Below are 57,332 nucleotides of genomic sequence, written 5' to 3' on the forward strand. Positions count from 1 at the left end.
GTCGACATTTTTGTTGACTGGCCCACCGCTATCGTCGGAACGCCGCCCGGAGCAAGCTCGCTCCCACAGGGGATCGTGGTGACTGCATGAATCTGCGGGCAAAAAAAAGCGCTGCCATCCCGGCAGCGCTTTTTCTTGATCAATCCGTTGTTCTTCTTATCCTTCCATCACATCCCACAACGCATCCAGTTCCGCCTCGCTGAATAAACCAGCAGGGTAACGCTCGATCATCGTCCGGCGCGGATCAGTTTCGCTGATCTGACGCATTCCATTGGACTTGAACCAGTGCGCCAGGATCTGGAGCGATTCGCTGTTTACTGCCAGGGGATGCAACGCCTTTTCGCCCACAACATTCACTTCGGCGTTCATTTCAGCGCTCTCTCCCGGTTTGTGAGCGGCTAACTTATCCAAGGTTTATGACAGAACATCGAAGTCCTCTCCCTCCCCGAGTTACAACAGCAGAGATACAAGAGCTGTGCCAAGGTGTCTGAAGTGAGCCCTGGCGGATACAAAAAAGCCCGCAACCCTGAAGGGCTGCGGGCTCCGTGCAATGATGGAGGCTGATTTACAGGCTGAGAAATTTCGCAATCAACTCAAGCTGTTACGACCGCACTCACTCCTTGTGCGGCGCGGGTTGCTGCTGGGTAAGGCAGTGAATGTTGCCGCCCCCCAGTAACAGTTCACGACCAGGCACCATCACCACTTCATGCTGTGGGAACAGGCTCTGCAGGATTTCCCTGGCCGGGCCATCCTGCGGGTCGTCAAAGCTCGGTGCGATGATGCCGCCGTTGACGATCAGGAAGTTCACGTAGGAACCGGCCAGACGAACGCTAGGGTTGCGCTCCTGCGTACCATCCACCGGGTCGACACCGGCGCACTCTTCCTCGGTCGCAAACAGCGGACCCGGGATCGGCATTTTGTGCACCGTGAACGGGCGGCCCTTGGCGTCGGTGCTGCTTTGCAGCACTTTCATCGCCGCCTGGCAGCGCGGGTAGTTCGGGTCCTGCGGATCATCGGTCCAGGCCAGCAGCACTTCGCCCGGACGCACGTAGCAGCAGAAGTTATCCACATGGCCGTCGGTTTCGTCGTTGAACAAACCATCCGGCAGCCAGATGATTTTATCCACAGCCAGGTTCGCACTCAGGACCGCTTCGATTTCTTCGCGGTTCATGTGCGGGTTGCGATTGCGGTTGAGCAGGCATTCTTCGGTGGTGATCAGCGTGCCTTCGCCATCGACGTGAATCGAACCACCTTCAAGCACGAAGCCTTCGGTGCGGTAACGCGGGCTGCGTTCGATCTCGAGGATCTTGCCACCGACCTGCGAATCACGGTTCCACGGCGAATACAGACCGCCGTCAAAACCGCCCCAGGCATTGAAGTCCCAGTTCACACCACGGACTTCGCCACTGTTATTGATGACGAAGGTCGGACCGGAGTCGCGAACCCAGGCGTCGTCGCTGGACATTTCCACCACGCGAATATTCGGCACGTCCAGACGGGCACGGGCGTTTTCGTACTGGCCGGCGGAAACCGCCACGGTCACCGGTTCGAAACGGGCGATGGCTTTGGCCACTGCCACGTGCGCGGCCTGTGCCGGTTTGCCACCCAGGCGCCAGTTGTCCGGGCGCTCGGGCCAGATCATCCAGGTCTGGGTTTGGGGTGCCCACTCGGCTGGCATGTAGAAGCCGTCGGCGCGAGGGGTGCTGTTCAAAGTGGTCATGGATCAGGACTCCAGGGTGGCGTTGATGCCTGACAGAAAAGAAAGCGCATGGGTACACGCCGTGGACTGGTCACTTTATATCCGATAAATATCGGCTTTTAAAGCACCTTACATCCAGACTTACAAAAACAGTCGACAATATGTCGATATCAATCGAACTAGAACCACCATTCATGTGGGAGCGGGCTTGCTCGCGAAGAGGCCGGTACATCCGACGCAAATATTGAGCCTGGAATACCGCTTTCGCGAGCAAGCCCGCTCCCACATTGGGCCGCATTTACAGAGGGAGGTGTTTACAGCCCTTCTGCAAGCACCTTCGACAGCATGTCCACGAAGAAATCCACGCTCTGGCGCGAGGTGACCATCGGCGGTTTGATCTTGAGGATGTTCAGGTAATCGCCGGTCGGCTGCATGAAGATCCCCAGCTCACGCAAGCGATCGCACAGTGCCGTGGTTTCTTCGGTGGCCGGCTCCAGGGTTTCGCGGTTGCGGATCAGTTCGACGCCCAGGTAGAAACCGGAACCGTGCACCGCACCCACTAACGGATGAATATCGATCAACGCTTCGAGGCGCTGCTTGAAATGCCCGCCAACGACCTGGGCGTTCTCCCAGAGCTTTTCCTCTTCCATCACATCCAGCACGGCCATGCCGACCTGGCAGCTCACCGGGCTGCCGCCAGCGGAGGAGAAGAAGTAACCCTCGGCCTCGAGCGCCTCGGCGATTTCCCGGCGGGTGATGACCGCGCCCAGCGGCTGGCCGTTGCCCATGCCCTTGGCCATGGTGATGATGTCCGGCACCACGCCTTGCTCTTCGAAGCCCCAGAAGAAATCGCCCATGCGTCCGTAGCCGACCTGCACTTCGTCGGCGATGCACACGCCGCCCCGGGCCCGGACCATGCCATAGACTTGTTTCAAATAGCCGGGTGGCAGCGAGATACCGCCGGCATTGCCGTACACCGGCTCGCAGATGAAACCGGCCAGTTGGCGTTTCTGCCCGGCGATTTTCGCCAGGTTGTGCTCGACGCTGCGCACATAATCCGGCGCACTGTCGGGGCCACGGAATTCACCGCGATAGGTGTTTGGCGCGGTCACCGGGTGCACCCAGTCCGGGCGGCTGCTCAAGGCCTTGGGGTTGTCGGCGATCGAGGTCGACACCGAGTCTGCGCCAACCGTCCAGCCGTGATAGGCCTCCAGCACGCTAAGCATGTCTCGGCCGCCGCTGTAGGCCCACGCCAGGCGAATCGCCAGGTCGTTGGCCTCGCTGCCGCTGTTGACCAGGAACACCCGATCCATGCCTTCCGGGGACAGCTTCAGCAAACGCTCGGAGAACTCGGCCACGGCTGCGTAGTTGAAGCGCGAGTTGGTGTTGAGCAATGACCACTGGCGGCTGGCGACGACGGCCATGCGTGGATGACCGTGACCCAATACCGCAACGTTGTTGAGCATGTCGAGGTAGGATCGGCCCTGCATGTCGATCAGATGGTTGCGCCAGCCACGCTCGATGCGCGGCGGATCAACGTAATAGTGCTTTTGCGTACGGGCAAAGCTGGCATCGCGCCGGGCCAACAGGGTCGGTCCGTCAAGCTCGGCTTCGGCATCACAGGCCAGCCCCAGCAACGCGGCCGGCGAAGGGCACAACGCTTGCCAGGCCGCCGCGCGCGAAGGCGTACAGAACAGTGGTGCATCAATCGACGCGTCACGGCACAACTGCACGATCAAAGGCCCGCTGACCGAACCCAGTACCTGGCCTTTGACCAGTGCCGCGCCGCTGTGCAGCGACGGTGTGACGCCCCAAAGCCGCACACTCAATTGCGGGCCGTCCAGTTGCAGCACGCCCGTCGATGGGTAATGCACCACCCCCGCAAACGGCGCTTCGACCGCTGTACCCTGAGGCACACGCAACTCGACGTGCAACGGGCAAGTGTCCGGTTCAGTGGCGCTGTCCGGGCGGGTATGGGACAGGCGGTATTGTCCGTAGCGACTGGCCGCCAGGCCATGTGCCGCGGCCGCTTCATCCAGCAGGCGCTGATCGACTCCCTCCTGCTCCCAGTTCCCGGCCTCGAAATGCGGACTGAGCACGCCCAGGTCGATCAAGGCGAACTCACGCCCCACCAGGCTCGGCAACAGTGGCGCGAAGCCTTCGCTGCCGATGGCTGGCAGGTTCTGGCCGACGGCCGTGAGGATTGCCGCTTCCATCAACGCCAACGGCACCGACGTGGCCACACGGAAGATTTCCCATTCATGGACCAGGTTGTCGCGGCTGTAGGCATTGCCCGGATCGATGCTGACCTGCTGTTCGCCGCTGAGCACCAGCACCGCCGCCCGGGCGACGATCAGCGGCCACAGCGCCAGCAGCTCTTCGTGTTGCAACGGGTTGACCGCGTGATACGCCTGGATTGCCGGCAAAATGCACAACGGATCGCCTTCGCCATGATGCAGCAGCGCAGCGCAGGTGACCGACAGATCGGTAATGCGCCAGGTGCGCACCAGGTCACCGAAATCGATCACGCCTTGCAGTTGCCAATGGCGTTGCGCATCGCGCTGCCACACCACGTTGTCGTCGGTGATGTCCATATGAATGGCCTGCACCGGCAGTTTGGCTTCCAGTGGCTGCAAATGCCGCTCGGCTTGCCCGGACGCTTCGACGATCAGTTTGCGCCGGGTTTCATCCTTGATCACCGGCAGCAAGTGCGCGATCAAGGCGTGGGCATGGCGGGCGTCCCATTGCAGGGTTCGCTCCAGCCCTGGATGGTCGAAATCCGCCAGGGCCAGGTCCATCTCGCCGCACAGTCGGCCGAAACCGGCCACCACCGTACGACTGAAATGCCCGAGGCTCGTCAAGGGCTGGCCTTCGATGTAATCGAGCAGTCGCACATGAACCGCCTGGCCACCCACCTCCAGTGACAGCAGGTCCGCACCATTTTTTGCCGGCATCACCCGCGGCACATGCACTTGCGGGTGCCCATCCAGATGCTTGAGGCCGGCGTGCTGGGCTTGAATCTCCAGCGCGGAATAATCGCCACGGCAGATTTTCAGGACAAAACGCCCCCGCTCGCTGTCGACGCGGTAGTTCAGGTCTTGCTGGCTGCCAAGGGCCTGCAATCTGCCGCTGAACCCGTAATGTTCTTCCAGCAGTTCTAGCGCCTGCTCCGCAGACACCTGCGGGCTGGGCAAACTGGCGCGATGAATCAACGTGGCGAGCGGCATACAACGACCCCTGAAATTTTATTAGGCGTCTATATCGCCACTGCTTCGGGCGATACGCAACCCCCCGCAAGCCGGTATGAGGGCATTTGTGGGAGCGGGCTTGCTCCGGGCGGCGTTCCGACGAAGGCGGGGTGACAGGCAGCCTGAATGTGACTGACACGCCCTCTTCGCGAGCAAGCCCGCTCCCACAGGCTTTGTTCTGCTACTCGCCTCGAATGGCACTTTGCGCAAGAATGGCGGCCATCAAACGCCTGTTACTGGAGAATCACCATGAATGTAGTGACCACCGACCTGCCCGGTGTTCTGATCCTTGAACCCAAGGTCTTTGGTGACGAGCGTGGTTTCTTCTACGAAAGCTTCAACGCCAGGGCCTTCAAAGAGGCCACCGGACTCGACACTGATTTCGTTCAAGACAATCACTCCCGCTCGCAGAAGGGCGTGCTGCGCGGTCTGCATTACCAACTGGAAAATACCCAGGGAAAACTGGTTCGCGTCACGGTCGGTGAAGTGCTGGACGTCGCCGTGGACATACGCCGCAGCTCGCCGCACTTCGGTAAATGGGTCGCCGTGCGCCTGTCTGCCGACAATCATCGCCAGCTCTGGGTCCCGGAAGGTTTCGCCCACGGGTTCGTGGTCTTGAGCGAATTTGCCGAGTTTCTTTACAAAACCACCGACTACTACACGCCATCGGCCGAGCGCAGTATTCGCTGGGACGACCCGGACCTGGCCATCGACTGGCAATTGGACGCAGCACCGCAGTTGTCGGCAAAAGATCAGGCCGGCGTATTTTTCAAGGATGCCGACGTCTTTGCCTGATAGGCCGGCTGAAGCTCGCCTATCAAGATGCACCTGACCCAAGGCGGGCAAGCCTAGGCATAATGCGCCTGTACCCACAGGCGCATGCTGCTTATGAAACCGACCCTCCCCCCCAGACCCCGCTGGCGCAGCCTGGCCCTGCTGGCACTGTGCCTGGCGCCATTGCTGTGGCCGCTGGAGCATCTTGCCGAGCGCTATTACCGCAGCGAACTGGCCAGTCAGAATCGTCAGACCCTCGACCTCTACGTTGCCAACCTGTTGGGTACCCTGCACCGCTATGAAGTGTTACCGCAGATCCTCGGCGACCTGCCGGCTCTACGCGCGGTTCTCGGCGCACCGGACGATGGCGTCACCCAGGGCAATGCCAACCGCCTGCTGAAAAACATCGCCACCCAGACCGGTGCCGAAGTCATGTACCTGATGGATGTCACCGGCAAGACCCTGGCCGCCTCCAACTGGGACAAGCACGACAGTTTTGTCGGGCGCAATTTTTCCTTCCGGCCATATTTCAGCGAAGCCATGGCCGGACAGCTCGGGCGCTTTTTCGGGCTGGGCACCACCTCCGCCAAGCGCGGTTACTTCTTCGCCGCCGGTGTGCGCGATGGCGAGAAAATCGTCGGCGTGCTGGTGGTCAAGGTCGACCTCGACCACACCGAAAGCCTGTGGGGCAAGACCCCGGAACAACTGCTGCTGACCGACCACAACGGCGTCGTCATTCTCACGTCGCGACCGGAGTGGCGATTCCGCTCGACCCGCCCGTTGAACGAGGAAGAAAGCAAAGCCATCACCGCGATTCAACCCTACCCGACCCGCGAGCCAAAACCGCTGGAGCTCAATCCCAATGCCTGGCTGACCCAGACTCAGCAGATCGCCGAAACCGGCTGGAATGTCAGCATCCTCGCCCCGCGTACCTTGATCGACCGCCCGGTGCGCACGGTGGTGGCCATCGGTGGTGCAACGCTTCTGGTGTTGATGCTGCTGCTCGGGCTGATGATGCAGCGCCGCCGTCATTACCTGGAACGCATTGCCTTTGAAGCCAAGGCCCGCCGTGAACTGGAAGGTCGGGTCGCCGAACGCACCAGCGATCTCGAAGGCCTGAACCGGCGCCTGAAACAGGAAGTGCTGGAACGCGAACAGGCCCAGCAGGAGCTGGTACGCGCCCAGGATGATCTGGTGCAGGCCGGCAAATTGTCGGCACTGGGCACGATGTCGGCGAGCATCAGCCACGAACTCAATCAGCCGCTGGCAGCGATTCGCAGCTACGCGGAAAACGCCGAGGTGCTGCTCGATCACCAGCGCACCGACGATGCCCGCGGCAACCTCAAGCTGATCAGCGAATTGACCGGTCGCATGGCCTCGATCATCGCCCACCTGCGCGCCTTCGCCCGACGCGACCGGCACGCCCCGGAAAGCGTCGCCCTGCAACCGGCGCTGGATGATGCCCTGGCCCTGCTGGCCAAGCGTCGACGCAGCATGGACGTCGAACTGATCCGCGACTTGCCGGCCGCCACCCTGTGGGTCGAAGCCGGGGAAACCCGCTTGCGCCAGGTACTCGGCAATCTGCTGGCCAACGCCCTGGATGCCCTGACGGAGAAAGGTCCGCCACGTAAACTCTGGCTGAGTGCCCAATCCACGGCCGATGGCGTCAACCTGTACATTCGCGACAACGGCCCCGGCTTTTGCATGGAAGCCCTTGGGCGCGCCAGCGAGCCGTTCTACACCACCAAGACCCGAACCCAGGGCCTGGGTTTAGGGCTGGCAATTTGCGAAACCCTGATGCGCGCCTTCGGCGGTGAACTGTCGTTCGCCAACCACAAGGAAGGCGGCGCCCTGATTACCCTGAAGCTGCGCGCAGGCGCACCAGGCGTGAGCCTGCAACCGTCCGAGGACCGAAGTGCATGACCATCGACAACCGCATTCAGGTCGTGTTGATCGACGACGATCCCCACTTGCGCCAGGCCTTGAGCCAGACGCTGGATCTGGCGGGCCTGAAAATCCTGCCGCTGGCCGAAGCCAAGGGCCTGGCCGCACAACTTCAACGTGATTGGCCAGGGGTGGTGGTCAGCGACATCCGCATGCCCGGCATGGACGGTCTCGAACTGTTGACCGAACTGCACGCCCAGGACCCTGAGCTACCAGTGCTGTTGATCACCGGCCACGGCGATGTACCGTTGGCGGTGCAGGCCATGCGCGCCGGGGCTTATGACTTTCTGGAGAAGCCGTTCGCCAGCGACGCCCTGCTCGACAGCGTGCGCCGCGCGTTGGCCCTGCGCCGACTGGTGCTGGACAACCGCAGCCTGCGGTTGGCCTTGAGTGACCGCAACGAGCTGAGCACACGACTGGTTGGTCAATCATCTTCGATGCTGCGCCTGCGCGAGCAGATCGGCGCCCTGGCGGCGACCAGAGCCGACGTGCTGATCCTCGGCGAAACCGGCGCGGGCAAAGAAGTCGTGGCCCGGGCGCTGCACGATTTATCAGGCCGTCGTAACGGACCGTTCGTGGCGATCAACGCCGGTGCCCTGGCCGAATCAGTGGTCGAAAGCGAGCTGTTCGGCCACGAGCCCGGCGCTTTCACTGGCGCGCAGAAACGCCGCATCGGCAAGTTCGAATTCGCCAATGGCGGCACGCTATTCCTTGATGAAATCGAAAGCATGAGCCTGGATGTACAGGTCAAATTGCTGCGCTTGCTGCAGGAGCGTGTAGTCGAACGCCTGGGCGGCAATCAACTGATCCCCCTGGATATCCGCATCATCGCCGCGACCAAGGAAGACCTGCGCCAGGCAGCGGATCAAGGGCGCTTCCGTGCCGACTTGTATTACCGCCTGAACGTCGCGCCGCTGCGGATTCCACCCTTGCGCGAACGGGGCGAAGACGCGCTGATGCTGTTCCAGCATTTCGCCGATGAAGCCAGTGCCCGCCACGGCTTGCCGCCCCATGAACTGCAACCGGGGCAACGAGCCTTGCTGCTTCGCCACACCTGGCCCGGCAACGTGCGCGAGCTGCAAAACGCGGCCGAGCGTTTTGCCCTCGGGCTGGAACTGGCCCTCGACAACAGCACGCCGCAAGGCGGCGCTGGCAATATGGCCGAAGTCGTCAGTGGTGGTTTGAGCGAGCAAGTGGAGAACTTCGAAAAAACGCTCATCGCCGCCGAACTGGCGCGCTCGCACAGTTCCGTGCGCAGCGTCGCCGAAGCCCTCGGCATTCCGCGCAAGACCCTGCACGACAAACTGCGCAAACACGGCCTGAGTTTCGCCGACAGTGGTGCTTCAGCCCACCCTGACGACCTCGACTGAGTTACCGTCCAATCATCCACTTCAAGCAAGAGGCCCCCTGAATGAGCCGCGACAGTCGACAACTGGAATCAGTCCTCCATCACGACATTCCCCTCACCCGGGACATGGGCCTCAAAGTGCTCGACTGGCATGACCAGCAACTGCGCCTGCACTTGCCGCTGGAAGCCAACGTCAACCACAAGAGCACCATGTTCGGCGGCAGCCTGTATTGCGGCGCGGTCCTGGCCGGTTGGGGCTGGCTGCATTTGCGACTCAAGGAAGAAGGTATTACAGACGGGCACATCGTGATTCAGGAAGGGCAGATCAGCTATCCGCTGCCGGTGACGGGCGATGCCAACGCCATTTGCCAGGCGCCGGATCCGGTGATCTGGAAGAAATTCCTGACCACGTTCCAGCGATACAGCCGAGCGCGGTTGACCTTGCATACGCGGGTCGTCAATGAAGGCCGTGAAGAGGATGCGGTGAGGTTTGTCGGGCAGTACGTGCTGCACCGCTAAATCGGGACCACCGCAAAACCTGTGGGAGCGAGCTTGCTCGCGATGGGGTCGTCCAGGCCAACATTGTAGTTGCCTGACCCACCGCCATCGCGAGCAAGCTCGATTTCTCCCGCCACGCCGCCTTCGCCGGCAACGCCAGAAAAAACGCATTCAACAGCGACTCCCGCGCCGGATAACTGAACGGCTCACCGCTCAGCTCCAGCACTTCACCGCCTGCACCTTCCAGTACGCCTTGGGCGGCCGCCGTGTCCCACTGCGAAGTCGGTGCAAGGCGCGGATAGCAATCTGCGGCCCCTTCAGCCAGCAAACAGAATTTCAGCGAACTGCCGATATTGGCCAGTTGCAGCTCGCCAAGGCTGGCGCTCAACCCGGCCAGTAACCGCTCCTGCTCCGGGCTCGAATGGCGACGGCTGGCCACCACGGTGAACGACTCGCCGGGCGCCGGGACGTCTCGCACCTGAATCGCCATCGGCGTGCCGCCCTTATCGCCACGCCACGCGCCGAGCCCTGCACCACCGACATAGAAACGCCCGTTGGTCGGCATCGACACCACGCCGAACACCACTCGACCGTTTTCGATCAGGGCGATGTTGACGGTGAACTCCTCGCTGCCGCTGATGAACTCCTTGGTGCCATCCAGCGGATCGACCAGCCACCAGCGCTGCCATCCGGCCCGCACGCTTTGGGGAATATTGGCGTCCTCTTCGGAGAGCACCGGGATGCCCGGATCGAGCGCCGTCAGCCCGGCCAGAATCAGGTGGTGCGCGGCCAGGTCAGCAGCGGTCACCGGCGAATCATCAGCCTTCGCCGTGACGGCGGTGCCTGTGCGCCAGAACGGCAGGATCGCATCCCCTGCCTGCAAGGCCAGTTCGATGACCGGTGCCATCAATGGATGCGGGAAATTCATGGCTGGAACGCTCCGCGCTGAGTCAACAGGTCTCGGGCCAGGTACAGCGCCGCCAAGGCACGGCCTTCGGTAAATTGCGGGTTTTGTGCCAGCGCCGAGAGCTCACGCAGATTGACCTTGTCCACCCGCATCGGCTCTGGCTCGTCGCCCTCCAGGCGCTCTTCGTAGAGGTCGGAGGCCAGTACCACTTGAATCTTCTGGCTCATGTAACCGGGGGACAGCGACAGCTCGGTCAGGTGCTCCAGCTGCCGCGCGCCGAAACCAGCCTCTTCCTTGAGCTCACGCTCGGCCGCCGCCAACACGTCTTCGCCCGGCTCGATCAAGCCCTTGGGCAACGACATTTCATATTCATCCGTGCCGCCGCAATACTCCTCGACCAGCACCGCGTGCTCGGCATCGAGCATCGCCACGATCATCACCGCGCCGTACCCGGCACCCTTGCCGACCAGGCGTTCATACGTGCGCTCCACGCCGTTGGAAAAACGCAGCTTCAGCTCTTCCACGCAGAACAATCGACTGGTGGCGACAATTTCGCGGGCGAGTATGGTGGGTTTCTGGCGCATGCAAAGCTCCTTGGCGTGAACGCGCTACTATAACGCGGCTTACCCGATTGTTTATGCCAGATATCTTTCTACCGCCCGAGACTTTGCCATGCCTTCATTACCCTGGTCCGACATCGATACCGTTCTGCTGGACATGGACGGCACGCTGCTGGACCTGCATTTCGACAACCACTTCTGGATGGAGCATCTGCCCCAGCGTTACGCCGAACTGCACGGGGTCAGCCGGGCCATGGCCGAGATGGAGTTGCAGCCGTTGTTCGAGCGCAATGCCGGCCAGTTGCAGTGGTACTGCCTGGATTTCTGGAGCGCCGAATTGAAGCTGTCGGTGCGCGACCTGAAACTGGAAACCGCTCACCTGATCGCCCTGCGCCCGGATGCCGATACCTTTCTGGCGGCGATCAAACAGGCCGGCAAGCGCGTGGTGCTGATCACCAATGCCCATCGGGATGCGCTGTCGTTGAAGCTGGAAAAAATCCAACTGGCGCCCTACTTCGAACGTTTGATCAGCTCCCATGACTACGGTTTCCCCAAGGAAAACCCGCAGTTCTGGGATGCGCTGCAAGCCGATATCGATTTCGATCCGGCGCGCAGCCTGTTCATCGACGACACCTTGCCGATCCTGCGCAGTGCACGGGATTTCGGTGTAGCGCATTTACTGGCCGTGCGCGAGCCAGACAGCCGCAAGGGGCCGAAGGACACCGCGGAGTTTGCAGCGGTCGGGGATTATCGGGATTTGATTGCAGGGCTCTAGACCGAGTTGCCAGCAATCGCGAGCAAGCTCGCTCCCACATTGGAACTTCGGTGAACACAATATTTGCTCACGACGGAATTCAGTGTGGGAGCGAGCTTGCTCGCGATAGCGGTCTTGAAGATTACTCAGGAATCCGCAACGACTGCCCCGGATAGATCTTGTCCGGGTGCGACAGCATCGGTTTATTGGCCTCGAAGATTTTGTTGTACTGGTTGGCATYGCCATATACGGCCAAGGATATCGCGCTGAGGGTGTCGCCCTTTTTCACGACCACAAAACGCGCCGCAGCAACGACAGGCCCGGTCACGGTAATCTGATCATCCACGCTGCCAACCCCGGCGATGTTGCCCACCGCCAGCAGGATCTTCTCCTTCTCTTCCTGGCTCGCCACTTCGCCGGTCACCGTGACCTTGTCGCCATCGACCGTCGCCTGCACATTCGGGTTGCCCAGGCCGACCTTTTTGATGTGCTCCTTCAACTGCTCACTGGCATTGGCGTTGCCAGGCGTCAGCAAATCCAGCAGCTTTTCGCCTGCTTCTTTCACAAAGCTAAAAAGACTCATGGTGCACTCTCCTTGGGTTTCGGGTTCCGGACGCCAAAGCCTAGACCACGACTGTCACCTGCGATTCCAACCCGACCAATGACCCCGCTTGCGATAGAATCGGCCCCCTTCCCGCACCCAGGAGCGAAGATGGACATCAAGCAGCTGAAATTCCTCATCGCGCTCGACGAAACCCGCCATTTCGGCCAGGCCGCCGCACGCTGCCACATCACCCAGCCGACCCTGTCCATGCGCCTGCGCAGCCTCGAAGAAGAACTCGACCTGCCGCTGGTCAATCGTGGTCAGCGCTTCGAAGGTTTTACGGCGCCGGGCGAGCGGGTGCTGGCCTGGGCGCGCACGGTGCTGGCGGCCTACGACGGCCTGTACGCCGAGGCGGCCGCCTGTCGCGGCAACCTGGTCGGGACCTTGCGTCTGGGTATGGTGCCACTGTCGAGCTTCGATCCGTTGCCGCTGCTGCAACGCCTGCACGGGGAACATCCGAACCTGCGCTTCGAACTCTCGGCACTGAGCTCCGAGCAGATCCTCGAACAACTGGCGAATAATCGCCTGGACCTCGGCGTCTCCTACCTGGAGCGCCTGGACACCGAACATTTCGACTCCCTGGCTTTCAGCGAAACCCGCATGGGCCTGCTCTACGACCAACGCTTTTTCACCTTTGGCGAGGCGCCGCTGAGCTGGGAATCATTGATCGAACTGCCACTGGGCATGCTCACCAGCGGCATGCACTTTCGCCAGTCCATCGACCACAACTTCCACAGCCGCGGCCTCACCCCACAACCCTTGTTGCAGACCGATGCCGTCCATCAACTGTTACAAGCTGTGCACGGCGGCCTGTGTTGCGCCGTGATGCCATTGGACGGTGGCCTCGAAGGGCTGACCGAACACTTGCGCCTGCAACCCATCGAAAGCGCCCAGACCCTTGGTCGGCTGGGGCTGATCATGCGTCGTAGCGCACCGCGATCGGCGCTGGCAGAGGCGTGCTTCGCGATTTATCAGCAATCACTGACGCGCGCCTGATCGACGGCATCTATCGGCAGATCAGTACTAACGATTAGACGTGACAAGTTGTCACGCCTAGTCTTAAAGCTGATCAAACCGTCGGTGATGCCATGAACACCAAGCGCCCTGCCTGCGCGGCGCCTGCCCTCGAAACGCCCGCGCCCGCCGCCAGCCAGACATACAGTTACAGCAACCTTGAAGACACGGAGTCGACCAGCACCGCGCTGGCCGAGGAAGTCGCGTTGGCGATTGCTTACAACGGCATCAGCCAGGCGGTCATGCTGGTGACACCGACGGACCTCGAAGACTTCATCGTCGGCTTCAGCCTGGGCAGCGGCATCATCCAGGACGCCACGGACATCTATGACCTGCAACTCAGCGGCTCGGGGGCGGCGCAATACGCGCAAGTGACCATTGCCAACCGCGCCTTCTGGAACCTCAAGCAACAGCGACGGCAACTGGCCGGCACCAGCGGTTGCGGGCTGTGCGGCGTGGAAGCGGTCGAGCAGGCGTTGCCGGACCTTCAGGTATTGCCCGGCGCCCCGCTGCCGCCAGTCGAATGGCTGGATGGTCTGCGCGAGCGAATCGGCGCCTTCCAGCCCTTGGGCCAGCATTGCGGTGCCGTGCATGCGGCAGTGTTCATGAATGACAAGGGCGAGTTGCTGCTGGGTCGCGAAGACATCGGCCGGCACAACGCCCTCGACAAGCTGATCGGTGGACTTGTCCGCCAGAACATCCCGACCGCGGGCGGCCTGGCGATTGTCACCAGCCGTTGCAGCCTCGAACTGATCCAGAAAGTCTTGCGCGCCGGCATCCAGACCCTGGTCAGCCTGTCGTCGCCCACGGGCCTCGCCGTGCAATGGGCCCGTCGGCACAACCTCAATCTCATCCATCTGCCACAGAAGAATGCGCCGCGGGTCTACAGCCCAACGTTGGAGAAACAAGCGTGAGTCAACACCGTCAAGCCGACCAGAAACCCGTCCCTCGCTACAAGCCCTACAAAGGCCCGGCCGGTGGCTGGGGCGCACTGATCAGCGTCGCCCAGGCCTGGTTGACCAGCGACAACGCGCTGAAAAACCTGCGCATGATGCTCAAGACCAACAAGAACGGCGGCTTCGACTGTCCCGGTTGCGCCTGGGGCGACTCTCAGGAAGGCGGCATGGTGATGTTCTGCGAGAACGGCGCCAAGGCGGTGAACTGGGAAGCGACCAAACGCCGTGTCGATGCCAAATTCTTCGCCAGACACAGCGTCACTTCGCTGCTGGAGCAAAGCGATTATTGGCTCGAATATCAGGGCCGCCTGACTGAGCCAATGAGCTACAACGCCGAGACCGATCGCTACCAACCGATCAGTTGGGACGACGCGTTCGCGCTGATCGCCAAACACCTGAACGGCTTGTCGAGCCCGGATCAGGCCGAGTTCTACACCTCGGGGCGGGCCAGCAACGAAGCGGCTTTTCTCTATCAGCTGTTCGTGCGCGCCTATGGCACCAACAACTTCCCTGACTGCTCGAACATGTGTCACGAGGCCAGCGGTGTCGCGTTGTCGCAAAGTGTCGGTGTCGGCAAAGGCACCGTGACGTTCGACGACTTCGAACACGCCGATGCGATTTTCGTCTGGGGCCAGAACCCCGGCACCAACCACCCACGGATGCTCGAACCGCTGCGCGAAGCGGTGAAGCGCGGCGCTCAAGTGGTGTGCATCAACCCGCTGAAAGAGCGCGGCCTGGAGCGCTTCCAGCATCCGCAGCACGCGATCGAAATGCTCACCAACGGCGACAAGCCGACCAACACCGCGTTCTTCCGCCCGGCCCTGGGTGGCGACATGGCGATCATGCGCGGCATGGCGAAATTCCTCCTGCTGTGGGAGCGCGACGCGCAGAAAACCGGTGCCCCGGCGGTGTTCGACCACGACTTCCTCAATGAGCACAGCGCCAACGTGCTGGAGTACCTGGCGACTATCGACGAGACGCCGTGGGAGCAGATCGTTGAGCAGTCGGGCCTGCCCCTGGTAGAGATCGAACAAGCGGCACGCATGTATGCCAAGAGCAAGAACGTCATCATGTGCTGGGCCATGGGCATCACCCAACACCGCCATTCGGTGGCGACCATCCAGGAAATCGCCAACCTGATGTTGCTGCGCGGCAACATTGGCCGGCCGGGTGCCGGGCTGTGCCCGGTGCGTGGCCACAGCAATGTGCAGGGCGACCGGACCATGGGCATCAACGAGCGCCCGCCCGTGGCATTCCTCGACTCCCTGGAGCGTCGCTTCCAGTTCAAGGTACCGCGCCACAATGGCCACAACGTGGTCGAGGCCATTCACGCCATGGCTGAAGGCCGGGCAAAAGTCTTCATTGGTCTGGGCGGCAACTTCGCCCAGGCCACTCCAGACAGCCCGCGCACGTTCCAGGCCCTGCAAAACTGCGACCTGACCGTGCAGATCAGCACCAAGCTCAACCGCAGCCATCTGACCCACGGCAAGGACGCGCTGATCCTGCCGTGCCTGGGCCGCACCGACATCGATATCCAGACCGAAGGCCCGCAAGCGGTGACCGTCGAAGATTCGTTCAGCATGGTCCACGCCTCCAACGGTCAGTTGCAGCGGCTGTCGAACCAGATGCGTTCGGAACCGGCGATCCTGGCCGGCATCGCTGCCGCGACCCTGGGCAGCCACCCGGTGGACTGGAGCTGGCTGGTGGCCGACTACGGCCGCATCCGCGACCTGATCGCCGAGACCATTCCGGGCTTCAAGGACTTCAATGAGAAGATCAGGAATCCGGGCGGCTTCTACCTGGGCAACAGTGCCGGCGCACGCAAGTGGAATACTGCCTCGGGCCGGGCCAATTTCCGCCCGAACGCACTGCCCATAGACCTGGTGCACGAACGCACCCGCGCTACCGGTGTGCTACCGGACCTGATCATGCAATCGATGCGCTCCCACGATCAGTACAACACCACCATCTATGGCCTCAACGACCGTTATCGCGGCGTGAAGGGACAACGGGATGTGTTGTTCGTCAACGAAGCCGACATCATTCGCCTGGGCTTCAGGCCGGGGCAGAAGGCTGACATCGTTTCGCTCTGGGACGATGGCATCGAACGTCGGGTAAAAGGCTTCACGCTGCTGGCGTTTGATATCCCGGCCGGGCAAGCGGCGGCCTACTACCCGGAAGTGAACCCGCTGGTGCCGCTGGAAAGCACCGGCGATGGCAGCCATACGCCGACTTCGAAGTTCGTGGCGATCCGGTTGGAAGCGGCGAGTGAGACCGGGCTGATCATGGCCAGGTCTGCGTAATGTAGTGGCTAATCTGGCCCCATCGCGAGCAAGCTCGCTCCCACATTTGATCTTCGGCGAACACAGCATTTGTGTTCCGCCAGGATCCACTGTGGGAGCGAGCCTGCTCGCGATGGCGTCGGAAGATTCAATGCGGGTATCAGCACCGCTTGAACACTTTCCAATCGCCCACAAAAAAGGCCGTTTCCTCATGAAAACGGCCTTTGCGAAGTAGTAAAAGACCGGCAAAAAAACGTAAAGTTCCGCCCAAAAAACAGTAACTTGCAATATTGTATACAGGTCGTGTTATTCGTCGGATTTCGATTGTCACGCCCATTCCAGAGCCTCAGGATCGCGCCGTMATCCCCTTGAGGTTCCTCCATGAAGTTCTCCTCGATTCTCTTGTTGTCCCTTGGCCTGGTCAGCGGTATCGCGTCTGCTGGCGGCACCACCGAAGCCGGTGTAGGCGGCGCATTGGGCGGGGTTCTGGGCTCGGTCGTCGGCCAGTCGTTAGGCGGCAATACAGGTTCCACCATCGGCGCGGCCCTGGGTGGCGCGGGTGGTAGTGCCGTCGGCGCAAACAAGCACAGCCGTGGTGAAGCAGCCCTTGGCGGTGCGTTGGGCGCAGCAGGCGGTAACGTGGTCGGTCGCAGCATGGGCGGCACCAGCGGCAGCCTGATCGGCGCCGCAGCAGGTGGCGGTGCCGGTGGCGCGCTGGGTAACTACATGGGCAAAGAGTACGATGATGAAGGCGGCGATCGTCGTTACTATCGCGACCATGACCGTCGTCGCTACTACCGCGACGGCCACCGTCACCACGGTCATGCCTATGGCCACCGCAAGCATCGCTGGCACGACGACGACTAAGGCATCCATCGCCTCGCTATAACTGGTACATCAAAAATCGCAGCCCAAGGGCTGCGATTTTTTTTGCCTTACTGAACCACCAGACGCTGCAGCTCCCCGCGCAACCCTGCAGGAATCGCCACGGGTTGATTCGACGCTCGATCGACAAACACATGCACGAAGCGCCCTGCCGCACAGGCTTCGTCTTCCCCTTGCTTGAACACGGCCAGTTCGTATTGCACCGAGCTGTTGCCCAACTTGCCCACCCGCAGACCGATCTCGATGCGATCCGGGAAGGCAATGGAAGCAAAGTAATCACAGGAGGAACTCACCACGAACCCCACCACTTCACCGTCATGGATATCCAGGCCGCCGACTTCGATCAGGTAAGTGTTCACCGCCGTATCGAAGAAGCTGTAGTAGGTAACGTTGTTGACGTGACCGTAGGCGTCGTTGTCGTGCCAGCGGGTGGTGATGGGCTGGAAGTGGGGGTAGTCGGTGCGTTGGGGCATCAGCGTTGGTTCCTGGAGTAAGTTCGCCAAGTCTAAGACGAAAACCGCGTTATCGTTCTTCGCGAGCAAGCCCGCTCCCACATTGGATCTCGATCAGACACACTAACTGTCTTCGCCGCCGATCACCTGTGGGAGCGAGCCTGCTCGCGAAGGCGTCCTTACGGGCGCCACATCAATCACCTGTCAGCAAACCCCTTGCCAGCCGCCGCCAGCTCACCAATCACCCGCGCCGGGTTCCAGTGATCGCCCTGACGCGTCTCAAGGTCCATCAAGCGCCGATGAATGTCCGCCAACCCTTGCTGATCCGCCCAGGCCATCGGCCCGCCCTTGTCCGCCGGGAAACCGTAACCATTGAGGTAGACCAGATCGATATCGTGAGCCGATCCGGCAATGCCCTCCTGAAGGATCTTCGCGCCTTCGTTGACCAGTGCCAGCAAGCAGCGCTCGAGAATTTCTTGCGGGCCGATCTCGCGACGCTGGAACCCCAGCCCTTCACTGACTTCCAGCACCAGCGCGTCCACCTGTGGATCATGTTCGGCTTGACGGCTGCCCGGTTCATAGTGGTAATAACCATTGCCACTCTTCTGGCCAAAACGCTCCATTTCGCACAGTCGGTTATCCACCTGAACTTCCGGCGCATCCTGCCCGACACCCGACAGTTGCCGGGCGCGCCACTGCAGGTCGACGCCCACCACATCGAACATGCGGAACGGCCCCATGGCGAAACCGAAGCCTTGCAGCGCTGCATCTACCTGGTAGGGATAAGCGCCTTCCAGCAGCATTTTTCGTGCTTCGAGCACATAGGTATTGAGCATGCGGTTGCCGATGAAACCGTCGCAATTGCCCGCCACCACACTGACCTTGCCCATGCGCTGGCCGAGCGCCAGTGCCGCATCGAGGACTGCCGGTGCCGTCTGCGCGCCACGGACGATTTCCAGCAGCTTCATGATGTGCGCCGGGCTGAAGAAGTGCAGGCCCAGGACCTGCTGCGGGCGCCCCGTAACCGCAGCAATGGCGTCGATGTCCAGCGCCGAGGTATTGCTGGCCAGAATGGCTTCGGGTTTGAGCAGGCCGTCCAGTTCGCGGAAGATTTTCTGCTTGAGCTCAAGGTTTTCGTACACCGCTTCGATGACCAGGTCGACATCGCGGATGGCCACATAACCTTCTGCCGCCGTTACGCGCGCGACACGGGCATCTGCTTCGCCCTGATCAATCCGGCCCTGGCGCACGTTATGGGCGTAGGTGTCCGCCACGGTGGCCAGCGCTTGCTGCAGCATTTGCGGATTGTTGTCGACCCACTGCACGGCAACCCCGGCGTTGGCCAGGCACATGACAATGCCACGGCCCATGGTGCCCGCTCCGATGACGGCAGCGCGCTGAATATTCGTCGGTGTCTGGCTCATGTTTTGTTCTCTTGTTGGCGATCCGAAGACAGCCCTCACCATAGTCAGCCACTGCGATTTTTTGAAATTTATTCCTGTGATGAGCAACATTCAGCGGATGGATGTGCCCCTGATAACACCGCAAATCCCCGTGGGAGCGAGCCTGCTCGCGATAGCGGTGTGTCAGTCGCCATCTCTATGGGATGTGCCAACGTCATCGCGAGCAGGCTCGCTCCCACAAGGGTTACGACTCAGCCTGACAAATGTTGCTCGGCCCACCCCCGCACCCCGGCATACGGGTAATCCTCCAGCGCTGCAAAACCGGGAATCGACCGCGCCTTGAGTTTGGTGAACAGCGGCACGCTGATTCCGCACAGAAACCGTGTCACGCGTTCAGCCGAGGGCACGTTGCCCGTGTGCTGCTCGTGCCTGTGGATAAAGTCGCCACACAGCGTCTCGAAATTTTTATCCACAAGCGCCGGCAACTCCGGTGGTGCGGGCAACCGCGCCACTTGCCCGTGACACACCGAACAATGGCCACATTGCTGCGGGGCATTGTGGTCGCCGAAGTACTCAGCCAGGCGGTAACCCAGGCAACGGTCGGTGGCGAACAGATCCAGCATCGCGTGAATCCGCGCGACCTCGGTGCGCTCATGCCGAGTGAAATAGCCGTGCAGTTCCTCGCTCAATGCGGCGCTGTCGAAACCGCTTTGCAGCACGCTGTAGACCTCGGTCATCTGCTTGCTTTCCAGCTCCACCCAGCCCTTCTCCTGGAAGTAATCCAGCGCCTTGACCACCCGACTGCGTTCGGCCCGGTGCTGCTCGTACAACGCCTCGAAATTCACCGTGGCCCAGGTTCGGGCGCGGCTGGAGGTCTGGATGATCGCTGCGACAAAATCCCTGCGCTCGCCTTCGAAACGCGCCAATAGCGCCTCGGGCTCCTGCACATACTTGAAACGGTACTCGGCGTAGTAGGCGTAGCGCGGGGCGATCAACCCGCGCAATTCGAGTTGCACCAGCAAGGTCTTGAGCGGCAACTGGCGAATATTGCTCTGATCGGCCAACGGCCCCAACAGAAACTCCCACTGCCCTTCGGGTGCTGCGGCAAGCATCTCGTCCAGCACGCAACGGATGCCATCCAGCTCGGGCGTGTCGCCGTAGACGAAGTTCTCCAGCACGTTGAGGCTGTCGCGGTTGGCCAACACCAGGCAGTCCKACGGTTGCCCGTCACGCCCGGCACGGCCTATTTCCTGACTGTAGTTTTCGATGGATTTGGGCAGGTCGAAGTGCACCACGTTGCGGATGTCGCTCTTGTCGATACCCATGCCAAAGGCGATGGTGGCGACGATGCAATTGGACTGCCCGCCCATGAAGCGACGCTGGATCGCCTCCCGTTGCTCATGGGGCAACCCGGCGTGATAGGCCTCGGCCTGAATGCCGTTGCGGTTCAGGTGTTCGGCGATGTGCTCCGCCGTTTTCTGCAGGGTGACGTAGACGATGCTCGGCTGCTCCGGACGCTGGCTCATCCACTCGACGAGGCGTCTGCGCTTGTCCGCTCCGCGAACCGGCTCCACCAGCAAATTCAGGTTCGGGCGATAGAAACCGGTGGTCACTACATCCTCGGCGGCGATGGCGAATTTCGCCTGCATGTCGGCGATGACCTTCGGCGTTGCCGTTGCAGTAAGCAGCAGAACCTGAGGGATATTGAACTGGCGTTGATAATCGGGAAGCTTGAGGTAGTCCGGGCGAAAGTTATGCCCCCATTCGGAGATGCAGTGCGCCTCGTCCACCACCAGCAGCGAGATCGGTACTTGCTGCAGGAAATGGCGAAAACGCTCGTTCTTCAAGCGTTCCACCGAGATCATCAAAATCTTCAATTCGCCGGACTTGGCCCGGGCCATGACGTCACTGGCGTCATCGCGGCTCTGGGCCGAATCGATACTGCCCGCCGAGATGCCGTGGCGCTGCAGGAACGACAGCTGATCCTGCATCAACGCCAGCAACGGCGAGACCACCAGCGTCAGGTGCGGCAGCAACAGCGACGGCAATTGGTAGCAAAGGGATTTGCCCGAACCGGTGGGGAAAATCGCCGCCGCCGAACGCCCGGCCAACACAGCACTGACGGCCGTCTCCTGACCGGGTCGAAACTGTGGATAACCGAAAACCTGTTCCAGGGTGTTGTGCATAAGCTGTCACTCCATTGACCGCTGGGGAGTCAAAAGCCTGGCCGGCGATTGCAGCGAGTCAAGAAAAGGTCGGGGGCGAAAACGATAGGGGATGATACAGCGGATGGCTGCAAGGGCTTGAGGAATCGGGTAACGGACAGATCGCGAAGAGGCCAACACACCCACCGCAAAACTCGAAACACCCGACATTGTCCGAGGCACCCTCTACCGAGATTTACTGCGAAGCGACTGAAAACGCTGTAAGCATTTTTACCTCTCGCCATTTCGCGTTGAAAACCCACCACCAACCTGTAGTCCCCTTCCTCCAAATATGACAAAACCCTTACAAAGCCTGTCGATCTCAGCCGTCTTGTCCCCCAACGCCATACCCTCCTATAGTTTCCTGCGCGGCTGAAAACAGTGTCTCGGCCTGCCGGGAACACTTGCCGATTTCGCACAGGACCCACTTAATGAAAAACCCCGACTCACTGACAGCCCGCTACCACCCGCTCAAGACCCGCTACAGCGAAACCCCGGTGCTGGTCATCGATACCGAGGCCGACCCCTTCGAGATCCTCGACGCCGCCCGACAACGCATCCGCGCCGCCAGCGATCTGCTCGAAACCCTTTATTGCACCTGTTTCAAACAGGCCGAAGCGAGCGACATCCCCAAGATCGTCAGCGCCCTGTACCTGCTGACCCAGGACGGCAACGACCTGCTCGACATCGCCCGGCAACGCTTGCCGAAACACGTTGCTTGCCCCACCACAACTCCCTGTGGGAGCGGGCTTGCTCGCGAAAAACGATAACGCGGTCCACTGTGGATAACGCCGTCAGCAACGACCTATGAAAGCTTCGGCAAGGTCCTACAAAACAAGACACCTTGTCGACTATCGATGACCAGTCACTCAATCCTATAGTCCGGGCTGTCGCTGCCAAATCAGCGACTCGGGCTTGGTCACCCGAATTAGATCTACGTACTCACCCGTTGTATGCTGCCGACGCTTTTTTGTGTCTGCACGCTATATGGTGGCTGTGTTTGGGATGCCTTCGGGCATGCCGGTTCTGTGCGTAGATCTCACCGGTTGACCAACCCGAACACAGTCGCCTCCCATCGTTTGGTCACGATGATGGCGGTCCTTTCTGGCACATCTGAGATTGCACATCATGAATAAATGGAATCCGTTCACCAACGAACGCTATCTACCGCTCCACACCAACCTCACCGATTCCCCGCCCCTGATCATCGACACAGAAGCCAACCCCCAAGACATCCTCGAAGCCGCCCTCCAACGCATCCGGGCGTCCAGCGACCTGCTGCAAACCCTGCACTGCCAATGCTTCAAACACGGCGACCTCGAAGATATCCCCCACATCACCCACGCCCTCTACCTGCTGACCCAGGACGGCTGCGACCTGCTCAAAATCGCCCAGCAACGCATGCTCAACTGGAAAGCCCCAGCCTAAAGTCGAGTGAACAGATCGTTCCCACGTTCTGCGTGAGAACGATCAACACCTGCCGCAACTGACCAGATGAAAGTCCATTCAATCTGATCAGCATTGCCCGAAAGTAAGCCAATGGCGTACATTAGCGATGATTTTCATTGAGACCCCAGTTTTCACCCGTCGAGCCAAAGAGTTACTGGATGACGATGCCTATATCGCCTTGCAGAAGCTGCTGGTGTTGAACCCTTCGGCTGGCGACGTTATTGAAGGGACAGGCGGGATTCGCAAAATGCGGGTCGCAGCCAAGGGACATGGCAAACGAGGCGGAGCCCGCGTGATTTACTACCATTTCGTCTCGGCATCGCAGATCGCTTTGTTGATGATCTACCCTAAAAATGAACAACAAGACCTGACCGCCGATGAGCGCAAAGCGTTGAAAACCGTCATCGAACACTGGAGATAACCATGAGCAAATTTTTTGATGAGCTGATGGAAAGCGTGCAACAGATGGACGAGATCGTACGGGGCGAACGTCGGCCTTCCCGCGAATTCCGGGTTGATGCGTTGCAAGTCAAAGAAATTCGTAAGGCTACAGGTTTGACTCAAGCCAAGTTCGCAGCGTTGATCGATGTCCAACTCGGCACCCTGCGCAACTGGGAGCAGGGCCGCCGCGAACCGACAGGCCCTGCCAAAGCCTTGCTGAAAGCCATTCATAATGACCCTGTCCATGTGCTGAATGCGTTAGCCGATTAAACAGAGCACCTCCGTTGATTGCCTTCGTCCCAGATGTTGACCGTTGACTGGCGAAGGGACGCGGCGATAAGACGGCCCTGACCATTGGCATGCTTTACCAAGCGATAGCAAAGCTGCGCTGGGACACGCGGTAACTGGATAGCCTATGTAGAAAATGTCACTCCAGAAACGTCTCGCAGAACTGCAATTATTCTGGCGTTATCGCCTCATGAGTGAAGGAATAATAGCCACATGGCTAGAAAAACAGCGCCGCTTCTGCCGTCGATTGCACGACTACTGACCGACCTCGGTGAGCGCCTGAAACTGGCCCGTTTGCGTAGAAAACTCACGGCTAAACAAGTGGCCGAACGAGCCGGGATGTCAGTCATGACATTGCGCTCCCTGGAATCTGGTGGTGCGGGAGTAACGATGGGAGCTTATCTGTCGGTGATGCACGTATTGGGTTTGGAGCAGGATTTGAACAAGATTGGCGCAGCCGATGAAACGGGACGTCGACTGCAGGATGGAAAGCTATGTCGAACTGCAAGTCGAAAGGTCGAAAAGCCCCGACGCAAACAAAGCACAACCGCTGCCAAAGAAAACAAACCATTTTCCTTACAGACAGATGGCGTCGTTGGTAAGTCGTACCTCAGCGAGAGCGATCTCCACTCCTTCCCGCTGAATACCCACTCACTGTCCGCGTTACTGACAAAAAAAGAAGACTGAGCTCAACACCTAATTAATAGGTAGACCGAGGTGCGTGTAGGGCGCTAAAACGGGAAACCGGTTGCGAAGCGACCCTGAAAAGAAGGACTACTGCGCAGTCCAGCGGGAGCAAGCTCCCTCGCCACAGGTTCCGCGCTCAGCCACTCTCTCCCTAAGTCTTTCCTCCAAACTCGACGACCTCTAAGATTCGGCCATGCCCAACCGGACGCCCCGCAATGAACCTCGCCCTCAACTTCCCCGACGACCATTCAATGCAGCAACTCATACAACTGCTGCACGAAGAACTCGGCCTACCCGAGCGCAAAACCATCAGCCTCAACACCTCGATCAACTTCGACCTGGGCTGCAACGGTGTCGATGCGCAACATTTGATCGAAACCCTGGAAAACCACTTCGCCATCGACTTCGTGGATTTCGACAGCTATCGCTATTTCCAGCCCGACGGCTACGATGTATTTCTCAAGCGCAAAGCCAAGGGTCGCGGCGACAAGGTGCCATTGACCATCGGCATGCTCTACCGGGCCATCAAGGCCCAACGCTGGGACACGCAGGCGCTGGAAGGCTTGTAGCGACGCGCACAAAAAAGCCGCCCCGAAGGGCGGCTTTTTCGTTAGCTCAAACCAGCACTTACAACTTAGGACCCGCAGCCTTGATCGCGTCGCTCACTTCGAACTTCTTGAAGTTCTCGATGAACAGGCCGGCCAGTGCTTTGGCGGCTTCGTCGTAGGCGGCTTTGTCGGCCCAGGTGTTGCGTGGGTTCAGCAGGCCAGTCTCAACGCCCGGTACGGCCAGTGGCACGTCGAGGTTGATGGTGTCCAGGTGCTCGGTCTTGGTACCGATCAGCGCGCCGCTCTGGATCGCTGCGATCACGGCACGGGTGGTCGGGATGTTGAAGCGCTTGCCGACGCCGTAGCCACCGCCGGTCCAGCCGGTGTTGACCAGGTAGACCTTGGAGCCGAAGCCGCGGATGCGCTTGATCAGCAGCTCAGCGTATTCACCAGCCGGACGCGGGAAGAACGGTGCGCCGAAGCAGGTGGAGAAGGTCGACTTGATGCCGCTGCCCGAACCCATTTCGGTCGAGCCCACCAGTGCGGTGTAACCGGACAGGAAGTGGTAGGCCGCTTGTTCTTCGTTGAGGATCGACACTGGCGGCAGTACGCCGGTCAGGTCGCAGGTCAGGAAGATCACAGCGTTCGGCTCGCCACCGAGGTTCTTCTCGGAGCGCTTGGCAACGTGCTCCAGCGGGTAGGCGGCGCGGCTGTTCTGGGTCAGGCTGACATCGGCGTAGTCGGCGTGCTTGGCGTCGTCGATGACGACGTTTTCCAGGACCGCGCCGTGCTTGATGGCTTTCCAAATAACCGGCTCGTTCTTCTCGGACAGGTCGATGCACTTGGCATAGCAACCGCCTTCGATGTTGAACACAACGCCTTCGCCCCAGCCGTGTTCGTCGTCACCGATCAGGTAACGGCTTTCGTCAGCGGAAAGGGTGGTTTTACCAGTGCCGGACAGACCGAAGAACAGGGTCACGTCGCCCTCTTCGCCGATGTTGGCGGCGCAGTGCATTGGCAGCACGTCGGCGGCCGGCAGCAGGAAGTTCTGCACCGAGAACATGGCTTTCTTCATTTCACCGGCGTAACGCATGCCGGCGATCAGCACTTTCTTCTGTGCGAAGTTGATGATCACGCAGCCGTCGGAGTTGGTGCCGTCACGCTCTGGCACGCATTCGAAGTTGGCAACGTTGAGGACCTGCCACTCTTCACGACCAGCCGGGTTGTACTGGGCCGGGTTGATGAACAGGCAACGGCCGAACAGGTTCTGCCAGGCGGTCTGTGTGGTCATCTTCACGGCCAGGTAGTGCTCGGAAGCCGCACCTACATGCACGTGGGAAACGAAATGCTCTTGCGCGTTGTTGAATGCCTCAACGCGAGCCCACAGGGCGTCGAACTTGTCGGCYGGGAACTTGCGGTTGATCGGGCCCCAGGCGATAGCGGCCTGGGTGCTTGGCTCTTCAACGATGAAACGGTCGACTGGCGAACGGCCGGTACGGTGACCGGTACGAACAACCAGTGCGCCGGTATCGGCAAGCTCGCCTTCACCGCGGTTGAGGGCTTCTTTAACCAGATCATCAACACTCAGATCGGTGTACACGGCATTATTGGCTTGCGTCATGAGGTTCCCCGTCGGCCAGTGGCCGAGTGCTCCAAACGTTTTTGTAGTAGAAAGTCGTGCACTACTACCGCGAAAAAAGTGGGCCGGATTATGCCAGAAAAGCCCAAAAAAAGTAGGCCCCTCCTGTCGTAACGGCATTAATCCGGCGGTAGCCAGTGAATTTACCTGCGCTGAACCGTTTTAGTGACGAGTATCTGACGGCGTATCGATACCCGCACCGGCGAACAATTGAGTGACATCGGCTGCGTCGAACAGGTAGCGCTGATTGCAGAACTGGCAATCGATTTCGATATTGCCACCGTGTTCGACCACCAAATGCTGCGCGTCTTCCATCCCCAGACTGACCAGCGCATTGGCCGAACGTTCGCGCGAGCAGCTGCAACGGAAGCGCAACTTCTGCACATCGAACAGACGCACCTGCTCGTCGTGGTACAGGCGATGCAGCACGGTTTCGTTGTCCAGGCTCAACAGCTCATCGGCGGTCAGCGTACCGCCCAGCGTAGTGATGTGCTGCCAGCTGGCGGCGCGCTCATCTTCGTCTTTCAAACGGTCGGCCGGCAGTTGTTGCAGCAACAGGCCACGGGCGCGACGACCATCGGCGTACAGCCAGAATCGCGTGCCGACTTGCTGGGACATGACGAAATAGTTGGTGAAGCATTCGGACAGGGTGGTGCCGTCGAGATCGACGATGCCCTGGTAGCGCTGGCCCTGTTTCGGGTCGATGGTCAATGCCAGGACACCATCGGGCATCAGGTCGGCCAGGGTGGCATCGGGAGCGATACGGTCCGCGTCATAACGGGCCAGGCCACGGATGTCGCGCTCGCTGGAGCACTCGATCATCAGCAGCGGGATCGGGCCTTCGGAGCGGGCTTGCAGAATCAGCAAGCCATCGAACTTCATCGTGCCAACCAGCAACGATGCGGCCGCCATCAGCTCGCCGAGCAGTTGCGCGACCGGCTGCGGGTAGGCGTGTTTGGCCAGGACTTCGGCGTAGCTGAGCTCCAATGAGACCAGCTCGCCACGGGTGTCGCTGTCATCGAAGATGAAGCGTTGGGTGAAGTCGTTATCCGGTAGGTCAGTCATAAGTCTGGGTATCTGAAGTGGTGACAAAAGTGATTACAGAATTCGAGGTTGCGTCTTGGCCATAGCGTCTTGCTGTCGGGTTATGGCTTACAGGCCGGCGACTGTGTGCGTTTTACGACGAATGGCACTGCCAATGGCTCATAAAGGGTAGGCGAATTACCCCATATGGCTACGCGCAAGCACAATTACAAGTCTTTGCCTGTTTGAGTGATCGACGGCCCCGGTCAATCATTCATTGCTGCTACCACGAAACTTGAACAGATCCCGCCGCTGTTTCTTGCTCGGTTTGCCATCGGTGCTCACGCCCAGAGCACCTGCTTTGCGCTCGGCGGYGGCGTTTTCGCGCTTGGCGATGCTGGCTTCAGTTTCGGCGTACAGCATCTGCGCCTCCGGTGCGCCACGGCGAACGATCGACAACGCCTGGACCACTACCGTGCGCTCATCGAAACCGGTGCGAATCACAAACTCGTCACCGACCCGTGGCTCTTTACCCGGCTTGCAGCGTTCGCCCCGGCAATGCACCTTGCCGCTTTCAATCGCCGCCTTGGCCAGGGCACGGGTTTTGTAAAATCGTGCAGCCCACAACCATTTATCGAGGCGGACTTTGTCGTCCTCTTCGTTTTTTTGTGCCATGGAATTTCCTCATTCTGAAATATTGGTGAACTGTACTACCGTTTCTGACGTACCAAGAATTTCACCGGCTCGGATTACAATGCTGACATTCCATAACCTCCTTGCGAGGCTGGAAATCCGGGCCGTAGATATCTGTCGCCTTTTAACCATTATTCTGCGTGAATACCGCGAATTCGGCCGCATGCGGCCCGAGCGGTTTCTACCGGTTGAGCACTTTTGAAGACATTTGACCATTTGACCGTTGTCGGTCTGCGCGAGTGGGTGGCGCTCCCGGATTTGGGAGTCGCGGGCCTTCGGGCAAAAATCGACACCGGTGCCAGCACCTCAAGCCTCCACGCCACCGAAATCGAGCTGTTCGAGCGCGATGGTGAGCAGTGGGTGCGTTTTACCGCCCACCTGGGTTCCGTCGTACAACTGCGCCACCGGCGCTGCGAAGCACCGTTGGTGACGATGAAAACCATTAAAAGCTCAAACGGTCACGCGCAGGTGCGATACGTGATCAGCACCACCCTGGCCCTTGGTGATCGGGTCTGGCGGGTCGAGTTCACGCTCGCCTGCCGCAAGTCCATGCGTTATCGCCTGCTGCTCGGCTCCAAAGCCCTGATCCACGGCCAGTTGGTGGTCAATCCGGGCATCAAGTATGTACAAGACAAGCCGGTGTTCCCGGTATCTACCTCCTCCACAGGTGTTGCATGAAGATCGCTGTGCTGTCGCGGAACCCGCGTCTGTATTCCACCCGCCGCCTGGTTGAAGCCGGTACTGAACGCGGCCATGAAATGGTGGTGGTCGATACCCTGCGCGCCTACATGAACATCGCCAGCCACAAGCCGCAGATCCACTACCGCGGCAAACCGCTGGAGGGTTTCGATGCGGTGATTCCACGGATCGGTGCGTCCGTGACCTTTTATGGCTGCGCAGTGCTGCGCCAGTTCGAAATGATGGGGGTATTTCCGCTCAACGAATCGGTGGCCATTGCCCGTTCACGGGACAAGCTGCGTTCGCTGCAATTGCTGTCCCGTCGCGGGATCGGCTTGCCGGTGACCGGGTTTGCCCACTCCCCCGATGACATTCCCGACCTGATCGAAATGGTCAACGGCGCGCCGCTGGTGATCAAGGTGCTGGAAGGCACCCAAGGCATCGGCGTGGTGCTGTGCGAAACCGCTACAGCCGCAGAATCGGTGATCGAGGCGTTCATGGGCCTCAAGCAGAACATCATGGTTCAGGAGTACATCAAGGAAGCCGGTGGCGCGGACATTCGCTGCTTCGTCGTCGGGGACAAGGTGATTGCCGCAATGAAGCGCCAGGCCAAGCCCGGCGAGTTTCGCTCCAACCTGCATCGCGGTGGCAGCGCGAGCCTGATCAAGATCACGCCGGAAGAGCGCATGACGGCGTTGCGCGCAGCCAAGGTCATGGGGCTGGCGGTAGCGGGTGTGGACATCCTGCGCTCCAATCACGGGCCGCTGGTGATGGAAGTGAACTCGTCGCCGGGGCTGGAAGGGATCGAGACCACCACTGGCAAGAATGTCGCGGGGATCATCATCGAGCATCTGGAGAAAAATGGCGGGCCGAATATGACGCGGACCAAGGGCAAGGGTTGATTCTGAATTTTGTGGCGGCAGGGATGCCGCCATCGCGAGCAAGCTCGCTCCCACAGTGATCTTCAGTGGACATACAATTTGTGTTCAACACGATCACTATGGGAGCGGGCTTGCTCCGGGCGGCGTTCCGACGAAGGGGCCTTCAGCCCCTCTGCAAAATCCTGTTTTTAAACAGCATCCCGCGGCAACATCAACCCCAACGGCAAGCGCACTCGCGCTTCCAGCCCACCACCCGAGCGGTTACGCAACTCAACATTCCCGCCATGCATCGAAGCAATCCGCTTCACGATCGCCAACCCTAAACCGGTGCCCTTCCCGCCCCGGGCACGATCACCGCGGGTGAACGGGTTGAATATCGCTTCCAGTTCCGACGGATCAATACCGGCACCACGGTCCATGACACTCAGCACCACATACGGCGCGCTGGTGTCCCCGGACACATACGCCGCCACCTCTACACCGCTGCCGGCATGATGCAGCGCATTGCCGATCAGGTTGTTCAGCAATCGCTTCATCGACACACGACGCAACGGAAACGGCTGAATCGGCTCCAGGCGCAGCCGCACTTTCTCTTCATTCTGGTTGTAGGGCGCAGCGACTTCGCGGACCAGGTCGCTCAGGTCAACTTCTTCCACCGACTCGTCGCGCCCGTCACGAATGAACGCCAGGAACTGATCGAGAATCGCGTCCATGTCTTCGATATCGCGCACCATGTCGTCGGTCAGGTCGGTACGATCACCCATCAATTCCAGGGACAGACGCAAGCGGGTCAACGGCGTGCGCAAATCATGGGAAACCCCGGCCAGCATCAGCTCACGTTCGCGACCGGCCTGCTCGACGTCTTCGGCCATCTGGTTGAAAGCGCGGTAAACCTCGGTCATCTCACTCGGCGTATCGCTGATCGGCAGGCGCACGCTACGCCCCTGGCCCAGTTGCCGCGCGGCATACACCAGACGTTTCAAAGGTTGATTGAGCTGGCTGACGAAGATCCAGGCCGAAGCGGTGGAAAGCAGACCAATAGCGAGGAACCAGCCCAGTACATTCCAGATTTTCTGGCCGCGCAACGGATGGGGATACAGCGGTACTTTCAGCCAGCCATCGCCCAGGCTTGGTGCCCGAACCCACAGCGCCGGTGGCGAATGCATACGCAGCCGGACTTCAGTGTCGGCACCCAGCTCCGCCTGCATCTGCCGCTGGTAGATCTCGCTGTAAGGCCAGTGTTGTTCGCCTTCCGGCACGCCGGCACCCACCACCCGGATCAGGGTCGCGGCCTCGGCGATCTTGCCGCGGCTTTCTTCATCGGCGGCCCAATAGGCGCGCAGCGTCAGGGCGACACCGTGGCTGTACTGGCGGTCCACCAGCACGTCTTCGTTCATCAGCAGATAAACCAGGGTCAGCGCCTTGGAGAAGAGTACGACGATGAGCACCAGCCAAAGGGTGCGGGAGAAGAAGCTCTGGGGGAACCAAACGGGGGTTTTCATGAGTAACCGTTAAACGCTTGCAGGAGAGAGCGATGCTCGCATATTGCGGTTTGCGAGTCTGCGGACAGGATCGATTGATCCAGTGTCCGCATGACCCGTTCCTACAAATCGCCAATCACTTGGTGGCGGTACCATCCGGAACAAACACGTAACCCACGCCCCAGACAGTCTGGATGTAACGCGGTTTGGAGGGGTCGGGCTCAATCATCCGGCGCAGACGGGAAATCTGCACATCGATGGAACGCTCCAGGGCATCCCACTCGCGGCCACGGGCCAGGTTCATCAATTTGTCGCGGGTCAGCGGTTGACGCGCGTTCATCACCAGGGCCTTGAGCACTGCGAACTCACCGGTGGTGAGCATGTGCACTTCTTCGCCACGCTTGAGCTCGCGGGTGGCCAGGGACAACTCGTAGTCACCGAAGGTCACGCTTTCGTCTTCGCTGCCCGGGGCGCCAGGCACCGGAGCCGACTGGCGACGCAATACCGCTTTGACGCGGGCCATCAGCTCATCCGGGTTGAACGGCTTGGCCAGGTAATCGTCGGCGCCCAGTTCCAGGCCCTTGATGCGGCTCAACTCGTCGCCCTTGGCGGTGAGCATGATGATCGGAATCTGGTTGTTCGCGTTGCGCAGACGGCGGCAGGCGGTCAGACCGTCTTCGCCGGGCAACATCAGGTCGAGGACGACCAGGTTGAACACTTCGCGCGCCAGCAGGCGATCCATTTGCTCAGTGTTCGGTACGGCGCGGGCGCGATAGCCCTTGCTGACGAAAAAACGTTCCAACAGGCTGCTGAGGCCCGGATCGTCGTCAACAATAAGAATTTTTTCGCCTTCAGCAATGTTTGCAGTGCTGCTCATTGGATGCTCCTTTGATCTCGGCGCGCATTATGGCGTAGCTGCCGTTATACGCACCGTGTGCATTGTTAGCAGATTTTTCCTTTAGCGCCAGAAAACCGGCCGTTGTGCCTGCTGCCTGCGATGCCCCCGAACGACAGAACGCTGGTTATAATGCGCGGCCTTTTGTGTCAGGCAACATCAGACAGGTACTACAGACAGACGCCATTTATTTTCATGGTGTCGGCAGTAATTGTTCGATTTCACGGGTCAACGGGATACCTTTTGATCCAGGTAGCGGCGCAGGCCAGGCCGCTCAACCAGACTCGCCGAGCCCTTATCCTTGCGCCTGCGAGCCTGCTTTCACAATTTGTCAGGTGGTTTTATGGACAGCATCAACAGCCGCATCGCCGAGGAACTCGGTGTACGCCCACAACAGGTCGAAGCGGCCGTCGCGCTACTCGATGAAGGCTCTACCGTTCCCTTCATCGCCCGTTACCGAAAAGAAGTGACCGGCAGCCTAGACGATACGCAATTGCGTCATCTGGAAGAGCGCCTGCGCTACCTGCGAGAACTCGACGAACGGCGCATCAGCATCCTTGCCAGCATCGAAGAGCAAGGCAAGCTGACGCCGCAACTTGAACGCGACATCAAGCTCGCCGACACCAAGACCCGCCTCGAAGACTTGTACCTGCCGTACAAGCAGAAGCGCCGCACCAAGGGCCAGATCGCCCTGGAAGCCGGCCTCGGCGAACTGGCCGACGGCTTGTTCAACGACCCGTCCCTGAGCCCGGAAACCGAAGCCGCACGTTTCATCGACGCAGAAAAAGGCGTGGCCGATGTGAAGGCTGCCCTCGAAGGCGCCAAGTACATCCTCATGGAGCGCTTCGCCGAAGACGCCGGCCTGCTGGACAAGCTGCGCAACTACCTCAAGCAGGAGGCCACCCTCAGTGCCCGCGTGATTGCCGGCAAGGAGGAGGAGGGCGCCAAGTTCCGCGACTACTTCGAACACGACGAACCGCTCAAAAGCATGCCGTCGCACCGCGCGCTGGCAATTTTCCGTGGCCGCAACGAAGGCATCCTCAGCTCCGCGCTGAAGGTCGGCGACGAATTGCCGGGCACCATGCACCCGTGCGAAGGCATGATTGGCCAGCAATTCGGTATCCAGAACCAGAACCGCGCCGCCGACAAATGGCTGGGCGAAGTAGTGCGCTGGACCTGGAAGGTCAAGCTCTACACCCATCTGGAAACCGACCTGCTGGGCGAGCTGCGCGATGGCGCGGAAACCGAAGCGATCAACGTTTTCGCCCACAACTTGCACGACCTGCTGCTGTCGGCCCCGGCCGGCCCGCGCGCCACTTTGGGCCTCGACCCTGGCCTGCGTACCGGGTGCAAAGTGGCCGTGGTTGATGCCACCGGCAAGCTGCTGGATCACGCCACGGTTTACCCGCACGTGCCGCACAACAAGTGGGACCAGACCCTCGCGGTGCTCGCCGCCCTGTGCGCCAAGCACTCGGTGGACCTGATCGCCATCGGCAACGGTACCGCCAGCCGTGAAACCGATAAGCTGGCCGCCGAGCTGATCAAAAAATATCCAGCGATGAAGATGACCAAGGTCATGGTTTCCGAGGCCGGTGCATCGGTTTACTCGGCGTCGGAACTGGCCTCCAGGGAATTCCCGGACCTCGACGTGTCGATCCGTGGCGCCGTGTCCATTGCCCGTCGCCTGCAAGATCCGCTGGCTGAGCTGGTGAAGATCGATCCGAAATCCATCGGCGTTGGCCAGTACCAGCACGACGTGTCGCAGCTGAAACTGGCCCGTGGCCTGGATGCAGTGGTCGAGGACTGCGTGAACGCCGTCGGCGTGGACGTGAACACCGCTTCCGTGGCGTTGCTGGCACGGATTTCCGGCCTCAACGCAACCCTGGCGCAGAACATCGTCAGCCACCGCGACGAGCATGGCGCGTTCAAGACCCGCGCCGCGCTGAAGAAAGTCGCGCGCCTGGGCGAAAAAACCTTCGAACAGGCCGCCGGATTCCTGCGCGTGATGAACGGCGACAACCCGCTGGACGCCTCCGCGGTACACCCGGAAGCCTATCCACTCGTGCAGCGTATCGCCGCCGAGACCGATCGCGATATTCGTTCGCTGATTGGCGACAGTGGTTTCCTCAAGCGCCTTGATCCGAAGAAATTCACCGACGAAACCTTCGGTCTGCCAACGGTCACCGACATCCTTCAGGAACTGGATAAGCCCGGCCGTGACCCGCGTCCCGAGTTCAAGACGGCCGAGTTCCAGGAAGGCGTCGAAGACCTCAAGGACCTGCAACTGGGTATGATCCTCGAAGGCGTGGTGACCAACGTGACCAACTTCGGTGCCTTCGTCGATATCGGCGTGCATCAGGACGGTTTGGTGCATATCTCCGCGCTTTCGGAGAAGTTCATCAAGGATCCGCGCGAAGCGGTGAAGGCCGGTGACGTGGTGAAAGTGAAGGTCATGGAAGTCGACATCCCGCGCAAACGCGTTGGCCTGTCGATGCGCATGAGCGACACCCCGGGCGAGAAAATCGACGGCGCTCGCGGCGCGCGTCCGGGATCGGCGCCACGCCAATCCCAGAACACTGCACCGCGCAAGGAAACCACGGCAGCAGCACCGAGCAACAATGCCATGGCTTCGCTGTTCGCCAATGCCAAACAGTTGAAGAAACGCTGATGGACATTCCCGCCGGGCTGACCGAAAGCGCGTTTTTCAAGCTGCTGGGCTGCCGCTTGCACAGTCTGGAAACCGGGGTGGCGCAAGTCGCCCTGGCGCTTGAACCCGAGCTGCGCAATCGCGGTGGCAAGCTCCACGGCGGGGCCTTGTTCAGCCTGGTGGACATTGCCATGGGGCTGGCCTGTTCCAGCACCCATGGCTTTGACCAGCAGAGCGCGACCATCGAGTGCAAGATCAACTACATCCGCGCCGTATCCGAAGGCGAGGTGATGTGCACGGCGCGGGTGATCCACCCGGGCCGCCGCACACTGGTGGTCGAGGCCGATGTGATGCAGGGCGACAAACTGGTCGCAAAAGCACAAGGCACGTTCGCTGTCCTGTAGCTAGTCGTCATCAAATTGAGTTAATTTCGACGCAATGAAACCTGTGGGAGCGAGCTTGCTCGCGATGGCGGTGTGTCAGACGACGTTAATGTTGACTGATACGCCCTCATCGCGAGCAAGCTCGCTCCCACAGGGATTGTGCAGTTACTGACTGACCGGCACATGGCCTGTGCGGCTCGAAAAACCAGGCGAAAACGCCAGTTTTAACTTCACCCTTGTAGACCGTCTTGCCCACCCCCATATTGGGGCGACTGACGCGTGAAGGAATCCAACTTGAGCGAACTTCTCAACCGCCGCCTGGCCCTGCTCGGCGAGCGCGCTAACCTCTCTCTGCTCGAACAGTGCCTTCACGGCATCGAACGTGAATGCCTGCGCGTGAACGGCGAAGGTCGCCTGGCGCAAACGCCGCACCCGGAAGAATTGGGTTCCGCGCTGACCAACGAACAGATCACCACCGACTACTCCGAGTCGCTGCTGGAGTTCATCACTCCGGCCCTGCCCGACCCTGCGGACACGTTGGCGAGCCTGGACAGGATTCACCGCTTTGCCTACAGCAAGCTCGGTAACGAGTATCTGTGGAGCCCATCGATGCCGTGCCCGTTGCCGGCCGAGGAAGACATCCCGATCGCCTATTACGGCACGTCCAATATCGGGCAGCTCAAGTACGTGTACCGCAAGGGCCTGGCCCTGCGTTACGGCAAGACCATGCAATGCATTGCCGGCATCCACTACAACTTTTCCCTGCCGGAAAAACTCTGGCCGCTACTCAGGCAGGCCGAAGGTTTTGTCGGCACCGACCGCGATTTTCAGTCGTCGTCCTACATCGCACTGATCCGCAACTTCCGCCGCTACAGCTGGCTGCTGATGTACCTGTTCGGTGCTTCACCAGCACTGGACGCCGGGTTCCTGCGCGGTCGTTCGCACCAGTTGGAACAACTGGACCCGCAGACTTTGTACCTGCCGTACGCCACCAGCCTGCGCATGAGCGACCTGGGTTACCAGAGCAACGCCCAGGCCGGCCTGACGCCGTGCTACAACGATCTGAACAGCTACACCGACAGCCTGCGCAAAGCGGTGGCCACGCCGTATGCGCCGTACGTCGAAATCGGTACCCACCAGGATGGCGAGTGGGTACAGCTCAACACCAACATCCTGCAGATCGAAAACGAGTACTACTCCAACATCCGCCCGAAACGCGTGACCTATACCGGCGAGAGGCCGATCCAGGCGCTGATGGCCCGCGGCATCCAGTACGTCGAAGTGCGTTGCCTTGACATCAACCCGTTCCTGCCGATGGGCATCGACCTCACCGAGGCGCGTTTCCTCGATGCATTCCTGCTGTACTGCGCGCTCAACGACAGCCCGCTGCTGACCAACACCAGTTGCGGCAACGCGACCTCGAACTTCCTCAGCGTGGTCAAGGAAGGTCGTCGTCCGGGTCTGCAACTGCAACGCGACGGGCAGCCGGTTGATCTGAAGGAATGGGCCGGCGAACTGCTGGAAAAAATCGCTCCGCTGGCCGCGATGCTCGACCAGAGCCATGGCGGCGATGCCCACAGCAAGGCGCTGGACGCCCAGATGGCCAAGGTCCTGGACCCGTCCCTGACGCCGTCGGCCCAGGTGTTGGCGGCGATGGCCGAGCACAAGGAGAGCTTTGCCCAGTTCTCCCTGCGCCAGAGCCAGGCCCATGCCGAGTTCTTCCGCAGCGAGCCGTTGGCGGCTGAAGAACAAAGCAGGTTTGAAGAACTGGCGCGTTCATCGCTGGCTCAGCAGGTTGAGCTGGAACAGAACGAAGTCGGTGATTTCGATGTGTTTGTCGGGGCGTACCAGGCGAGCATTCTGGCGATCAGCAACTGAAGGTCCTTCGGACCTTATCGCGAGCAAGCTCGCTCCCACAGGGTTCAATGGTGTTTGCACGATTGTGCTCACACCGAAGATCCACTGTGGGAGCGAGCTTGCTCGCGATGACCGCGTAGCGGTCGCTCCTCAAGTGTTCCTCTCATAAGCTCATTCGAAAAAGTTATTTATTTTCGAATTCTTAGATCATTTAGTCTCTTTCTCATGCCGACACTCGGTCGCCTGACAAGGAGCTTTCTGATGAAACTGACTTTCCCTCTACGCTTGCTGGCGGCCGCTTCCTTGGCTACCGCAAGTTTCTTTGCCCAGGCAGCCGGTGTCACCGTCGCCTACCAGACCACCGTTGACCCGGCGAAAGTCGCCCAGGCCGACGGCGCCTACGAAAAAGCCACCAAGGCCGATATCAGCTGGCGCAAATTCGACAACGGTGCCGATATCATCGCCGCCATTGCCTCCGGCGACGTGCAGATCGGCTACCTCGGCTCCAGCCCTCTGACCGCCGCAATCACTCGCAAAGTCCCGGTAGAAACATTCCTTATCGCCACCCAGATCGGCGCCGCTGAAGCCTTGGTTGCCCGCGATGGTTCCGGGATCAAGACCCCACAAGACCTGATCGGCAAGAAAATCGCCGTGCCGTTTGTATCCACCGGCCACTACAGCCTGCTCGCCGCACTGAAGCACTGGAACATCGACCCGTCGAAAGTCACCGTTCTCAACCTGGCGCCACCGGCGATCATTGCCGCCTGGAAACGCGGTGACATCGACGCCACTTACGTCTGGGACCCGGCCCTCGGTGTAGCCAGGGAAAACGGCAAAGTGTTGATCACCTCTGGCGAGCTGGCCAAGTTCGGCGCACCGACGTTCGATGCCTGGATCGTGCGCAAGGATTTCGCCGAGAAGTACCCGGAGATCGTCACCGCGTTCGCCAAAGTGACTCTGGATGCCTACGCCGATTACCGCAAAGACCCACAAGCCTGGCTCGCCAATCAGGGCAACGTCGACAAGCTTGTAAAACTGTCTGGTGCCAAGGCCAGCGATATTCCGCTGCTGCTGCAAGGCAACGTCTACCCGCTGGCGGCTGATCAGGTGATCACTCTCGGCGCGCCAACCACCAAAGCCATCACCGACACCGCGGCGTTCCTCAAGGAACAAGGCAAGGTCGAGGCTGTGCTGCCGGACTACGCGCCGTACGTCAGCGCCAAGTTCATCACCAACTGATCGGGAGTCAATGCGATGGCCTTGCTACAGCTGGAGCGTATCAGCGCACAGTACCCCGGCAACCCGGAACCGGTGTTGGCGGATATCTCTCTGAGCCTCGGCCCCCGGCAATTGCTGGTCGCCCTCGGCCCGTCCGGCAGTGGCAAGACTTCGCTGTTGAACCTGATTGCCGGTTTCGTCGAGCCCGGCGCCGGGCGCATCACCCTCGATGGCGTGCCAGTCAAAGGCCCGAGCGCCGAGCGCGGCGTAGTGTTCCAGGACGACGCGCTGTTGCCATGGCAGGACGTGTTGGCCAACGTCGGTTTCGGTCTTGAGCTGGCCGGCATCGCCCGGGACAAACGCGAAGCTCGCGCCAGGGAAATGCTCGCCCTGGTCGATCTTTCCGGTTTTGAACAGCGCCGCATCTGGCAGCTCTCGGGCGGCCAGAAGCAGCGTGTCGGTCTGGCCCGTGCCCTCGCCGCCGACCCGCGCGTGTTGCTGATGGACGAACCTTTCGGCGCCCTCGACGCCTTCACCCGCGAGCAGATGCAGGAACTGTTGCTGCAAGTCTGGCGACGCACCGCCAAACCGGTGTTCCTGATTACCCATGACATTGAAGAAGCCGTGTTCCTCGCCACCGACCTGATTCTGTTGGCGCCGAACCCGGGGCAAATCGTCGAGCGCCTGAGCCTCGATTTTGGTCAACGTTACGCCGCCGGTGAGTCGGCTCGTTCGATCAAATCCGACCCGCGTTTTATCGAAACCCGCGAACACGTACTCGCCAAAGTGTTCTCCCAACGCAGCGCCGTCCAGCGGCAGGAGCGCGCATGAGCAGTTATGAAATCCCCGTCGCCGCGATAAAGCCAGGCACTGCCGTGTCTGTGGCACGACGCAGCTTGAGCACTCGCTGGATCAGTGTTCTGACGCTGATCGCCTTGCTGGTCATTTGGTGGGGCGTAACCGCCACTGGCTTGATCGAACCGCTGTTCCTGCCGCCGCCCTCCGCCGTGCTGCAAAAAGGCTGGCTGCTGGCGACCTCGGGTTATATGGATTCAACCCTGTGGCAGCACCTCGGTGCGAGTCTGGGCCGCATCGGCCTGGGCCTCGGTTTTGCGATTCTCACTGCCGTGCCGGTGGGAATCGCCATCGGCTCCAACCGTATCGCCCGTGGTGTACTCGATCCTCTGATCGAGTTCTACCGGCCAATTCCGCCGCTGGCCTACCTGCCACTGATCGTGATCTGGTGCGGTATCGGTGAATTGTCGAAAGTGCTGCTGATCTACCTGGCGATCTTCGCCCCGATTGCCATCGCCACCGCCACCGGTGTGCGCACGGTCGATCCGGCCAAATTGCGTGCCGCGCAGTCGTTGGGTGCCACTCGCGCGCAGTTGATTCGCCACGTGATTTTGCCGAGTGCCTTGCCGGACATACTGACCGGTGTGCGCATTGGCCTCGGTGTGGGTTGGTCGACACTGGTCGCCGCCGAGTTGATCGCCGCCACCAGCGGTTTGGGCTTCATGGTGCAATCGGCCGCACAGTTCCTGGTCACCGATGTGGTGGTGCTGGGGATTCTGGTGATCGCGCTGATCGCCTTCGCCATGGAAATGGGCCTGCGTGCCTTGCAACGCAAACTGGTGCCGTGGCATGGCCAGGCCCACTGAATAATTGCCCTGTGAGTACCCCTGTGGGAGCGAGCTTGCTCGCGATGGCGGTTGCACGTTCAACACTTGTGTCGCCTGACAGTCCGCTATCGCGAGCAAGCTCGCTCCCACAAAAGCTCGACACCCCGGATCAATGAGAACCACCATGAGCCAGTTGACCATCGTMCCCCTTAGCTCGGCCCTCGGCGCGCAAATCAGCGGCATCGACATCAGCCAGCCGCTGAGCGCGGAACAACGCAATACCATCGAACAAGCCCTGCTCAAACATCAAGTCCTGTTCTTTCGCGACCAGCCGATCACACCGCAGCAACAAGCACGATTCGCCGCCTGTTTCGGCGACCTGCACATTCATCCGATCTACCCCAATGTGCCGGAACAACCGCAAGTGCTGATCCTCGATACCGCCGTCACCGACGTGCGCGATAACGCGATCTGGCACACCGACGTGACCTTCCTGCCGACCCCGGCAATGGGCGCGGTGCTCAGTGCCAAGCTGCTGCCGGAGTTTGGCGGCGACACGTTGTGGGCCAGCGGCATCGCGGCGTATGAAGCCTTGTCGGCACCGATGAAAACCTTGCTCGAAGGCCTGACCGCCACCCACGATTTCACCCGTTCGTTCCCGCTGGAGCGCTATGGCAACACGCCCGAGGCGCTGGCCCAGTGGGAAGAAGCACGACGCAAGAATCCGCCGCTGGCGCACCCGGTGATCCGCACCCATCCGGTGAGCGGGCGGCGCTCGCTGTTCGTCAACGAAGGCTTTACTTCGAAGATCAACGAGTTGTCGGATACGGAAAGCGAGGCGATTTTGAAGTTTTTGTTTGCCCATGCCACACGGCCGGAGTTCACCATTCGCTGGCGCTGGCAGCAGGATGACATTGCGTTCTGGGATAACCGCGTGACCCAGCATTACGCAGTAGACGATTACCGCCCGGCGCGGCGGGTGATGCAGCGGGCGACGGTGTTGGGGGATGTGCCGTTTTTTCGCTGAATCCCTGACATTTTCATTGCCTGTTCAGCCCTCATCGCGAGCAAGCTCGCTCCCACATTGGATTTGTGTCTACCACCAACCTGTGGGAGCGAGCTTGCTCGCGATGAGGCCGGGACAGGCACCAGAAGACCCGGCGCCTGACTCTTACACAGCCATCGAAGGCTTCTCCCAAAGATTGATCCCACCCTCTTGGGCAAATCGATCTATCTCCGCCAGTTCCTCTGCACTGAAGCTCAGATTCTTCAACGCCCCCACGTTCTCGATGATCTGCTCCGGCCGGCTCGCACCGATCAGCGCCGAAGTAACCCGAGGGTCGCGCAGGGTCCAGGCCAGCGCCAGTTGCGCCAGGCTCTGACCGCGACGCCTGGCAATTTCGTTGAGCGCTCGCACGTGGGCGATGTTGGCCTCGGACAAGTGCGACGCCTGCAACGAGCCTCCACCCGGACGATTGACCCGCGCATCCGCCGGCACGCCGTTGAGGTATTTGTCAGTCAGCAAGCCCTGGGCCAGTGGCGTGAAGGCAATCACGCCAGTGCCGAGTTCGTCGGTGGTATCCAGCAGGTCTTCTTCAACCCAGCGATTGAGCAGGTTGTACGCCGGTTGATGGATCAGCAACGGGACTTTCCATTCCTTGAGCAACGCGGCCATTTTACGGGTTTTCACCCCGGAATAAGACGAGATGCCGATGTACAGCGCCTTGCCCTGTTGCACTGCTGTCGCGAGTGCGCTGGCGGTTTCTTCCAGTGGCGTGTCCGGGTCGAATCGGTGGGAATAGAAGATGTCGACGTAGTCCACGCCCAGACGCTGAAGGCTCTGGTCGAGGCTGGCCAGCACATACTTGCGCGAACCGCCGCCCTGACCGTAAGGACCGGGCCACATGTCCCAACCGGCCTTGCTGGAAATGATCAGTTCGTCACGGTACTGCTTGAAGTCTTCACGCAACAAACGACCGAAGTTGATCTCGGCGCTGCCATACGGCGGGCCATAGTTGTTGGCCAGGTCGAAATGGTTGATGCCCAGGTCGAATGCCGTGCGCAACAACGCGCGCTGGGTATCGATCGGCGTGCTGTCGCCGAAGTTATGCCACAGGCCCAGCGACAGCGCCGGCAACACCAGACCGCTGCGGCCTACGCGGCGGTAAGGGATGGCGTCATAGCGGTTTTCGGCAGCGGTGTAAGTCATCGAATCCTCTCTTGTCGGTCTTGAATCTGGTATCGACTGCTTCGCCAGTCGCCCAGCATACGCCCGGATCAAAGCCAAAAAACCTGAGAGTCGATGAATTGCTGAAACGTTTCACAGAAAATTGATTTGCCCGGAGAATTGAACAAAACAGCGACAGGCTTGCGTGATCAGGGTCGACAGGAACAAAGTCGCCAAAGCAATGAAGAGGCGATACCTATCACCAGGACGGAACCAGCCATGCACACCACAATCATCATCACCTTCGGCCTGGCCTTGCTCGCCATGATGCTGTTCATCGGCGAGAAACTCGGCTTCAGCCGCCAGACACTCACCTACAGTTTCGTGATCCTGTGGCTGGCGCTGACAGTGATCAACGGCGCCATCGGCGTGGTGACTGCCGGCCAGTCGTTGAGTACGGAACTGGGGATCGGCACGATGGTGTTCAGCATTCCGGTGGCGGCACTGGTGTTGTTCATGGTGCTGAGCGCCGAGAGCTGAAAAGCCCCGGCGCCCTGCCCGCGATCAACGCACCAGGTGCAGGAACTGCATGTGCCGTTCGTACTGGTCGAGGATGTCGTTGATGATCTGCTCCTTGGTGTACCCCATCAGATCGTAGTCCTGACTGCCCTCGCTCAGATGCACTTCGGCCCGATAGTAACGGCGATTGTTGAGCTGCTTGGAACCCATGCCGCCCCGGGCAAAAGACGGCGTGAAATAGCCGCGCATCTGCACTTGATAAACGAACGGATGCTGATCGCCATGGCCGATCTCCAGGCTGACGCTGTCATTGGCCGGGTCCGGGTGGGTCGCTACGTGCAAGCCCTTTTCGATGAACACGGCAGACACTTCTTCAATCGCCGGGCGCACCGTCGTATCGAGGAAGCGATAGACCTCGTCCCGTGACGGAAAATGTACCGCCTGACTCAGGCGCTGACGCCAGCCGCCCTTGCCACGCAGGGAACCCGAGACCGGCGCCAGTGAATGCATCTGCGCAATCTTTTTCTGCGATTCCAGATAAAACGCCTTGTGCAGCCCCCACATCATCAACAGCAAGATCAACGAGAACGGCAGTGAGGTCAGGACCACCGCCGACTTCAACGCATCGATGCTGCCCGAGAACAGTAATGCACTGGTCACCAGTGCAGTCATCGCACCCCAGAACACCCGCAGCCATTTCGGCCCGTCTTCATCGGGACTGCCGCCCTTGGCGGACAGCGTCGACAGCACCACGGTGCCGGAGTCGGCGGAAGTGACGAAGAACACGAAACTGATGAACACAGTCACCGCGATGACGGTTTTGCTCCACGGGTAGGTTTCCAGCAGCAGGTAGAGCGTCATCGACGGATTGTCGATGGCCGACATGCCGAGCGCACTCATGCCGTGGTTGAGCACTTGATCGATGGCGCTATTACCGAAAATCGACATCCACGCCAGGGTGAACCCGAGCGGAATCAGCAGCACGCCGAAGACGAATTCGCGGATGGTGCGGCCACGGGAAATCCGCGCGATGAACAAGCCCACGAACGGCGACCACGCGATCCACCAGGCCCAGTAGAACACTGTCCAGCCGCCCAGCCAGTCGCTGGGTTTGTCGTAGGCGTAGAGGTCGAAACTCTTCATCGGCAAGGCGCCGAGGTAATCGCCGAGGTTCTGGATCAGGGTATTGAGCAAATGCTGCGTGGGACCGGCGAACAACACGAACAGCAACAGCGCACAGGCCAGCAGCATGTTGATGTCGGACATGACCCGCACGCCCTTGTCGACGCCCGACACCGCAACGATGATCGCCGCGCCCATCATCAGGGTGATCAGGCCGACTTGAATCCATTGGGTGTGGGCGATGCCGAACAGGTAGTCCAGGCCCGAGTTGAGGTGCAACACACCAAAGCCCATGTCGGCGCCAAGGCCAAACACCGTGGCGATGATGCCGAAGCCATCCACCGCGTAGCCGATGGGGCCATTGATGCGCTTGCCGATCAGCGGATACAGCGCCGAGCGCAGGGCCAGCGGCAGGTTGTGCCGGTAGGCGAAATAGGCCAGCGCCATGCCGACAAAGGCGAACACGCCCCAGCCATGCAGGCCCCAGTGCAGAAACAATATCTGCATCGCCTGACGCGCCGCATCCGCTGTGCCGGCCTCGCCCTGGGGTGGTTGCAACATGTGGGTCAGCGGCTCGGACACGCAGAAGAAAAACAGGGTGATGCTGATCCCCGCGGCGAACAGCATGCCGGCCCAGGACAGGTAACTGAATTCGGGTTCGTCGTGGTCGGCACCGAGCTTGATCTTGCCGTAGCCGGACAAGGCGGTGACCACCACGAAGACCAGATACAGGGTCATCGCCAGCAGGTAATACCAGCCAACCGTGTTGGCCGCCCAGTTTTGCGCCGCCAGCAACCAGGCACCGGCCTGTTCGGGCATGGCGATGACAACGACACCAAACAACAGAATGAAACTCGCCGAGAACCAGAACACCGGCGGATTCATGCGGATCAGGCCGCTTGGAGGGATGGACGATGCACTCATGTCCGGTGCACCTCGAAGGGGTAAAACGTGGCTGTAGAAATCGGACTCAGCAAAGGCAAGCCTCCTGTTGTGAGCGGGCAGCGAACCGCCGGTTTAACTTGAATGAACGTTCAAGTTAAACATGGATAGGGGGCTAAGGACTAATCGCAGGGCTAGGCGGTACTGGTTGTACGCTAGCTCAAGGGAAGAAAAAACGCGGATTTAAAAGCATCGCGAGCAGGCTCGCTCCTACAGGATCCCTGGTCGGCCACAATATTATGTGCACCAGAGATCCACTGTGGGAGCGGGCTTGCCCGCGATGGGGCCAGACCAGTCAAAGAAGATTCAGGAGCCTACTTCTGCGCCCCATCATCATGCTGCAGATTCGCCTGGGTCAGGTTGCTGCCCGCCGGCACGCTGCGGGTCAGCCAGACGTTGCCGCCAATGGTCGAGCCCTGGCCGATGGTGATCCGCCCGAGAATCGTCGCCCCGGCATAAATCACCACGTCATCCTCGACAATCGGATGCCGCGGCTGGCCTTTCTGCAACTGACCGTCTTCGTCTGCCGGGAAGCGCTTGGCGCCCAACGTCACGGCCTGATAAATCCGCACGCGCTCGCCGATGATCGCCGTCTCGCCAATCACCACGCCAGTGCCATGGTCGATGAAGAAACTGCGGCCGATCTGCGCGCCGGGGTGAATGTCGATACCGGTGGCCGAGTGGGCGATTTCCGCGCTGATACGCGCCAGCAACGGCAGCCCGGCACGGTACAAATGGTGAGCCAGACGATGATGAATCACCGCCAGAATCCCCGGGTAGCACAACAGCACTTCATCGACACTGCGCGCGGCCGGGTCGCCGTGATAGGCCGCCAGCACGTCGGTGTCCAAAAGGCTGCGCAACCCCGGCAGGGCGAGGGCGAAGTCCTGAATGATCTGGATGGTTTTGGCTTCGACTTCGGTATCGGCCTGGGCACTGTGGCGCGCGGCGTAGCGCAATTCGAGCCGCGCCTGGGCCAACAGCGCATTCAACGCCACATCCAGCGTGTGACCGACATAGAAGTCTTCGCTCTCTTCACGCAGGTCCACCGGCCCCAGGCGCATCGGGAACAGCGCACCGCATAGGGCTTCGAGAATCTCTGCCATGGCCGCCCGGGAGGGCAGCTCGCGACCGCCCTGCTCGGTACTGGCCCGGCCATTTTGCGCTCGCCATTGCTCACGCGCGGTGCGCAGCTGGCTGACGATGGTCTGCAATTGCCAATGGCTGGAACGCTCACTCACGGTAAAAACTCCTCACGGGCGACCGGACTGTCTGGCCGCACTGACGGCAATTACTTTACGGCAAGGGTTGCAAGGCAAATTAAGAACCAATAGTGCTGTGCTCAGTACGATTGGCTATAAGCGATTGGCGGTTGCCCAGGCTTTTGGGCGTGCCTATAGTCCTGAGACCTTCAACGGCCAGTACGGACCCATGATCAAACAACAGCTCGCCCGCTTTAACCGCCTCGACCTGCTCGGTCAGCCCACCGCCCTGGAAAAACTCGAACGCCTGTCGACCTGGCTGGGTCGCGACGTGTACGTCAAACGCGATGACCTGACGCCGCTGGCGATGGGCGGCAACAAGCTGCGCAAACTCGAATACCTGGCCGCCGATGCCTTGGCCCAGGGCGCCGACACCTTGATCACGGCGGGGGCGCTGCAATCGAACCACGTGCGCCAGACCGCCGCCATTGCCGCCAAGTTGGGCCTGGGCTGCGTAGCCCTTCTGGAAAACCCCCTCGGCACCGATGACAGCAATTACACCGGCAATGGCAACCGACTGCTGCTCGACCTGTTCGATGCCAAGGTCGAACTGGTGGAAAACCTCGACAACGCCGACGAACAACTGCAAGCCCTGGCCGTCCGACTGCGCAGCAACGGCAAGAAGCCGTACCTGGTGCCGATCGGTGGCTCCAATGCCTTGGGTGCTCTGGGTTACGTGCGTGCGGGGCTGGAACTGGCCGAACAGATCAAGGATTGCGGCCTGACATTCTCGGCCGTGGTTTTGGCCTCGGGCAGCGCCGGCACTCACAGCGGCCTGGCACTGGCATTGAGTGAAGCACTGCCGGATCTGCCAGTGATCGGCGTGACGGTTTCGCGCAGCGACGAAGACCAGCGGCCGAAGGTTCAAGGTTTGGCTGAGCGCACTGCGGAGTTGTTGGGGGTGAGTCTGCCGGCGGCATTCAACGTCGAGCTGTGGGACGAATATTTCGCCCCGCGTTATGGCGAGCCGAATGCCGGCACACTGGCGGCGGTGAAGCTGCTGGCGAGTCAGGAAGGCTTGCTGCTGGACCCGGTCTACACTGGCAAGGCCATGGCCGGGTTGCTGGACGGGATTGGTCGTCAGCGTTTCGACGACGGCCCGATTATCTTCCTGCACACCGGCGGGGCTCCGGCGTTGTTTGCCTACAAGGATTTTCTGTAGGCGCGAGCTTGCTCGCGATGGACGACAGGGCACCGCGGGGTGTCAGGTTGCCAGTGTTATCGTTGACGACCATCGCGAGCAGGCTCGCTCCTACAGTAAAAACGCAAGCTATTCCAAAATGGAATAACCAGAAGAAGAATTATTATTTTCCAATCTAAAAACGCCATCATATAGTCATGCTACAGGCGAATTTCCCGAGAGACGCATACGCTGCTTTAAGGCAGGATAGCGCTGTCGCTTAACTCCCGATTTCGCCAAATTTGCGCAAAAGCGTCTTCCATAAGAAAACACAGGGGCTTGTCATGAATTTTTCCGCACTACGTCGCAATCTGCTGGTGGGCTCGCTGGGCCTGGCTCTGAGCGCTGGCCTGATTGGCCAAGCCGTTGCCGGTGAGCAACTGCAAAAAATCAAAGACGCCGGCGTGATCAACGTTGGCCTGGAAGGCACTTACCCACCGTTCAGTTTCGTCGACGCCGACGGCAAACTGGCCGGCTTCGAAGTCGAGTTCTCCGAAGCCCTGGCCAAAGAGCTGGGTGTCAAAGTCAAACTGCAACCGACCAAATGGGACGGCATCCTCGCGGCGCTGGAATCCAAGCGTCTGGACGTAGTGATCAACCAGGTGACCATCTCCGAAGAGCGCAAGAAGAAGTATGACTTCTCCGAGCCTTACACCGTTTCCGGTATTCAGGCGCTGGTGCTGACGAAAAAGGCCGCCGAGCTGAACATCAAGTCCGCCGCTGACCTGTCTGGCAAGAAAGTCGGCGTAGGCCTGGGCACCAACTACGAAGAGTGGGTGAAAGCCAACGTGCCAACCGCTGACATCCGCACCTACGAAGATGATCCGACCAAGTTCCAGGACCTGCGTGTCGGCCGTATCGACGCCATTCTGATCGACCGCCTGGCCGCGCTGGAATACGCCAAGAAGGCCAAGGACACCACCGCCGCCGGTGACGCGTTCTCCCGTCAGGAAGCCGGCATTGCCCTGCGCAAAGGCGAGCCTGAACTGCTGGCCGCGGTGAACAAGGCAATCGACAAGCTGCGCGCCGATGGCACCCTGAAAAAGCTCTCGGAAAAATACTTCAACGCTGACGTCACTCAATAATGGAAGAAGCTTTCCAACTCGCACTGGACTCCGTGCCCTTCCTGCTCAAGGGCGCGTACTACACGGTGATCCTCAGCCTGGGCGGGATGTTCTTCGGCCTGGTGATGGGATTCGGCCTGGCGCTGATGCGCCTGTCGCGCTTCAAACTGGTGAGCTGGATCGCCCGCATCTACGTGTCGTTCTTTCGCGGCACGCCGTTGCTGGTGCAACTGTTCGTGATCTATTACGGCTTGCCGCAATTGGGTCTGGAACTTGATCCACTGCCGGCAGCCCTGATCGGCTTCTCGCTGAACATGGCCGCCTACGCCTGCGAAATCCTGCGTGCCGCGATCAGCTCCATCGAGCGCGGCCAGTGGGAAGCGGCTGCCAGTATCGGCATGACCCGCGCGCAGACCCTGCGCCGGGCCATCCTGCCGCAAGCGATGCGCACGGCTTTACCGCCGCTGGGCAACAGCTTCATTTCGCTGGTCAAGGACACGGCGCTGGCCGCCACCATCCAGGTACCGGAACTGTTCCGTCAGGCACAGCTGATCACCGCCCGTACTTTCGAAATCTTCACCATGTATCTTGCCGCCGCACTGATCTACTGGGTCCTGGCCACGGTGCTGTCGCACCTGCAGAACCAGTTGGAAGCGCGGGTCAATCGGCACGACCAGGAGTCCTGACCCGATGATTGTCGTGGAAAAACTGACAAAGCAGTTCAAGGGTCAAGTCGTGCTCAACGGCATCGATCTTGAGGTCAAGGAAGGCGAGGTTGTGGCAATCATCGGCCCTAGCGGTTCGGGCAAGACCACCTTCCTGCGCTGCCTGAATTTTCTGGAAGAACCCACCAGCGGCCGGATCAAGGTCGGTGATATCGAGGTCGATACCAGCCGTCCCCTGAACCAGCAGCAGAGCCTGGTGCGGCGTTTGCGCCAGCACGTAGGTTTCGTGTTCCAGAACTTCAACCTGTTTCCCCATCGCACCGCCCTGGAAAACGTCATCGAAGGCCCGATCATCGTGAAGAAGATTCCGCACACCGACGCCGTTGCCCTGGGTAAAAAGCTCTTGGCCAAGGTTGGTCTGGCGGGCAAGGAGGACGCTTACCCGCGTCGCCTCTCCGGTGGTCAGCAACAGCGCGTGGCGATTGCCCGGGCGCTGGCGATGGAGCCGGAAGTGATCCTGTTCGATGAGCCGACCTCGGCCCTCGACCCGGAGTTGGTGGGCGAGGTGCTGGCGACCATCCGCGGCCTGGCCGAAGAGAAGCGCACCATGGTGATCGTCACCCACGAAATGGGATTTGCCCGGGACGTGGCCAACCGGGTGGTGTTTTTCGACAAGGGCGTGATCGTCGAGCAAGGCGAAGCGAAGGCGTTGTTTGCCAACCCGAAAGAAGAGCGGACAAAGCAGTTTCTCAGCAAGTTCCTGAATAACGCTCACAACTAACAAACCTGCACAACAACGGTCAACTTCCACGGATGGAAGTGACACCTCCTAAAAAGCCACCCCAACAATATCAAACTAAACTTATATATTCGACATGCCTTTTTTGTAATCGCGTGCGGTACATATATATGCTTCGCAACAATTCAGTCGAGTGACTCCATTCGGTCACCTATCGCATGGAATGACCGGCCACCTGCCACCAAACGTCCGTACAACAAGGCATTCAGCAGATAAAGTCGACACAGTGACAGGGTTTACTTACTTGTCGCCGTAGGAGTTTTCTGAATAGCATCAAACTTCAGCCACAACTAACAAATCTTATTGACACTGGTTATCCAGAACTCTTATCTAGTCTCCAACCAGCGACACTCACCACGCTCAAATCATTATTTCAATTAAAAGTAATGAAAGGTTTTGCTGTTCGATATTTAGTTTTTGACTTTCCAGAAACGGACTTCGTTGCAAGACTTCAAGGAGACTTCATGAAAAGCACCTCGAACAAATCCGGGCTTGCAGCCCCGACCCTGGCGCAATCCAACAAGACCGGCATAAATGTCACTTGCGCGGCGCACCTGCTGATCGATGTGGCGCCCTACCCCGCCATGGACGCAGGTGACCTGATTGAACTGTTCTGGGACAACTGCTACGTGGCCTCCCGCGTGCTGACGGCCAGCGATGTCGGCCAACCGGTGCAGTTGCGGGTGCCTGAGAGTTTTGTCGCCAACGGTACTTCGCGCATTCATTACCGGGTCATGCAAATTGGCCGGGGCCCGGCGGTATCGGTCAGCCGCAACGTGCAGATCAAACTCGACTGTCCAGGCGGCCAACCTTCGGCGCTGTACGGCGATGAAAACCAGTGCCTGGCACCAGTGAGCATTCCCGAGGCGATTCGCCGTCAGGGGGTCAATCCGAGTCAGGTCAAACGCGGTGTTCCCTTGACTATCGAGCCATACCTGAACATGGCCGTCGACGACGAAATCACCCTGCGCTGGGGCGATGTGCGCATGGATCTGCCACGGCTCAAGTCCGCCGATGTGGGCCAGCCGATCCAGGTCTGGATACCGCCGGCCATCATCCTCGAAGCCGGCGAAGATCTGCGGCTGGAAGTGACGTACTGCATTCTCGACAGGGTGGGCAACAACTCCCGCTGGGCACCGGCCCGCACCCTGAAGATTGGTTGTGCCAATCCTTATCTGAAAGTCCCCCCGAAAAAAGTGCTCAAGGCTGCCGAGTCCCGCAAGCAATGAAGACAGGGGTCAGTGCACACCAGCTGAATCATCCTTCTATTCATATTCCTAAAAGTTAGTTCATAAAATATTTATACACGTTTAGGGTATATAAACCGGACCACCGGACATCCTTGTTTTCGTTCGCCGCCTTCTGCGGCGCTTCCATAAGATGTGAGGTAGGTATGGTCCGGAACACAATCACCCCAGTGCAGATCGCCAGGGCATTGCGTGCAGCCAAGGAGTGGCACTGATGTCCAGTCTGGCAGACGCAATCGTCCAGAGTGACCTGGACATCGCCCCGTTGTTGTTGCCCGCACAAGTCTTGCGCAACGATGCTCAAGCCATCAAGGCGGCCCACGAACTGGCGCAAGTCGCGCGCCTGCAAGCGGCCAAACGTGACCAGCAGCGCAAGCTCCCATGGTCTGAAATCGAACAGTTCACCCGTAGCGGCCTGGGCAGCATTTCCATCCCCCGCGAGTACGGTGGCCCGCAAGTTTCGTTCGTCACCCTGGCCGAGGTCTTCGCGATCATTTCCGCCGCCGACCCGGCGCTTGGGCAGATTCCGCAGAACCAGTTCGGCATTCTTAACCTGGTGCTCGGCAGCGCTACCGAAGCGCAGAAAAGACAACTGTTCAAAAACGTCCTCGATGGCTGGCGCATCGGCAATGCCGGGCCGGAACGTGGCACCAAAAACACCCTTGAACTGAAGGCACGCCTCACCGTTGACGGCGTCCTCAACGGCCAGAAGTTCTATTCCACCGGTGCACTGTTCGCCCATTGGGTCGCGGTCAAGGCATTGAACGACGACGGCAAACAAGTGCTGGCGTTCATCCGTCGCGGCACACCGGGTTTGCGCATTGTCGATGACTGGTCGGGTTTCGGTCAGCGCACCACCGCCAGCGGCACCCTTTTGCTCAACAACGTGCAGGTCGATCCCGACCTGGTTGTGGATAACTGGCGGATCAACGACACGCCGAACATCCAGGGTGCCGTCTCCCAACTGATTCAAGCGGCCATCGACGCCGGTATCGCCCGAGGCGCCATCGACGACGCCATCGACTTCGTGAAAACCCGCGCCCGGCCGTGGATCGACGCCAAGGTCGAGCGGGCCAGCGATGACCTGTATGTGATCGCCGATATCGGCAAGTTGAAAATCGAATTGCACGCCGCCGAAGCGCTGCTGCGCAAAGCCGGGCAAGTGCTCGATGAAGTCAGCGCCGCACCGCTCACCGCCGAGTCCGCCGCCCGCGCCTCGATTGCCGTGGCCGAAGCCAAAGTGCTGACCACCGAGATTTCGTTGCTGGCCAGCGAAAAGCTATTCGAACTGGCCGGCAGCCGCGCGACCCTCGCCGAATTCAACCTCGACCGCCACTGGCGCAACGCCCGGGTGCACACGCTGCACGATCCGGTGCGCTGGAAATATCACGCCGTTGGCGCCTTTCGCCTCAACGGCACGCTGCCTAATCGCCATTCCTGGATTTAACGACCAGAACACTTTTTACCAGAGCTCTGGAGAAACACATGAGCATTTCTCACCACGTCGCGGTCATTACCAGCGATGAACAAGCACTGATCATTGCCAGCGATCTGGCCGAAGACTTCAGACGCGACAGCGCCCTGCGCGACCGCGAGCGCCGCTTGCCACACCCGGAGCTGGAGGTATTTTCCCGCTCGGGCCTGTGGGGCATCAGCGTGCCAAAGGAATATGGCGGCGCCGGTGTTTCCAACGTCACCCTGGCCAAGGTCATCGCTCTGATCGCCCAGGCCGACGGCTCGCTGGGACAGATTCCGCAGAACCATTTTTATGCCCTCGAAGTGCTGCGCGTGAACGGCAGCCACGAGCAGAAAAAACGTCTTTATGCCGAAGTGCTGGCCGGCCAGCGCTTCGGCAATGCGTTGGCCGAGCTCGGAACCAAAACTGCACACGACCGCGTCACAAGCCTGACTCGCGAGGGCAGCGGTTATCGCATCAATGGTCGCAAGTTCTACGCCACGGGCGCGATTTACGCCCAGCGCATTCCCACCTCGGTGGTGGATGAAAACGGCGTGCAGCAACTGGCGTTCGTCCCGCGCAACAGTAAAGGCCTGACGGTGATCGACGACTGGAGTGGCTTCGGTCAGCGCACCACCGGCAGCGGTTCGGTGGTGTTCGAAGATGTCTACGTCGCTGCCGAAGATATCATCCCGTTTCAAAGCGCATTCGAGCGCCCGACCCCGGTCGGCCCGCTGGCGCAGATTCTTCATGCCGCCATCGACACCGGCATCGCCCGCGCCGCGTATGAAGATGCATTGCACTTCGTGCGCACGAAAACCCGGCCGTGGATCGACGCCACCCACGAAAAAGCCACGGACGATCCGCTGACCCTCAAGAGCTTCGGCCACCTGAGCATTCGCCTGCACGCCGCCGAGGCACTGCTGGAGCGTGCCGGTGAATACCTCGACAAGGCCCAGGCCGACACAAATGCCGAGACCGTCGCTGGCGCATCGATTGCCGTCGCCGAAGCCCGCGCCCTCAGCACCGAAATCTCCCTGGCCGCCGGCAGCACGCTGTTCGAACTGGCCGGCAGCCAGGCGACCTTGATCGAACACGGTCTCGACCGCCACTGGCGCAACGCCCGGGTGCACACCTTGCACGATCCGGTGCGCTGGAAGTACCACGCCGTTGGCAATTACTACCTCAACGATGAAAACCCGCCACTGCGGGGGACCATCTGAATGGCTAAAAAGAAGATCCTGCTCAATGCCTTCAACATGAACTGCATCGGGCACATCAACCACGGTTTGTGGACGCACCCGCGCGACACATCCACCCGCTACAACACGATCGAATACTGGACCGAACTGGCGCAGCTACTGGAGCGCGGGTTGTTCGACGGCCTGTTCATCGCCGACATCGTCGGGGTCTACGACGTCTACCAGAACTCGGTGGATGTGCCGTTGAAAGAGTCGATCCAGCTGCCGGTCAACGACCCGCTGCTGCTGGTGTCGGCCATGGCGGCGGTGACAAAAAACCTCGGTTTCGGCCTGACCGCCAACCTCACCTACGAAACGCCGTATCTGTTCGCCCGACGCCTGTCGACGCTGGATCACCTCAGCCGTGGCCGCGTTGGCTGGAACATCGTCACCGGCTACCTCGACAGCGCCGCCAAGGCCATGGGCCTGAGCGAACAGGTCGAGCATGACCGCCGCTATGACCAGGCCGACGAGTACCTGGAGGTGCTCTACAAACTCTGGGAAGGCAGTTGGGAAAACGGCGCGGTGCTGAACGACCCGCAGCAGCGGATCTACGCTTCGCCTGAGAAAGTGCACAAGGTCGAGCACAAGGGCGAGTTCTATCAGGTCGAGGGTTATCACCTCTGTGAACCCTCGCCACAGCGCACGCCGGTGCTATTCCAGGCTGGCAGTTCGGATCGCGGCTTGCTGTTCGCCGGGCGGCATGCCGAGTGCGTGTTCATCAGTGGCCAGACCAAGGCATCGACCAAGGCGCAGGTGGACAAGGTGCGGGCCAGCGCCGTCGAAGCCGGGCGCAATCCCGAGGACATCAAGGTGTTCATGGGCCTGAACGTGATCGTTGGCGCCACCGAAGAGCTGGCCTGGACCAAGCACGCCGAATACCTGAGCTACGCCAGTGCCGAGGCCGGCGTGGCGCATTTTTCGGCGTCCACCGGGATCGACTTTTCCCAATACGAGATCGACGAGCCAATCCAGTACGTGAAGAGCAACGCGATCCAGTCCGCCACCAAACACCTGCAAAACAACGACTGGACCCGGCGCAAACTGCTGGAACAACACGCCCTCGGCGGTCGCTACATCACCGTGGTCGGCTCACCGCAGCAAGTGGCGGATGAGCTGGAATCCTGGATCGCCGAAACCGGGCTGGATGGCTTCAACCTGACCCGCATCGTCACGCCGGAAAGCTATGAGGATTTCATCGAGCTGGTGATCCCCGAGTTGCAGCGCCGTGGGTCGTACAAGACCGCTTATGACAACGGCACTTTGCGGGAAAAGCTGTTTCGTGAAGAGGCGTTTTTGCCTGAGCAACACATCGGTTCGACTTTCCGACGCTAAAAGCTTCGCGAGCAAGCCCGCTCCCACAGGGGAATGCATTCCAAATGTGGGAGCGGGCTTGCTCGCGAAGAGGCCCCACCAGACACCAAAAAATCAATGCACTGACTGGATAACTCATCATGAAAAAGCACTACCTCTCTCACCCAGTCAAAGCACTGGCCCTGGCCCTCGGCCTGTTCAGCTCGGTGACCTTCGCCGCCGACACGCCGCTGAAAATCGGCACCACCGCCGCTTTCGCCATTCCCCTTGAAGCGGCCGTCGAAGAAGCCAACAAACAAGGCCTGAAAGTCGAGCTGGTGGAGTTCAGCGACTGGATCGCACCAAACGTCAGCCTCGCCGCCGGCGACATCGACGTGAACTACTTCCAGCACATCCCGTTCCTGGAAAACGCCAAGGCTGCCTCGGGTTTCGACCTGGTGCCTTTCGCACCGGGCATCATCAACAACGTCGGCCTCTACTCGAAGAAATACAAAAGCTTCGACGAACTGCCGCAAGGCGCCAGCGTGGCCATCGCCAACGACCCGATCAACAGCGGTCGAGGCTTGCAACTGCTGGCCAAGGCCGGCCTGATCACCCTCAAGCCCGGCGTCGGCTACAAGGCCACCGAAGAAGACATCGTGGCTAACCCGAAGCACATCAAGATCCTGCAAGTCGAAGCCGTGCAACTGGTACGTGCCTATGACGATGCCGATCTGGTACAGGGCTACCCGGCCTACATTCGCTTGTCGAAGACTTTCGATGCGGGCTCCGCACTGCTGTTCGACGGCCTCGATCACAAGGAGTACGTGATTCAATTCGTGATCCAGCCGAAGAGCAAAACCGACCCGCGCCTGATCAAGTTCGTCGACATCTACCAGCACTCACCCGCTGTGCGCGCCGCACTGGATAAGGCCCACGGCAAGCTCTATCAAGCCGGCTGGGAAAGCTGAGCATGACTGCCGCCATCCAACGGCGACTGGAGATTCCAGAGCCGCAAAGCGCCGAGCGCACTGAGCTGCATCCCGAACTCAACCATGCCCACGTCCGCTTCATCGGCCTGGGCAAAACCTACAACGGCCAGCAAGGACCGGTGGCCGCGCTGCACGGCATCGACCTGGCGATCCAGCGCGGCGAAGTATTCGGCATCATCGGCCGCAGCGGCGCCGGCAAGTCGTCGCTGATCCGCACCATCAATCGCCTGGAACAACCGAGCAGCGGTCGGGTGCTGATCGATCAGGTCGACATCGGCGAGTTCGATGAGGACCGCCTGGTGACGCTGCGTCGGCGCATCGGCATGATCTTCCAGCACTTCAACCTGATGTCGGCCAAGACCGTTTGGCAGAACGTCGAGCTGCCGCTGAAAGTCGCCGGTGTGCCCAAGGAAAAACGCGAGCGAAAAGTCCGCGAACTGCTGGAACTGGTCGGCTTGCAGGCTAAACACAAGGCTTACCCGGCGCAGTTGTCCGGCGGGCAGAAACAGCGCGTGGGCATTGCCCGGGCGCTGGTGCATGACCCGCAAATTCTGCTGTGCGACGAAGCCACCTCGGCGCTGGACCCCGAGACCACGCAGTCGATCCTCGGCCTGCTGCGCGAGATCAACCGGCGCCTGGGCCTGACCATTGTGCTGATCACCCACGAGATGGCGGTGATCCGCGAGATCTGTGATCGCGTAGTGGTCCTCGAACACGGGCGCATCGTCGAGCAGGGGCCGGTGTGGGAAGTCTTCGGCAATCCACAACATGAGGTCAGCAAGACGTTGCTGGCGCCGTTGCAACACGCATTGCCGGAAGAACTGCAAAGCCGTTTGCAGCCGCAATCGAACGCCCCGGATGCAGCCGTAGTCCTGCGCTTGCAGTTCACCGGCAGCCAACGCGACGAGCCGGACCTGGCGGCACTGTTCAGCGCCCTGGGTGGCCGCGTGCGATTGCTGCAAGGTGGCTTGGAACGGATTCAGGGTCATGCGCTCGGGCAACTGCTATTGGCGGTGACGGGCTCCCCCCTCGATGCCGAAGAATTGCGTCAACGCGCCGGCCATTGGGCGCAACAGGTGGAGGTACTGGGTTATGTGGTTTGATCGCTTGCTGCAGGGTTTCATCGACACGTTCCTGATGGTCGGCGTGTCGTCGTTGATCGCGCTGTTGGCGGGCATTCCGCTGGCGGTGATCCTGGTCACCAGCTCCAAGGGCGGCATCTACGAAGCCCCGGCACTGAACCGCGCACTGGGCGGGTTCGTGAACCTGTTTCGCTCGATTCCGTTTCTGATTTTGATGGTGGCGCTGATTCCGTTCACCCGGCTCATCGTCGGCACTACGTATGGCGTATGGGCGGCCGTGGTGCCGTTGACCATCGCGGCCACGCCGTTCTTTGCGCGCATTGCCGAAGTCAGTTTGCG

Annotated in this window: 52 protein-coding genes and 1 pseudogene (1 of these 53 running past the window's edge); 36 read left to right on the top strand and 17 right to left on the bottom strand. The window is 60.3% G+C overall.

The annotated features are described in order from the left end of the window. Positions 1 to 156: 156 nt before the first annotated feature. The 3 genes from AB4Z35_RS14105 to AB4Z35_RS14115 all read right to left on the bottom strand — a co-directional run bounded on the left by AB4Z35_RS14105 (position 157) and on the right by AB4Z35_RS14115 (position 4,926). Positions 157 to 369, bottom strand: coding sequence for a hypothetical protein (locus tag AB4Z35_RS14105; protein WP_008003171.1), 213 nt, complete (start codon positions 367 to 369; stop codon positions 157 to 159). Positions 370 to 613: 244 nt separating this feature from the next. Continuing rightward, a complete protein-coding gene (gene aguA, locus AB4Z35_RS14110; protein WP_442097636.1) occupies positions 614 to 1,720 on the bottom strand; it encodes an agmatine deiminase in 1,107 nt (368 codons plus the stop codon). 293 nt (positions 1,721 to 2,013) lie between these two features. Then, on the bottom strand, positions 2,014 to 4,926 hold the full coding sequence (locus AB4Z35_RS14115; protein WP_442097638.1) for an aminotransferase: 2,913 nt from the start codon (positions 4,924 to 4,926) through the stop codon (positions 2,014 to 2,016). Positions 4,927 to 5,196: 270 nt separating this feature from the next. Here AB4Z35_RS14115 and rfbC point away from each other — a divergent pair, with 270 nt between their 5' ends. From rfbC to AB4Z35_RS14135, 4 genes are all read left to right on the top strand, one after another. Next, complete coding sequence (rfbC, locus tag AB4Z35_RS14120) at positions 5,197 to 5,742, top strand: dTDP-4-dehydrorhamnose 3,5-epimerase (protein ID WP_442097639.1); 546 nt, start codon at positions 5,197 to 5,199, stop codon at positions 5,740 to 5,742. A gap of 93 nt (positions 5,743 to 5,835) precedes the next feature. Then, positions 5,836 to 7,644: a sensor histidine kinase gene (locus AB4Z35_RS14125; RefSeq protein ID WP_008003178.1), complete on the top strand. Its 1,809-nt coding sequence runs from the start codon at positions 5,836 to 5,838 to the stop codon at positions 7,642 to 7,644. Continuing rightward, a complete protein-coding gene (locus tag AB4Z35_RS14130; protein ID WP_442097641.1) occupies positions 7,641 to 9,035 on the top strand; it encodes a sigma-54-dependent transcriptional regulator in 1,395 nt (464 codons plus the stop codon). Before AB4Z35_RS14125 ends, AB4Z35_RS14130 begins: the two co-directional genes overlap by 4 nt. Before the next feature lie 41 nt (positions 9,036 to 9,076). Next, a complete protein-coding gene (locus AB4Z35_RS14135) occupies positions 9,077 to 9,532 on the top strand; it encodes a YiiD C-terminal domain-containing protein (protein ID WP_442097642.1) in 456 nt (151 codons plus the stop codon). 88 nt (positions 9,533 to 9,620) lie between these two features. On the opposite strand, the pseudogene cysQ reads toward AB4Z35_RS14135, so the two are convergent. Both cysQ and nudE read right to left on the bottom strand, forming a co-directional pair. Next, positions 9,621 to 10,439: pseudogene (gene cysQ, locus AB4Z35_RS14140) on the bottom strand (3'(2'),5'-bisphosphate nucleotidase CysQ); the annotation flags it as partial. After that, on the bottom strand, positions 10,436 to 11,002 hold the full coding sequence (nudE, locus tag AB4Z35_RS14145; RefSeq protein ID WP_008003185.1) for an ADP compounds hydrolase NudE: 567 nt from the start codon (positions 11,000 to 11,002) through the stop codon (positions 10,436 to 10,438). The gene nudE and the pseudogene cysQ, both read right to left, overlap by 4 nt. A gap of 88 nt (positions 11,003 to 11,090) precedes the next feature. On the opposite strand from nudE, the gene yrfG reads away from it, so the two are divergent. Beyond that, a complete protein-coding gene (gene yrfG, locus AB4Z35_RS14150) occupies positions 11,091 to 11,753 on the top strand; it encodes a GMP/IMP nucleotidase (RefSeq protein ID WP_008003188.1) in 663 nt (220 codons plus the stop codon). A gap of 121 nt (positions 11,754 to 11,874) precedes the next feature. On the opposite strand, the gene lysM is transcribed toward yrfG, so the two are convergent. Continuing rightward, positions 11,875 to 12,315 (bottom strand): peptidoglycan-binding protein LysM, encoded by a 441-nt coding sequence (gene lysM, locus AB4Z35_RS14155; RefSeq protein WP_442097644.1) that lies wholly within the window; start codon positions 12,313 to 12,315, stop codon positions 11,875 to 11,877. 129 nt (positions 12,316 to 12,444) lie between these two features. Between lysM and AB4Z35_RS14160 the strand changes: the two genes are divergently transcribed. The 4 genes from AB4Z35_RS14160 (at position 12,445) to AB4Z35_RS14175 (ending at position 17,455) form a co-directional block, all read left to right on the top strand. After that, a complete protein-coding gene (locus AB4Z35_RS14160) occupies positions 12,445 to 13,332 on the top strand; it encodes a LysR family transcriptional regulator (protein WP_442097645.1) in 888 nt (295 codons plus the stop codon). Between the two features lie 92 nt (positions 13,333 to 13,424). After that, positions 13,425 to 14,264 (top strand): formate dehydrogenase accessory sulfurtransferase FdhD, encoded by an 840-nt coding sequence (gene fdhD, locus AB4Z35_RS14165; protein WP_108230849.1) that lies wholly within the window; start codon positions 13,425 to 13,427, stop codon positions 14,262 to 14,264. After that, a complete protein-coding gene (locus tag AB4Z35_RS14170; RefSeq protein ID WP_442097648.1) occupies positions 14,261 to 16,609 on the top strand; it encodes an FdhF/YdeP family oxidoreductase in 2,349 nt (782 codons plus the stop codon). The genes fdhD and AB4Z35_RS14170 overlap by 4 nt, the downstream gene beginning before the upstream one ends. Before the next feature lie 360 nt (positions 16,610 to 16,969). After that, positions 16,970 to 17,455: a glycine zipper domain-containing protein gene (locus AB4Z35_RS14175; protein ID WP_108231478.1), complete on the top strand. Its 486-nt coding sequence runs from the start codon at positions 16,970 to 16,972 to the stop codon at positions 17,453 to 17,455. Between the two features lie 68 nt (positions 17,456 to 17,523). On the opposite strand, the gene AB4Z35_RS14180 is transcribed toward AB4Z35_RS14175, so the two are convergent. From AB4Z35_RS14180 to AB4Z35_RS14190, 3 genes are all read right to left on the bottom strand, one after another. Next, positions 17,524 to 17,946 (bottom strand): acyl-CoA thioesterase, encoded by a 423-nt coding sequence (locus tag AB4Z35_RS14180; RefSeq protein WP_442097649.1) that lies wholly within the window; start codon positions 17,944 to 17,946, stop codon positions 17,524 to 17,526. A 176-nt stretch (positions 17,947 to 18,122) separates the two neighbouring features. Continuing rightward, complete coding sequence (locus AB4Z35_RS14185) at positions 18,123 to 19,349, bottom strand: 3-hydroxyacyl-CoA dehydrogenase NAD-binding domain-containing protein (protein WP_442097650.1); 1,227 nt, start codon at positions 19,347 to 19,349, stop codon at positions 18,123 to 18,125. A gap of 230 nt (positions 19,350 to 19,579) precedes the next feature. Next, complete coding sequence (locus tag AB4Z35_RS14190; protein WP_442097652.1) at positions 19,580 to 21,514, bottom strand: RecQ family ATP-dependent DNA helicase; 1,935 nt, start codon at positions 21,512 to 21,514, stop codon at positions 19,580 to 19,582. A 449-nt stretch (positions 21,515 to 21,963) separates the two neighbouring features. On the opposite strand from AB4Z35_RS14190, the gene AB4Z35_RS14195 reads away from it, so the two are divergent. From AB4Z35_RS14195 to AB4Z35_RS14220, 6 genes are all read left to right on the top strand, one after another. After that, positions 21,964 to 22,302 carry a hypothetical protein gene (locus AB4Z35_RS14195; protein WP_442097653.1) on the top strand — a complete coding sequence of 113 codons (339 nt, stop codon included), beginning with the start codon at positions 21,964 to 21,966 and terminating at the stop codon, positions 22,300 to 22,302. A 358-nt stretch (positions 22,303 to 22,660) separates the two neighbouring features. After that, positions 22,661 to 22,960, top strand: coding sequence for a hypothetical protein (locus AB4Z35_RS14200; protein ID WP_442097655.1), 300 nt, complete (start codon positions 22,661 to 22,663; stop codon positions 22,958 to 22,960). 127 nt (positions 22,961 to 23,087) lie between these two features. Beyond that, positions 23,088 to 23,402, top strand: coding sequence for a type II toxin-antitoxin system RelE/ParE family toxin (locus AB4Z35_RS14205; protein WP_442097657.1), 315 nt, complete (start codon positions 23,088 to 23,090; stop codon positions 23,400 to 23,402). Positions 23,403 to 23,404: 2 nt separating this feature from the next. Continuing rightward, a complete protein-coding gene (gene nadS / locus AB4Z35_RS14210; RefSeq protein ID WP_442097659.1) occupies positions 23,405 to 23,692 on the top strand; it encodes a NadS family protein in 288 nt (95 codons plus the stop codon). Positions 23,693 to 23,923: 231 nt separating this feature from the next. Continuing rightward, a complete protein-coding gene (locus AB4Z35_RS14215; RefSeq protein ID WP_442097661.1) occupies positions 23,924 to 24,397 on the top strand; it encodes a helix-turn-helix domain-containing protein in 474 nt (157 codons plus the stop codon). Between the two features lie 215 nt (positions 24,398 to 24,612). Next, the gene (locus AB4Z35_RS14220; protein ID WP_442097663.1) at positions 24,613 to 24,966 is read left to right on the top strand and encodes a DUF1493 family protein; all 354 of its coding nucleotides are present in this window, start codon (positions 24,613 to 24,615) and stop codon (positions 24,964 to 24,966) included. Positions 24,967 to 25,024: 58 nt separating this feature from the next. Here the strand turns inward: AB4Z35_RS14220 and AB4Z35_RS14225 are convergent, their stop codons facing one another. The 3 genes from AB4Z35_RS14225 to AB4Z35_RS14235 all read right to left on the bottom strand — a co-directional run bounded on the left by AB4Z35_RS14225 (position 25,025) and on the right by AB4Z35_RS14235 (position 28,282). Beyond that, positions 25,025 to 26,566: a phosphoenolpyruvate carboxykinase gene (locus AB4Z35_RS14225; protein ID WP_442097664.1), complete on the bottom strand. Its 1,542-nt coding sequence runs from the start codon at positions 26,564 to 26,566 to the stop codon at positions 25,025 to 25,027. Positions 26,567 to 26,746: 180 nt separating this feature from the next. Continuing rightward, positions 26,747 to 27,649, bottom strand: coding sequence for an Hsp33 family molecular chaperone HslO (gene hslO, locus AB4Z35_RS14230; RefSeq protein WP_442097666.1), 903 nt, complete (start codon positions 27,647 to 27,649; stop codon positions 26,747 to 26,749). A gap of 228 nt (positions 27,650 to 27,877) precedes the next feature. Beyond that, positions 27,878 to 28,282 (bottom strand): RNA-binding S4 domain-containing protein, encoded by a 405-nt coding sequence (locus tag AB4Z35_RS14235; protein ID WP_442097668.1) that lies wholly within the window; start codon positions 28,280 to 28,282, stop codon positions 27,878 to 27,880. A 216-nt stretch (positions 28,283 to 28,498) separates the two neighbouring features. On the opposite strand from AB4Z35_RS14235, the gene rimB reads away from it, so the two are divergent. Together rimB and rimK are read left to right on the top strand one after the other, a co-directional pair. Further along, positions 28,499 to 28,978, top strand: coding sequence for a retropepsin-like aspartic endopeptidase RimB (gene rimB / locus AB4Z35_RS14240; RefSeq protein WP_008003225.1), 480 nt, complete (start codon positions 28,499 to 28,501; stop codon positions 28,976 to 28,978). Continuing rightward, positions 28,975 to 29,880, top strand: a complete 906-nt coding sequence (gene rimK, locus AB4Z35_RS14245) for a 30S ribosomal protein S6--L-glutamate ligase (protein ID WP_007972871.1) — start codon at positions 28,975 to 28,977, stop codon at positions 29,878 to 29,880. The genes rimB and rimK overlap by 4 nt, the downstream gene beginning before the upstream one ends. Positions 29,881 to 30,047: 167 nt before the next feature. Here the strand turns inward: rimK and AB4Z35_RS14250 are convergent, their stop codons facing one another. After that, complete coding sequence (locus AB4Z35_RS14250; protein ID WP_008003227.1) at positions 30,048 to 31,361, bottom strand: ATP-binding protein; 1,314 nt, start codon at positions 31,359 to 31,361, stop codon at positions 30,048 to 30,050. A 115-nt stretch (positions 31,362 to 31,476) separates the two neighbouring features. After that, the gene (gene ompR, locus AB4Z35_RS14255; protein ID WP_008003231.1) at positions 31,477 to 32,217 is read right to left on the bottom strand and encodes an osmolarity response regulator transcription factor OmpR; all 741 of its coding nucleotides are present in this window, start codon (positions 32,215 to 32,217) and stop codon (positions 31,477 to 31,479) included. 361 nt (positions 32,218 to 32,578) lie between these two features. Between ompR and AB4Z35_RS14260 the strand changes: the two genes are divergently transcribed. The 7 genes from AB4Z35_RS14260 (at position 32,579) to tauD (ending at position 40,989) form a co-directional block, all read left to right on the top strand. After that, positions 32,579 to 34,903: a Tex family protein gene (locus AB4Z35_RS14260; RefSeq protein ID WP_442097671.1), complete on the top strand. Its 2,325-nt coding sequence runs from the start codon at positions 32,579 to 32,581 to the stop codon at positions 34,901 to 34,903. After that, the gene (locus AB4Z35_RS14265) at positions 34,903 to 35,286 is read left to right on the top strand and encodes a PaaI family thioesterase (protein ID WP_008003235.1); all 384 of its coding nucleotides are present in this window, start codon (positions 34,903 to 34,905) and stop codon (positions 35,284 to 35,286) included. Before AB4Z35_RS14260 ends, AB4Z35_RS14265 begins: the two co-directional genes overlap by 1 nt. A 273-nt stretch (positions 35,287 to 35,559) precedes the next feature. Next, complete coding sequence (gene gshA / locus AB4Z35_RS14270) at positions 35,560 to 37,143, top strand: glutamate--cysteine ligase (RefSeq protein ID WP_442097673.1); 1,584 nt, start codon at positions 35,560 to 35,562, stop codon at positions 37,141 to 37,143. Between the two features lie 240 nt (positions 37,144 to 37,383). Beyond that, entirely contained in the window at positions 37,384 to 38,361 is a 978-nt protein-coding gene (gene tauA / locus AB4Z35_RS14275) for a taurine ABC transporter substrate-binding protein (protein ID WP_442097675.1), read from the top strand. A gap of 15 nt (positions 38,362 to 38,376) precedes the next feature. Further along, entirely contained in the window at positions 38,377 to 39,171 is a 795-nt protein-coding gene (gene tauB, locus AB4Z35_RS14280; protein WP_442097677.1) for a taurine ABC transporter ATP-binding subunit, read from the top strand. Beyond that, on the top strand, positions 39,168 to 40,001 hold the full coding sequence (gene tauC / locus AB4Z35_RS14285) for a taurine ABC transporter permease TauC (RefSeq protein ID WP_442097679.1): 834 nt from the start codon (positions 39,168 to 39,170) through the stop codon (positions 39,999 to 40,001). Before tauB ends, tauC begins: the two co-directional genes overlap by 4 nt. A 145-nt stretch (positions 40,002 to 40,146) precedes the next feature. Next, positions 40,147 to 40,989, top strand: a complete 843-nt coding sequence (gene tauD, locus AB4Z35_RS14290) for a taurine dioxygenase (protein WP_442097681.1) — start codon at positions 40,147 to 40,149, stop codon at positions 40,987 to 40,989. 144 nt (positions 40,990 to 41,133) lie between these two features. Here tauD and mgrA read toward each other — a convergent pair whose 3' ends face one another. Next, positions 41,134 to 42,171 carry an L-glyceraldehyde 3-phosphate reductase gene (gene mgrA / locus AB4Z35_RS14295; RefSeq protein WP_442097682.1) on the bottom strand — a complete coding sequence of 346 codons (1,038 nt, stop codon included), beginning with the start codon at positions 42,169 to 42,171 and terminating at the stop codon, positions 41,134 to 41,136. A 237-nt stretch (positions 42,172 to 42,408) separates the two neighbouring features. Between mgrA and AB4Z35_RS14300 the strand changes: the two genes are divergently transcribed. Beyond that, positions 42,409 to 42,669: a hypothetical protein gene (locus AB4Z35_RS14300; protein WP_041474972.1), complete on the top strand. Its 261-nt coding sequence runs from the start codon at positions 42,409 to 42,411 to the stop codon at positions 42,667 to 42,669. A gap of 24 nt (positions 42,670 to 42,693) precedes the next feature. On the opposite strand, the gene betT is transcribed toward AB4Z35_RS14300, so the two are convergent. Together betT and epsC are read right to left on the bottom strand one after the other, a co-directional pair. Continuing rightward, positions 42,694 to 44,655 carry a choline transporter BetT gene (betT, locus tag AB4Z35_RS14305; protein WP_162130689.1) on the bottom strand — a complete coding sequence of 654 codons (1,962 nt, stop codon included), beginning with the start codon at positions 44,653 to 44,655 and terminating at the stop codon, positions 42,694 to 42,696. A gap of 371 nt (positions 44,656 to 45,026) precedes the next feature. After that, a complete protein-coding gene (epsC, locus tag AB4Z35_RS14310) occupies positions 45,027 to 45,953 on the bottom strand; it encodes a serine O-acetyltransferase EpsC (RefSeq protein ID WP_007983137.1) in 927 nt (308 codons plus the stop codon). Between the two features lie 190 nt (positions 45,954 to 46,143). Between epsC and AB4Z35_RS14315 the strand changes: the two genes are divergently transcribed. The 11 genes from AB4Z35_RS14315 to AB4Z35_RS14365 form a co-directional block, all read left to right on the top strand. Beyond that, positions 46,144 to 47,136, top strand: coding sequence for a D-cysteine desulfhydrase (locus AB4Z35_RS14315; RefSeq protein WP_442097684.1), 993 nt, complete (start codon positions 46,144 to 46,146; stop codon positions 47,134 to 47,136). A 302-nt stretch (positions 47,137 to 47,438) separates the two neighbouring features. Further along, entirely contained in the window at positions 47,439 to 48,239 is an 801-nt protein-coding gene (gene tcyJ, locus AB4Z35_RS14320) for a cystine ABC transporter substrate-binding protein (protein WP_442097686.1), read from the top strand. Beyond that, on the top strand, positions 48,239 to 48,904 hold the full coding sequence (gene tcyL / locus AB4Z35_RS14325) for a cystine ABC transporter permease (RefSeq protein ID WP_007972897.1): 666 nt from the start codon (positions 48,239 to 48,241) through the stop codon (positions 48,902 to 48,904). The genes tcyJ and tcyL overlap by 1 nt, the downstream gene beginning before the upstream one ends. 4 nt (positions 48,905 to 48,908) lie before the next feature. Next, positions 48,909 to 49,664, top strand: a complete 756-nt coding sequence (tcyN, locus tag AB4Z35_RS14330; RefSeq protein ID WP_442097688.1) for an L-cystine ABC transporter ATP-binding protein TcyN — start codon at positions 48,909 to 48,911, stop codon at positions 49,662 to 49,664. Positions 49,665 to 50,146: 482 nt separating this feature from the next. After that, positions 50,147 to 50,911, top strand: coding sequence for a hypothetical protein (locus AB4Z35_RS14335; protein WP_442097689.1), 765 nt, complete (start codon positions 50,147 to 50,149; stop codon positions 50,909 to 50,911). Between the two features lie 232 nt (positions 50,912 to 51,143). After that, positions 51,144 to 52,376 (top strand): SfnB family sulfur acquisition oxidoreductase, encoded by a 1,233-nt coding sequence (locus AB4Z35_RS14340; RefSeq protein ID WP_442097690.1) that lies wholly within the window; start codon positions 51,144 to 51,146, stop codon positions 52,374 to 52,376. A 38-nt stretch (positions 52,377 to 52,414) separates the two neighbouring features. Then, entirely contained in the window at positions 52,415 to 53,608 is a 1,194-nt protein-coding gene (locus AB4Z35_RS14345) for an SfnB family sulfur acquisition oxidoreductase (RefSeq protein ID WP_442097692.1), read from the top strand. Then, positions 53,609 to 54,961 carry an LLM class flavin-dependent oxidoreductase gene (locus AB4Z35_RS14350; protein WP_442097693.1) on the top strand — a complete coding sequence of 451 codons (1,353 nt, stop codon included), beginning with the start codon at positions 53,609 to 53,611 and terminating at the stop codon, positions 54,959 to 54,961. Positions 54,962 to 55,080: 119 nt separating this feature from the next. After that, complete coding sequence (locus AB4Z35_RS14355; RefSeq protein ID WP_442097694.1) at positions 55,081 to 55,890, top strand: MetQ/NlpA family ABC transporter substrate-binding protein; 810 nt, start codon at positions 55,081 to 55,083, stop codon at positions 55,888 to 55,890. A 2-nt stretch (positions 55,891 to 55,892) separates the two neighbouring features. Next, positions 55,893 to 57,014, top strand: a complete 1,122-nt coding sequence (locus tag AB4Z35_RS14360; RefSeq protein ID WP_442097695.1) for a methionine ABC transporter ATP-binding protein — start codon at positions 55,893 to 55,895, stop codon at positions 57,012 to 57,014. Next, on the top strand, positions 57,004 to 57,332 hold the 5' portion of the coding sequence (locus AB4Z35_RS14365; protein WP_007999735.1) for a methionine ABC transporter permease. The gene runs 316 nt beyond the window's last position; the window shows 329 of its 645 coding nt (coding positions 1-329); the start codon lies at positions 57,004 to 57,006; its stop codon lies off the right edge, out of view. Before AB4Z35_RS14360 ends, AB4Z35_RS14365 begins: the two co-directional genes overlap by 11 nt.

This window comes from Pseudomonas sp. KB_15 (assembly GCF_052114525.1).
GTDB lineage: Bacteria > Pseudomonadota > Gammaproteobacteria > Pseudomonadales > Pseudomonadaceae > Aquipseudomonas.

What these genes read in the sequence shown, in the direction of transcription:
- AB4Z35_RS14300 (WP_041474972.1), top strand. Translation starts at nt 42,409, where the DNA reads ATGCACACCACAATCATCATCACCTTCGGCCTGGCCTTGCTCGCCATG.
- nudE (WP_008003185.1), bottom strand. Translation starts at nt 11,002, where the DNA reads ATGCGCCAGAAACCCACCATACTCGCCCGCGAAATTGTCGCCACCAGT.
- tauA (WP_442097675.1), top strand. Translation starts at nt 37,384, where the DNA reads ATGAAACTGACTTTCCCTCTACGCTTGCTGGCGGCCGCTTCCTTGGCT.
- AB4Z35_RS14350 (WP_442097693.1), top strand. Translation starts at nt 53,609, where the DNA reads ATGGCTAAAAAGAAGATCCTGCTCAATGCCTTCAACATGAACTGCATC.
- hslO (WP_442097666.1), bottom strand. Translation starts at nt 27,649, where the DNA reads ATGACTGACCTACCGGATAACGACTTCACCCAACGCTTCATCTTCGAT.
- AB4Z35_RS14265 (WP_008003235.1), top strand. Translation starts at nt 34,903, where the DNA reads ATGGACATTCCCGCCGGGCTGACCGAAAGCGCGTTTTTCAAGCTGCTG.
- AB4Z35_RS14250 (WP_008003227.1), bottom strand. Translation starts at nt 31,361, where the DNA reads ATGAAAACCCCCGTTTGGTTCCCCCAGAGCTTCTTCTCCCGCACCCTT.
- AB4Z35_RS14205 (WP_442097657.1), top strand. Translation starts at nt 23,088, where the DNA reads ATGATTTTCATTGAGACCCCAGTTTTCACCCGTCGAGCCAAAGAGTTA.
- AB4Z35_RS14185 (WP_442097650.1), bottom strand. Translation starts at nt 19,349, where the DNA reads ATGAGCCAGACACCGACGAATATTCAGCGCGCTGCCGTCATCGGAGCG.
- AB4Z35_RS14195 (WP_442097653.1), top strand. Translation starts at nt 21,964, where the DNA reads ATGAAAAACCCCGACTCACTGACAGCCCGCTACCACCCGCTCAAGACC.
- nadS (WP_442097659.1), top strand. Translation starts at nt 23,405, where the DNA reads ATGAGCAAATTTTTTGATGAGCTGATGGAAAGCGTGCAACAGATGGAC.
- AB4Z35_RS14360 (WP_442097695.1), top strand. Translation starts at nt 55,893, where the DNA reads ATGACTGCCGCCATCCAACGGCGACTGGAGATTCCAGAGCCGCAAAGC.
- AB4Z35_RS14160 (WP_442097645.1), top strand. Translation starts at nt 12,445, where the DNA reads ATGGACATCAAGCAGCTGAAATTCCTCATCGCGCTCGACGAAACCCGC.
- AB4Z35_RS14315 (WP_442097684.1), top strand. Translation starts at nt 46,144, where the DNA reads ATGATCAAACAACAGCTCGCCCGCTTTAACCGCCTCGACCTGCTCGGT.
- tauB (WP_442097677.1), top strand. Translation starts at nt 38,377, where the DNA reads ATGGCCTTGCTACAGCTGGAGCGTATCAGCGCACAGTACCCCGGCAAC.
- tauC (WP_442097679.1), top strand. Translation starts at nt 39,168, where the DNA reads ATGAGCAGTTATGAAATCCCCGTCGCCGCGATAAAGCCAGGCACTGCC.
- rfbC (WP_442097639.1), top strand. Translation starts at nt 5,197, where the DNA reads ATGAATGTAGTGACCACCGACCTGCCCGGTGTTCTGATCCTTGAACCC.
- tcyN (WP_442097688.1), top strand. Translation starts at nt 48,909, where the DNA reads ATGATTGTCGTGGAAAAACTGACAAAGCAGTTCAAGGGTCAAGTCGTG.
- AB4Z35_RS14135 (WP_442097642.1), top strand. Translation starts at nt 9,077, where the DNA reads ATGAGCCGCGACAGTCGACAACTGGAATCAGTCCTCCATCACGACATT.
- AB4Z35_RS14355 (WP_442097694.1), top strand. Translation starts at nt 55,081, where the DNA reads ATGAAAAAGCACTACCTCTCTCACCCAGTCAAAGCACTGGCCCTGGCC.
- AB4Z35_RS14125 (WP_008003178.1), top strand. Translation starts at nt 5,836, where the DNA reads ATGAAACCGACCCTCCCCCCCAGACCCCGCTGGCGCAGCCTGGCCCTG.
- AB4Z35_RS14215 (WP_442097661.1), top strand. Translation starts at nt 23,924, where the DNA reads ATGGCTAGAAAAACAGCGCCGCTTCTGCCGTCGATTGCACGACTACTG.
- rimK (WP_007972871.1), top strand. Translation starts at nt 28,975, where the DNA reads ATGAAGATCGCTGTGCTGTCGCGGAACCCGCGTCTGTATTCCACCCGC.
- AB4Z35_RS14345 (WP_442097692.1), top strand. Translation starts at nt 52,415, where the DNA reads ATGAGCATTTCTCACCACGTCGCGGTCATTACCAGCGATGAACAAGCA.
- AB4Z35_RS14340 (WP_442097690.1), top strand. Translation starts at nt 51,144, where the DNA reads ATGTCCAGTCTGGCAGACGCAATCGTCCAGAGTGACCTGGACATCGCC.
- ompR (WP_008003231.1), bottom strand. Translation starts at nt 32,217, where the DNA reads ATGAGCAGCACTGCAAACATTGCTGAAGGCGAAAAAATTCTTATTGTT.
- aguA (WP_442097636.1), bottom strand. Translation starts at nt 1,720, where the DNA reads ATGACCACTTTGAACAGCACCCCTCGCGCCGACGGCTTCTACATGCCA.
- AB4Z35_RS14200 (WP_442097655.1), top strand. Translation starts at nt 22,661, where the DNA reads ATGAATAAATGGAATCCGTTCACCAACGAACGCTATCTACCGCTCCAC.
- AB4Z35_RS14105 (WP_008003171.1), bottom strand. Translation starts at nt 369, where the DNA reads ATGAACGCCGAAGTGAATGTTGTGGGCGAAAAGGCGTTGCATCCCCTG.
- tcyJ (WP_442097686.1), top strand. Translation starts at nt 47,439, where the DNA reads ATGAATTTTTCCGCACTACGTCGCAATCTGCTGGTGGGCTCGCTGGGC.
- betT (WP_162130689.1), bottom strand. Translation starts at nt 44,655, where the DNA reads ATGAATCCGCCGGTGTTCTGGTTCTCGGCGAGTTTCATTCTGTTGTTT.
- fdhD (WP_108230849.1), top strand. Translation starts at nt 13,425, where the DNA reads ATGAACACCAAGCGCCCTGCCTGCGCGGCGCCTGCCCTCGAAACGCCC.
- AB4Z35_RS14175 (WP_108231478.1), top strand. Translation starts at nt 16,970, where the DNA reads ATGAAGTTCTCCTCGATTCTCTTGTTGTCCCTTGGCCTGGTCAGCGGT.
- mgrA (WP_442097682.1), bottom strand. Translation starts at nt 42,171, where the DNA reads ATGACTTACACCGCTGCCGAAAACCGCTATGACGCCATCCCTTACCGC.
- AB4Z35_RS14260 (WP_442097671.1), top strand. Translation starts at nt 32,579, where the DNA reads ATGGACAGCATCAACAGCCGCATCGCCGAGGAACTCGGTGTACGCCCA.
- AB4Z35_RS14335 (WP_442097689.1), top strand. Translation starts at nt 50,147, where the DNA reads ATGAAAAGCACCTCGAACAAATCCGGGCTTGCAGCCCCGACCCTGGCG.
- AB4Z35_RS14180 (WP_442097649.1), bottom strand. Translation starts at nt 17,946, where the DNA reads ATGCCCCAACGCACCGACTACCCCCACTTCCAGCCCATCACCACCCGC.
- tcyL (WP_007972897.1), top strand. Translation starts at nt 48,239, where the DNA reads ATGGAAGAAGCTTTCCAACTCGCACTGGACTCCGTGCCCTTCCTGCTC.
- AB4Z35_RS14130 (WP_442097641.1), top strand. Translation starts at nt 7,641, where the DNA reads ATGACCATCGACAACCGCATTCAGGTCGTGTTGATCGACGACGATCCC.
- yrfG (WP_008003188.1), top strand. Translation starts at nt 11,091, where the DNA reads ATGCCTTCATTACCCTGGTCCGACATCGATACCGTTCTGCTGGACATG.
- AB4Z35_RS14220 (WP_442097663.1), top strand. Translation starts at nt 24,613, where the DNA reads ATGAACCTCGCCCTCAACTTCCCCGACGACCATTCAATGCAGCAACTC.
- AB4Z35_RS14115 (WP_442097638.1), bottom strand. Translation starts at nt 4,926, where the DNA reads ATGCCGCTCGCCACGTTGATTCATCGCGCCAGTTTGCCCAGCCCGCAG.